Origin of the sequence: Nocardia sp. NPDC050717 (assembly GCF_040654275.1) — a bacterium.
Classification (GTDB): Bacteria; Actinomycetota; Actinomycetes; order Mycobacteriales; family Mycobacteriaceae; genus Nocardia.
In genome coordinates, this window is sequence record NZ_JBFAHR010000011.1 from 182,474 (window position 1) to 240,144 (window position 57,671).

Annotated in this window: 52 protein-coding genes (2 of these 52 running past the window's edge); 7 read left to right on the forward strand and 45 right to left on the reverse strand. The window is 71.0% G+C overall.

Going from position 1 to position 57,671, the window contains the following annotated elements:
- From AB0H56_RS22405 to AB0H56_RS22500, 20 genes are all read right to left on the reverse strand, one after another.
- On the reverse strand, nt 1–997 hold the 5' portion of the coding sequence (locus AB0H56_RS22405; RefSeq protein WP_357166440.1) for a TraM recognition domain-containing protein. 827 nt of this gene lie to the left of the window's left edge; the window shows 997 of its 1,824 coding nt (coding positions 1–997); it begins with the start codon at nt 995–997; its stop codon lies beyond the left edge, outside the window.
- Nucleotides 998–1,037: 40 nt separating this feature from the next.
- Entirely contained in the window at nt 1,038–1,619 is a 582-nt protein-coding gene (locus AB0H56_RS22410; RefSeq protein WP_357166443.1) for a hypothetical protein, read from the reverse strand.
- On the reverse strand, nt 1,616–3,268 hold the full coding sequence (locus tag AB0H56_RS22415) for a peptidoglycan DD-metalloendopeptidase family protein (protein WP_357166446.1): 1,653 nt from the start codon (nt 3,266–3,268) through the stop codon (nt 1,616–1,618). The genes AB0H56_RS22410 and AB0H56_RS22415 overlap by 4 nt, the downstream gene beginning before the upstream one ends.
- A gap of 100 nt (nt 3,269–3,368) precedes the next feature.
- Nucleotides 3,369–3,677 (reverse strand): transposase, encoded by a 309-nt coding sequence (locus AB0H56_RS22420; RefSeq protein WP_110035597.1) that lies wholly within the window; start codon nt 3,675–3,677, stop codon nt 3,369–3,371.
- Nucleotides 3,674–6,025, reverse strand: a complete 2,352-nt coding sequence (locus AB0H56_RS22425; protein ID WP_357166450.1) for a hypothetical protein — start codon at nt 6,023–6,025, stop codon at nt 3,674–3,676. The genes AB0H56_RS22420 and AB0H56_RS22425 overlap by 4 nt, the downstream gene beginning before the upstream one ends.
- A 7-nt stretch (nt 6,026–6,032) precedes the next feature.
- Complete coding sequence (locus AB0H56_RS22430) at nt 6,033–7,529, reverse strand: SCO6880 family protein (protein ID WP_110035599.1); 1,497 nt, start codon at nt 7,527–7,529, stop codon at nt 6,033–6,035.
- A complete protein-coding gene (locus AB0H56_RS22435) occupies nt 7,526–8,980 on the reverse strand; it encodes a hypothetical protein (protein ID WP_357166621.1) in 1,455 nt (484 codons plus the stop codon). The genes AB0H56_RS22430 and AB0H56_RS22435 overlap by 4 nt, the downstream gene beginning before the upstream one ends.
- 59 nt (nt 8,981–9,039) lie before the next feature.
- Complete coding sequence (locus tag AB0H56_RS22440) at nt 9,040–9,855, reverse strand: hypothetical protein (RefSeq protein WP_357166453.1); 816 nt, start codon at nt 9,853–9,855, stop codon at nt 9,040–9,042.
- Nucleotides 9,852–10,448 (reverse strand): hypothetical protein, encoded by a 597-nt coding sequence (locus AB0H56_RS22445; RefSeq protein ID WP_357166456.1) that lies wholly within the window; start codon nt 10,446–10,448, stop codon nt 9,852–9,854. The genes AB0H56_RS22440 and AB0H56_RS22445 overlap by 4 nt, the downstream gene beginning before the upstream one ends.
- 11 nt (nt 10,449–10,459) lie before the next feature.
- Nucleotides 10,460–10,714: a hypothetical protein gene (locus tag AB0H56_RS22450; protein ID WP_110035603.1), complete on the reverse strand. Its 255-nt coding sequence runs from the start codon at nt 10,712–10,714 to the stop codon at nt 10,460–10,462.
- Nucleotides 10,711–11,007: a hypothetical protein gene (locus tag AB0H56_RS22455; RefSeq protein WP_022566424.1), complete on the reverse strand. Its 297-nt coding sequence runs from the start codon at nt 11,005–11,007 to the stop codon at nt 10,711–10,713. Before AB0H56_RS22455 ends, AB0H56_RS22450 begins: the two co-directional genes overlap by 4 nt.
- Nucleotides 11,008–11,101: 94 nt before the next feature.
- Complete coding sequence (locus tag AB0H56_RS22460; protein WP_357166460.1) at nt 11,102–11,734, reverse strand: hypothetical protein; 633 nt, start codon at nt 11,732–11,734, stop codon at nt 11,102–11,104.
- A gap of 8 nt (nt 11,735–11,742) precedes the next feature.
- On the reverse strand, nt 11,743–12,597 hold the full coding sequence (locus tag AB0H56_RS22465) for a hypothetical protein (protein WP_357166463.1): 855 nt from the start codon (nt 12,595–12,597) through the stop codon (nt 11,743–11,745).
- A 12-nt stretch (nt 12,598–12,609) separates the two neighbouring features.
- A complete protein-coding gene (locus tag AB0H56_RS22470) occupies nt 12,610–13,647 on the reverse strand; it encodes a hypothetical protein (protein WP_357166466.1) in 1,038 nt (345 codons plus the stop codon).
- Nucleotides 13,648–13,702: 55 nt separating this feature from the next.
- Nucleotides 13,703–15,277: a cutinase family protein gene (locus tag AB0H56_RS22475; RefSeq protein ID WP_357166469.1), complete on the reverse strand. Its 1,575-nt coding sequence runs from the start codon at nt 15,275–15,277 to the stop codon at nt 13,703–13,705.
- Nucleotides 15,278–15,556: 279 nt separating this feature from the next.
- On the reverse strand, nt 15,557–17,926 hold the full coding sequence (locus tag AB0H56_RS22480; protein ID WP_357166472.1) for a RelA/SpoT family protein: 2,370 nt from the start codon (nt 17,924–17,926) through the stop codon (nt 15,557–15,559).
- A 162-nt stretch (nt 17,927–18,088) separates the two neighbouring features.
- On the reverse strand, nt 18,089–19,105 hold the full coding sequence (locus AB0H56_RS22485) for an alkaline phosphatase family protein (RefSeq protein WP_357166475.1): 1,017 nt from the start codon (nt 19,103–19,105) through the stop codon (nt 18,089–18,091).
- A gap of 129 nt (nt 19,106–19,234) precedes the next feature.
- Nucleotides 19,235–23,572: an aminotransferase class I/II-fold pyridoxal phosphate-dependent enzyme gene (locus AB0H56_RS22490; RefSeq protein WP_357166478.1), complete on the reverse strand. Its 4,338-nt coding sequence runs from the start codon at nt 23,570–23,572 to the stop codon at nt 19,235–19,237.
- A gap of 148 nt (nt 23,573–23,720) precedes the next feature.
- The gene (locus AB0H56_RS22495; RefSeq protein WP_357166481.1) at nt 23,721–23,987 is read right to left on the reverse strand and encodes an acyl carrier protein; all 267 of its coding nucleotides are present in this window, start codon (nt 23,985–23,987) and stop codon (nt 23,721–23,723) included.
- A gap of 27 nt (nt 23,988–24,014) precedes the next feature.
- Nucleotides 24,015–25,691: a fatty acyl-AMP ligase gene (locus AB0H56_RS22500; RefSeq protein WP_357166483.1), complete on the reverse strand. Its 1,677-nt coding sequence runs from the start codon at nt 25,689–25,691 to the stop codon at nt 24,015–24,017.
- 173 nt (nt 25,692–25,864) lie between these two features.
- Between AB0H56_RS22500 and AB0H56_RS22505 the strand changes: the two genes are divergently transcribed.
- On the forward strand, nt 25,865–26,638 hold the full coding sequence (locus AB0H56_RS22505) for a metallophosphoesterase (protein ID WP_357166486.1): 774 nt from the start codon (nt 25,865–25,867) through the stop codon (nt 26,636–26,638).
- Here the strand turns inward: AB0H56_RS22505 and AB0H56_RS22510 are convergent.
- The 3 genes from AB0H56_RS22510 to AB0H56_RS22520 form a co-directional block, all read right to left on the reverse strand.
- The gene (locus AB0H56_RS22510; protein ID WP_357166489.1) at nt 26,619–27,248 is read right to left on the reverse strand and encodes an NUDIX hydrolase; all 630 of its coding nucleotides are present in this window, start codon (nt 27,246–27,248) and stop codon (nt 26,619–26,621) included. The two genes, AB0H56_RS22505 and AB0H56_RS22510, sit on opposite strands and share 20 nt — an antisense overlap.
- 104 nt (nt 27,249–27,352) lie before the next feature.
- Nucleotides 27,353–28,636 carry an adenylosuccinate synthetase gene (locus AB0H56_RS22515; protein ID WP_357166492.1) on the reverse strand — a complete coding sequence of 428 codons (1,284 nt, stop codon included), beginning with the start codon at nt 28,634–28,636 and terminating at the stop codon, nt 27,353–27,355.
- Nucleotides 28,637–28,662: 26 nt separating this feature from the next.
- Nucleotides 28,663–29,610: a hypothetical protein gene (locus AB0H56_RS22520; RefSeq protein ID WP_357166495.1), complete on the reverse strand. Its 948-nt coding sequence runs from the start codon at nt 29,608–29,610 to the stop codon at nt 28,663–28,665.
- Between the two features lie 112 nt (nt 29,611–29,722).
- On the opposite strand from AB0H56_RS22520, the gene AB0H56_RS22525 reads away from it, so the two are divergent.
- On the forward strand, nt 29,723–30,589 hold the full coding sequence (locus AB0H56_RS22525; RefSeq protein WP_357166498.1) for a hypothetical protein: 867 nt from the start codon (nt 29,723–29,725) through the stop codon (nt 30,587–30,589).
- Between the two features lie 85 nt (nt 30,590–30,674).
- Nucleotides 30,675–31,100, forward strand: a complete 426-nt coding sequence (locus tag AB0H56_RS22530; protein ID WP_357166501.1) for a nuclear transport factor 2 family protein — start codon at nt 30,675–30,677, stop codon at nt 31,098–31,100.
- Here the strand turns inward: AB0H56_RS22530 and AB0H56_RS22535 are convergent.
- The 7 genes from AB0H56_RS22535 to AB0H56_RS22565 all read right to left on the reverse strand — a co-directional run bounded on the left by AB0H56_RS22535 (nt 31,097) and on the right by AB0H56_RS22565 (nt 40,157).
- Entirely contained in the window at nt 31,097–32,683 is a 1,587-nt protein-coding gene (locus AB0H56_RS22535) for an ATP-binding cassette domain-containing protein (protein ID WP_357166504.1), read from the reverse strand. The genes AB0H56_RS22530 and AB0H56_RS22535 overlap by 4 nt on opposite strands.
- Nucleotides 32,684–32,848: 165 nt before the next feature.
- On the reverse strand, nt 32,849–33,421 hold the full coding sequence (locus AB0H56_RS22540; RefSeq protein WP_357166507.1) for an adenine phosphoribosyltransferase: 573 nt from the start codon (nt 33,419–33,421) through the stop codon (nt 32,849–32,851).
- A 47-nt stretch (nt 33,422–33,468) separates the two neighbouring features.
- Nucleotides 33,469–35,181: an ABC transporter substrate-binding protein gene (locus AB0H56_RS22545; protein WP_357166510.1), complete on the reverse strand. Its 1,713-nt coding sequence runs from the start codon at nt 35,179–35,181 to the stop codon at nt 33,469–33,471.
- A gap of 23 nt (nt 35,182–35,204) precedes the next feature.
- The gene (gene secF / locus AB0H56_RS22550) at nt 35,205–36,389 is read right to left on the reverse strand and encodes a protein translocase subunit SecF (protein WP_357166513.1); all 1,185 of its coding nucleotides are present in this window, start codon (nt 36,387–36,389) and stop codon (nt 35,205–35,207) included.
- Nucleotides 36,386–38,101: a protein translocase subunit SecD gene (secD, locus tag AB0H56_RS22555; RefSeq protein WP_357166516.1), complete on the reverse strand. Its 1,716-nt coding sequence runs from the start codon at nt 38,099–38,101 to the stop codon at nt 36,386–36,388. The genes secF and secD overlap by 4 nt, the downstream gene beginning before the upstream one ends.
- A 108-nt stretch (nt 38,102–38,209) precedes the next feature.
- Nucleotides 38,210–38,557, reverse strand: a complete 348-nt coding sequence (gene yajC / locus AB0H56_RS22560; RefSeq protein WP_357166519.1) for a preprotein translocase subunit YajC — start codon at nt 38,555–38,557, stop codon at nt 38,210–38,212.
- A 109-nt stretch (nt 38,558–38,666) separates the two neighbouring features.
- On the reverse strand, nt 38,667–40,157 hold the full coding sequence (locus AB0H56_RS22565) for an NAD(P)/FAD-dependent oxidoreductase (protein WP_357166522.1): 1,491 nt from the start codon (nt 40,155–40,157) through the stop codon (nt 38,667–38,669).
- A gap of 175 nt (nt 40,158–40,332) precedes the next feature.
- Here AB0H56_RS22565 and AB0H56_RS22570 point away from each other — a divergent pair, with 175 nt between their 5' ends.
- Entirely contained in the window at nt 40,333–40,911 is a 579-nt protein-coding gene (locus AB0H56_RS22570) for a DivIVA domain-containing protein (RefSeq protein WP_357166525.1), read from the forward strand.
- Here AB0H56_RS22570 and AB0H56_RS22575 read toward each other — a convergent pair whose 3' ends face one another.
- The 9 genes from AB0H56_RS22575 to AB0H56_RS22615 form a co-directional block, all read right to left on the reverse strand.
- Nucleotides 40,912–41,424 (reverse strand): GtrA family protein, encoded by a 513-nt coding sequence (locus AB0H56_RS22575; RefSeq protein ID WP_357166528.1) that lies wholly within the window; start codon nt 41,422–41,424, stop codon nt 40,912–40,914. It abuts the gene before it with no gap.
- A gap of 43 nt (nt 41,425–41,467) precedes the next feature.
- A complete protein-coding gene (gene ruvB, locus AB0H56_RS22580) occupies nt 41,468–42,562 on the reverse strand; it encodes a Holliday junction branch migration DNA helicase RuvB (protein WP_357166531.1) in 1,095 nt (364 codons plus the stop codon).
- A gap of 3 nt (nt 42,563–42,565) precedes the next feature.
- Nucleotides 42,566–43,165: a Holliday junction branch migration protein RuvA gene (gene ruvA / locus AB0H56_RS22585; protein WP_357166534.1), complete on the reverse strand. Its 600-nt coding sequence runs from the start codon at nt 43,163–43,165 to the stop codon at nt 42,566–42,568.
- Nucleotides 43,162–43,731: a crossover junction endodeoxyribonuclease RuvC gene (ruvC, locus tag AB0H56_RS22590; RefSeq protein WP_280346237.1), complete on the reverse strand. Its 570-nt coding sequence runs from the start codon at nt 43,729–43,731 to the stop codon at nt 43,162–43,164. The genes ruvA and ruvC overlap by 4 nt, the downstream gene beginning before the upstream one ends.
- Nucleotides 43,732–43,891: 160 nt before the next feature.
- Entirely contained in the window at nt 43,892–45,025 is a 1,134-nt protein-coding gene (locus AB0H56_RS22595) for an ABC transporter substrate-binding protein (RefSeq protein ID WP_357166537.1), read from the reverse strand.
- Between the two features lie 47 nt (nt 45,026–45,072).
- Nucleotides 45,073–45,924 carry an ABC transporter permease gene (locus AB0H56_RS22600; RefSeq protein ID WP_357166539.1) on the reverse strand — a complete coding sequence of 284 codons (852 nt, stop codon included), beginning with the start codon at nt 45,922–45,924 and terminating at the stop codon, nt 45,073–45,075.
- A complete protein-coding gene (locus AB0H56_RS22605; protein WP_357166542.1) occupies nt 45,921–46,736 on the reverse strand; it encodes an ABC transporter ATP-binding protein in 816 nt (271 codons plus the stop codon). Before AB0H56_RS22605 ends, AB0H56_RS22600 begins: the two co-directional genes overlap by 4 nt.
- A gap of 68 nt (nt 46,737–46,804) precedes the next feature.
- Complete coding sequence (locus AB0H56_RS22610; RefSeq protein WP_357166545.1) at nt 46,805–48,007, reverse strand: amidohydrolase; 1,203 nt, start codon at nt 48,005–48,007, stop codon at nt 46,805–46,807.
- Between the two features lie 31 nt (nt 48,008–48,038).
- Complete coding sequence (locus AB0H56_RS22615; protein WP_357166548.1) at nt 48,039–48,785, reverse strand: sulfite exporter TauE/SafE family protein; 747 nt, start codon at nt 48,783–48,785, stop codon at nt 48,039–48,041.
- Nucleotides 48,786–48,968: 183 nt separating this feature from the next.
- Here AB0H56_RS22615 and AB0H56_RS22620 point away from each other — a divergent pair, with 183 nt between their 5' ends.
- On the forward strand, nt 48,969–49,622 hold the full coding sequence (locus tag AB0H56_RS22620; RefSeq protein WP_357166551.1) for a GntR family transcriptional regulator: 654 nt from the start codon (nt 48,969–48,971) through the stop codon (nt 49,620–49,622).
- A gap of 81 nt (nt 49,623–49,703) precedes the next feature.
- Entirely contained in the window at nt 49,704–50,966 is a 1,263-nt protein-coding gene (locus AB0H56_RS22625) for an amidohydrolase family protein (RefSeq protein ID WP_357166554.1), read from the forward strand.
- A 14-nt stretch (nt 50,967–50,980) separates the two neighbouring features.
- On the opposite strand, the gene AB0H56_RS22630 is transcribed toward AB0H56_RS22625, so the two are convergent.
- The 5 genes from AB0H56_RS22630 to AB0H56_RS22650 all read right to left on the reverse strand — a co-directional run bounded on the left by AB0H56_RS22630 (nt 50,981) and on the right by AB0H56_RS22650 (nt 56,275).
- Nucleotides 50,981–51,787 carry an ABC transporter ATP-binding protein gene (locus AB0H56_RS22630; RefSeq protein ID WP_357166557.1) on the reverse strand — a complete coding sequence of 269 codons (807 nt, stop codon included), beginning with the start codon at nt 51,785–51,787 and terminating at the stop codon, nt 50,981–50,983.
- 19 nt (nt 51,788–51,806) lie between these two features.
- The gene (locus AB0H56_RS22635; RefSeq protein ID WP_357166560.1) at nt 51,807–52,685 is read right to left on the reverse strand and encodes an ABC transporter permease; all 879 of its coding nucleotides are present in this window, start codon (nt 52,683–52,685) and stop codon (nt 51,807–51,809) included.
- A complete protein-coding gene (locus AB0H56_RS22640; protein WP_357166563.1) occupies nt 52,682–53,653 on the reverse strand; it encodes an ABC transporter substrate-binding protein in 972 nt (323 codons plus the stop codon). The genes AB0H56_RS22635 and AB0H56_RS22640 overlap by 4 nt, the downstream gene beginning before the upstream one ends.
- Nucleotides 53,654–53,735: 82 nt before the next feature.
- Entirely contained in the window at nt 53,736–55,142 is a 1,407-nt protein-coding gene (locus AB0H56_RS22645; protein WP_357166566.1) for an amidase family protein, read from the reverse strand.
- Entirely contained in the window at nt 55,139–56,275 is a 1,137-nt protein-coding gene (locus AB0H56_RS22650) for an acetamidase/formamidase family protein (protein ID WP_357166569.1), read from the reverse strand. Before AB0H56_RS22650 ends, AB0H56_RS22645 begins: the two co-directional genes overlap by 4 nt.
- 202 nt (nt 56,276–56,477) lie before the next feature.
- Between AB0H56_RS22650 and AB0H56_RS22655 the strand changes: the two genes are divergently transcribed.
- Nucleotides 56,478–57,173 (forward strand): FadR/GntR family transcriptional regulator, encoded by a 696-nt coding sequence (locus AB0H56_RS22655; protein ID WP_357166572.1) that lies wholly within the window; start codon nt 56,478–56,480, stop codon nt 57,171–57,173.
- A 3-nt stretch (nt 57,174–57,176) separates the two neighbouring features.
- Here the strand turns inward: AB0H56_RS22655 and AB0H56_RS22660 are convergent, their stop codons facing one another.
- On the reverse strand, nt 57,177–57,671 hold the 3' portion of the coding sequence (locus AB0H56_RS22660; RefSeq protein ID WP_357166575.1) for an O-acetyl-ADP-ribose deacetylase. The gene runs 15 nt beyond the window's last position; 495 of the gene's 510 nt are visible here — the last part of the coding sequence; its start codon lies off the right edge, out of view; the stop codon is at nt 57,177–57,179.

Here is a 57,671-nt window from a genome sequence, read left to right on the forward strand (position 1 = left end):
TCTTGGTGCGCTGTTCGGCGTTGTACTGCATGGCCAGACCGGACGCGGTGAAGTCGTGGCCCTCACCACGCAGATGCTCGATCGGCTCGCTGTTCTGCGGGTTGGTCACCCATTCCCACACCTGGGTGATCGGCTTGCCCGCGATCGCGGCCGCCAGGAAGAGCCCGGCAAGCAGGTCCTCGGCCTCGGGGTCGAAGAAGCTGTCGGTGGTGTCGGCGCCACCGCTCTCGGCGTCGGCGAAGTGCCCGGCCAGGCGGGCCGCGCGCATCTCGCACCCCTCCCGCCGGTGGTCGACCCAGGCCAGCGGATCCCAGAACCAGCCCGGCCGCTCCCCGGCCACGCCCTGCGGGTCGAAGACGAAGGTCGCGCTGCCCTTGGCCTCGCGCACGTTGCGGGTCGCGTCGACCACGTCGCGCTTGTTGGAGGTGGTCAGCACCGGGCCGATGGCCGACAGGATCGCCGGGATCACCCGGGAGGTCGACTTGCCCTGGCGCGGGCCCCAGATGTCGAGGTGCAGGTCCTCGTAGGAGCCGTAGAGCGGGGTGCCGTCGGCGACGGCGACTCCGATCGGCACGCCGGGGGCGTCGTTGGTGCCCAGGCGCACGCCGAGGTCCTTGGCCTTCTCCCGCACGCCCGCCTCGGTGATCGAGGCGATGGCGCTGCCGGTGCCCATGTGGTCGGCCTTGTCGTCGATCGAGAGCCTGCCCTTGACCGCCCGCTTCTTGAGCTGCTTGCGGATCACCACGTACGCGATCACCGCGAGCACGACCATGATCACGATCACCGTCGAGGCGCGCGGCCACCGCAGTTTGCCGCGGGCCAGGTCGGCGACCACGGCGATCGGGTTCACCGGGATGTTCTGCGGCACCACGGAGAGCGCGTTGCCCAGGTGCAGCGCGACGGCGAGGGTGATCAGCGTCGCAAAGCCGAACACGATCAGGATCAGCGTCGTGTCGGGTCCGACCGCGGCCGGATCCGTCACCTTCTTCTTCGCCACGTGTGCCTCCTTGTGGACCTTGTCGGATGGTGGTGGGTGCTCAGCGGAACGCGTCGAGGCGCCAGCCCTGCGGCGTCTGCACCACGGTCGCGATGACCGTGCTCGGCGGTAGTTCCTCGGACCGCCCGTTCGGATAGACGACCGTCTGCTCGATGCCGATCTTGTACTGCGCCACGGCCGGATCCGCGCCGGTCGGCGCCGGCTCCCCCGAGGCGAAGGTGAACGCCTCGACGTGCGCCTTCGCCTTGCCCCAGTCGGCCCACTGCAGCGAGGGTTTCGGCGTTCCGGTGACCCCGTCCGAGCTGTCCAGCATACGGATCATGCTGGGCCCCAGCCATTTTCGCGCGCGCTGCACCGAGTCGCCCGGTTCCTCGGTGGTGGGGTTCCAGGTGTAGATCTCGCGCAGGGCCACGACCGCGACGCCGTCGGGCGTCGTCGGGTCGACCGTCGCAGCCTCGAGCAGCCGGGTGGTCGAGGGGGCGCCGCCGGAGCGCGCGGTATCGGCGTCACCGCCACATGCGGCGACCGTGCTGAGGACCGCCACGAGCATCACCGCCGGGATCGTGCGGATTCGTGTTCTCTCCCACCAGGTTATCCCCGGTGCGCGCCGCCGTGTGGTCACAACACCCTCCTCGCCCGCGCGTCACCCGGCACCGCCACCTCGACGACGCCACCCCCACCGCTGGACGCGGGCACCGCCTGGATCATCTGTCCGTTGCCCGCGTAGATCCCGACTTTCGACGGCCCCTTCGGCCCGAACCCGCTGAAGACCAGGTCACCTTCGGCGACCTTGGCGATCGGGACCTCGCGGCCCGATTCCCATTGCTGCTCGGCCGTTCCCGGCAGGGTCACCTCGCCCGCCGACGCCGCGAACACGGCCGCGGCGGTCAGGCCCGGCCCGTCGAAACCGCCGCCGCTCGGCCCCTGCGCGCCGCCACCACCCCACACGTACGGTGCGCCGAGCCAGTCGTGCGCGGCCTCGACGATTTGCGCACCGCCGCCGCCGGGTTCGGGGGTGAACCGGCCCTGCGCGCCGGGCGCGCGGTACTGCGGCTCCATCGCCAGGATGTTGGTGACGTAGGGCCGGGTCTCGGAGTAGTGCGCCGCATACTGATTCGGCATGCCGCCGGAGGCGAGCACGGCGCCCTCGCCGGCGTTGTAGCCGGCCAAGGTCAGGGCGGCCAGGTCGCCGGAGACCCGTCCCTGCGCCATCCAGCCCGAGATCTTGTGCGCGAGGGCGCACATGTAGCGCGCCTGGCCGATGATCGCGTCACCGTCGTCCCAGACGCTGGCCGTCCCGTTGCCGTCGGCGTCGAGGACATACGGTTTGCCGTCGTCGGGATTGATGCTCGCCGCCGTGCCGGGCAGGAACTGGGCCAGGCCTTGCGCGCCTGCGGGCGAGGTGAGGCCGCGCCGGAATCCCGACTCCTGCTTGGCCTGCGCGGCCAGCAGCGAGGAGGAGATCTCGGGGCAGACCGAGCCGGCCCTGCGGTACCAGATCTCGAGCTCGGCGGGCACCTTGCCGTCGGCGAGCGCGCCGCCGGCGCTGCCGAATCCGCGCACACAGGCGGGATCGATCGAGAAGGCCCGCGCCCCACCGACATCGGGGGTCGGGGCGCCGTCGAGCCACGGCATCGGGTCGATCTGGCGGCCGCCGGTGAAGCGGCCGCCGGGCACGATCTCGAAATGCAGGTGCGGGCCGGAGGATTCGCCCGCCGAGCCGACCATCCCGATCGGCTGTCCCGCGGTGACCGTCTGGCCGGTGCGCACCTTCACGCCGTGGTCCCACATGTGGCCGTAGACCGCGGAATACGCGCGGCCGTTGGTGTCGACCGAGTCCACGACGATCCAGTTGCCGAATCCCGACGCGGGTCCGGCGGCGACGACGCGGCCGTCGGCGACCGAGTAGATGGTGGTCCCGTCCGTGGCGGCCATGTCGATGCCCTTGTGGTCACCGCCGCGCGAGCCGTAGACATCGGAGATGGTGAAGGTGCCGACCTCGAGCGGCAGCGTGCGCCGCAGCGGGCCGACACCCGCTGCCAGCGAGGGGGTTCCGGTGACGGCCGGGTTGGTCGTGGTCGGCGAGCCGCTCGCCCTGACATCGCCGGGGAGGTCGCCGCCGAGCGAGGGCAGCGTCGGTACAGAGGAACCGTCGAGCACGTCGGTGGTCTCGCAGGTCTCGTCCGAGGCGGGGAGCACGATCACCAGCACCAGCGCGATCAACCCGATGACTGCGCCGAACGCCGACATCGTCATGGTGCGGAGGTTCACCGGCCGCCTCCCGGCGTTCGGCGCCGGGCGCCGGGATCCGGGTCCGCGGAACACGACTGTCTGTCCCCGCCCACCGGCGAACCGGAGTTCGCGGCGATTCTCACGTCCGGCGCCGGGTTTCGTTCAGCGTATCGGCGAGGGTGCGGTTCATCTCGGCCGCGGCGGCCAGCTGCTGTTGCAGCAGTACCACTTTGCGGCGCAGCGCGGTGGCGTCCATCCGCTCCAGGCTCGGCCCCTCGGCGGCGCGCACCCAGTTGCGCACCGAATTCGCGTGCACGCCGATCTGTTCGGCCACCACCCGGCAGGCCTCGGATTCGCTGCGCAACTTGTCGGTCAGGGCCATGACCTGCTCGACGGCGGCGGTGCGGACCTCGGGCGAGACCCTGCGGTAGGACCGGTGCGGCATCATTGCCGACCTCCGTTCGTCGACGGTTCGCCTGCGGCGCGCGGGGTCTCGCCGAATTCGCTGAACCGCTGATTCGTGTCGTGGATTCCGCTTTCCTTCTCCGACACCGTGAACTCCATGTGGAAGGGGATACCGGGGCGACGGTCCTCGCCGATCTTGAGCAGGAACTTGCCGGTGCCTGGCGGTGACGGACGCTGCTGGCCGGGGCGCAGCGCCTCACCGGTGAGCGCCTGGGGCGCCGACCAGCCCGTGACCATCTCCTGCTCGGCGGAGGTGAACGGCACGGTGGAATCGAGCCTGCTGATCTCCTCCGCGGGCAGGGCGCCGAAGATTTTGGCGCGCGCGCGTTCCAGGAAGCCGATCGCCTTGGCGATGGCGGCGTCCGAGCCGAGTGCCTGCAGGTCCTTGATGGTGTGGCTGATCATGATCAGCGCGGTGGCCAGGCCGCGCTGCAGACGGGTGAGTTCGTCGACGCGGTCGACCATGAAGTCGCCGAGGCCGAGCACCTGCCACAGCTCGTCCATCACGACCTGGAAGTAGCGCTGCGGCCCGAGCTTCGCGTCGGCGAGCACGTGCGCGGCCTCGACCGAGGCGAACCCGTCGGCCCAGCAGGCCAGCATGACCGCGGCCTTGAGCTTCTTGTCGCCGGTGGGGATGTGCGAGACGTCGATGCACACCGCCACGGCGCCGGTGTCGATCGGGACCGAGGTCTGGCCGTTGAAGATCGCGCCGAACGGACCCTGGGTGAGCGCGCGCAAGGAGCGGCGCAGGTTCTTGATCGCGTTCTGGTACTCGTCGTCGTTGTCGGCGCCCGCGTCGAGCATCAGTTCGGCGCCGCCGCCGACGATCACCTCCAGCAGGTTCTCCATGATCGGCGGCTTGTCCGGCGTGTAGCCGCTGCCCGGCTGGTACAGGATGCGCAGCGAGGTCGCGATGAGCGTTTCCTCGAAGTCGGCCACCCTGGCGCCGCGCACCAGCTCGACCAGACCGGCGATCAGGGTGACCTGCCTGGCCCGCAGGTCCTGCAGCACCTGCCGCTGCAGCGCGGGGAACTCGTCGAGCCGGGGTACCACCGAGCCGAGCACGCCCGCGGCCAGCGGGTTGAGCTTGCCGTGGCCGTAGCCGAGGTCGATGACCTGGCCGCCGACGAGTTCGACCATCTTGCGGTAGTCGGGTTTGACGTCGGCCAGGATCAGCGGCGTGATGCCCTGGGCGATCCCGCCGAGCACGATCCGGCGCACCAGCGAGGACTTGCCGAAACCGTTGAGGCCGAGCACGAACAGGCTGGGCGCGGTGATGAAGCTGCCGCGCATGAACCAGTTCATCGGGTCGAAGCAGACCGGCGCGCCGGTGTGCAGGTGCGAGCCGAGCGGGGTGCCGATCAGCGGCGCGCCCGCGCCCACCGACCAGGGCCACAGGCCGGCGACCTGCGCGGTGGTGGCCCGGTATTCGACCGGGCGGCCGACGACGTTCATCTTGCCGCCGCCGGGGCCGGAGTAGCCGCGGTCGGTCAATTCGGCGGTGGTGCGGTCGAATCCGTCGCTGACGACCGCCTCGTTGCGAGCCTGGGCGTTGTTGCGGCGTAGGTCGTCGGTGTGGATGCGGAAGGTCGCCCAGGCCGCGCGAAGGCCCGACTGTTCGCGGGCGATCATCTCGTAGCGGGCGCGGGTGGCATCGTCGAGCAGCGGCGGGCCGGACTGCTTGCGCCGCTCCGGCTTTCCCTTCGCCTTGGACCGGCCCGCCCCCATGGCGCGGTCGGCGAGGTCGTCGGGACGATCCGCCTTCGGCTGGCGCACGGGCTTGACGAGCTTCGCCGGCTCGGCCGGGCGCGGCTTGCGCCGCGGGTTCATGGCCCGTTCGTGGTCCAGGCGCGGGCCGTGGTCCTCCGGCCGCAGCCCGCGCTCGCCCTCGCGCCGGGCGCGCTCGGCCTCGGGGCGCGGTCGGGTCCGCCGCTCCCCCACCGGGCGTTCGCCGCGGCCGGAGCGCGCGGCGTCGCCGCGGCGGCCGCGCGGCGGGTCCTCGGGTGGCCTGCGGTTCTCCCTCGGCCTGCGATGCTCGTCGTCGGGACGCGCGCGCCCGGTCGGTTCGCCTGCCGCCCTGCGCGGCTCGTCCGCGCGTCCTCGGCCGCCGGGTTCCCCGGCGCGCGTGCGACGTTCGCGCTCGGCGTGCTCGTCGGCCGTGGACGTCCCGCGCGCCGACTCGCGGTCGGCGCGTTCGGTGCGCTCCTCCAGGCCGAGCACGTCGTCGCTCACGCGCGACGAGCTCCCGACCGGTCGTGGCTCGCGTTCCCCGCGGATGCGGGGCGGCCGGTGGACGGGCCGTAGCGCGATGTCGTCGAAGTCGCGTCCCATGATCGCCTCACCCCGCCAATGCCTTCGGAATGGTCGCGTGCTCGGGCAGGATGACGCCACAACCGAGGGAGGCCGCGAAGGCCGCGGCCTGGTAGCGGTAGCAGCGCCGGATCTTGAGCCGGGCCTGCGTCGAGAGGTCGCGGGTGATGGCCTCGATGCGCGGCAGGTCACCGCGCAGCGGCTCGGTGATCGTCACCAGCGCGCCGAAGCGGGTGACGCCGTGTCCGCGGGCCTGTTCCTCGCGAGCCTGCTGGGTCGCGCCGACCCGCAGTGTGGCGGCGGCCGAGACGACGCCGCGTTCGCTCTGCTGCGCGACGAGCGCGTTCTTGAAGTCGTCGTCGACGATCTCGGCGGCGTCGGCGGCCGAGTGCGGCCGGTAGACGATCGCGATGCGCTTGCGCGGCACTTCGGGATTCGGCGCGAGCAGCCGCTGCAGCACCCGCTCGTCGACCGCGCCCTCGGGCGCCGCGTCCATCTCCCAGGTGACCGAGCGGCCACCGTCGTGGATGAGGTGGTCCCACTTCTCGTCGTGCGAGACCGGTCCCGCGTCGTCCCAGCCGAGGCCGTGCCCGCCCGGATCGGCCGCGGCCACTTCGAGATCGGCCTGGGCGGCCGGGTCGTAGCTGCGCCGGATGAAGGAGATGACCTCCTCGGCCGACATCGGCTGCGCGCGCACGCCCGCCTCGGCCAGTGCCGCGCAGATGCCGGGCAGCCTGCGCCCGATCTCCACGGCCTCCTCCGCCGGGTTCTTGCGGCGCTCGGCGGTGGTGGCCTTGAACGTGATCGCCACGCGCGGCAGCAGTTGCACCCGCTCCTGCGGCAGCTCGGTGGCCAGCTCGTACATCACCTGCTGGGCCAGGTCGGGCGCTTCCGGGCGGGTGATGGTGGAGACCTCGTTGAGCAGCCGGTTGCCGGTCTCGGGCACGGTGTCGATCACCGGGACCACCGCGACGATGTCGCTGGTCTGGCCGACCGAGGCGAGGAAGGTGCCCCACGCGGCGACCCAGCGGTCGATCACCGGCTGGTCGACCGCCTCGTGGCCCTGCGGCCAGGCCCGCAGCACCACCGTGTACTGCGCGAACGCGGGCAGGTGGATCATCCCGAAGTGGTAGCCGCCCGCGTCGATGCCCTCGTAGAGCTTCGAGGGCGCGAGCAGCCCCGGCAGCTTGGTGACACCGCCGGGGATCCGGGAGAACCGGCCGCCGCGGTACACGTGCTCGCCGTTCTTGCGCGAGCGCATCCAGTTGAACATCATCAGTCCCGTCTCATAGCCCGAACGGCCCCCCGTCCGCCACACCAGGGGCACCATCACCAGCGCGCCGAGGCCGCCGACGACGAAGCCCCACTTGAACCCACCGACCATGGCACTGATCAGGGCCGCGATCACCACGACGAAACCGATCACGGTCTCTTCCCAGCGCAGGCCGAAAAGGCCCGCGCTGCGCGGCTTCTGCCACAGCCCGTACGAGCGCCGCTCGTAGGTGTCGGTCGAGGTGGTCGTCATCGCGGAATCGTGCTCCTGCCGAGGTCGGGTGAACGATTCGCCCAGCGGTCACCGGCGAGGTCGCCGGCCGACTGATCGGCGCGCTGGGCGCTGCCCGCCGCGGCCCTGGCGGCGACCACGCCGCGCGCGGCGCCGGAGGGCACCGAACCGGACGTGGGCGGTGGCGCCGCCGCGCCGCCGCCACCGCGGGGCGGCGGAGTGGGCGCCGGGCCGCGCGGGGACCGTCCGCCTGCCGTGCCGCCGGCGCCGCCGGGGCGGGTGCCGCCCGCGGCGCTGCCGAAGTAGCCCGCCGACCCCGGTGCCGCGGCGGGCCGCGAGGCCACCGCCTTGGTGCCGATCGCGCCGAGCGCCATCGCGCCGACCGCGGTGCCACCGGCCACCATCAGACCGGAACCACCGGTGCCGACCGTGGCCACGGCGGGCGCGACCAGTCGCATCAGCGCGGGCAGCACGAACGCGACACTGCACAGCAGCACCAGCGCCACCAGCATCCGCTGGGCCTGTTCGCCTTCGGGCAGACCGCCGGAGGTGGTGGTCTCGTCGACATGGCCCGCGGTGGTGAACGCGATCATGTACACGATCGCCGCGACGGGTTTGAACAGCATGAACGCGATGATCCAGCCGATCAGCTTCTGGTACGACTGCTTGCCGGTCCCGGTCGCCGAGGCGGCCGCGGCCAGTGGCAGCACGCCTGCGGCCACCACCAGCAGGCCCTGCCGCACGATGGCGAGCACGATCTGGGCGAGCGCGCCGAGCAGGCCGACGATCGCGATGATCAGCACCAGGCCCGGCGAGAAGGCCTGCAACTTGCTGGTTTTCACCATCAGTTCGGCCATGTTCTTGGCATTGCCGCCCGTGGCGTCCTGGATGATCCACTCGGAGAACTTGTCCGAGGCGCGCGTACCGGCGACGATCACCGCGCCCAGCATCCACGAGCTGAACACGACGCGGGCGAACAGGCGGAACGATTCGGCGGCCTCGCTGACGGCCGCCCCGCGTCTGGCCTCGGCCAATCTGCCGCCGGTGATGATCACCGAGGCGATCAACAACAACATCTGGATCTGATACGTGTAGTCGTTGATCTTGGTGAAGAGGGCGCCCGAATCGCTCACCGCCTCGTTGGGCACCTTCATCCAGAAGGTCAACGCCAGGATCAGCGCCTCGCCGAGGCCCTTCATCAGCGAGTCGACCACCTTGCCGAAGGTGGAGTCCCACGCCTTGTCCTTCACCGCGGTCGCCGCGTCACCGGGATGCGTGGCGGCGTTGCCCGCCTTGCACACCGCCGAGGCCGCGTCACCGAGGGAGACACCGGGAATGGCGACGCTGTCGAGCGTGTCGTGCAGTTCGTTGCACGCTTCGTCGAAGCCGTACTGCTGGCCGTAGGCCACGGTCGGCGTCGCGAGCATCACGGTGAAGATCACCGCGAAAATAGTGACGATCCGCCTCAGCATTGTTGGCACCCCTCGATGGTCCGCAGGGAATCGATCCGGGCTGTGCTGTACACCGATGCTCACCATTTCGTCCACCCCGCCAGCGATTCCACGTATTCGGTCTGGGTGTTGGTCGTGGTCGACGGCTTGAGCCGCCAGTCCCCGTCGTCCCACACCACGATCATCCGCATGGCGGCGTACAACTGCTTACCGTCGATCACCGGGCCGCGCGAGGCGAGTCGCACGATCGCCATGTCGTCGGCGTAGTCATCGATCTTGAACGCGTCGGAAGCCACGAAGTAGCGGGTCACCTTCTCCGGCTGCTGTTCCGGCAGCCGGTCGTTCGACAGCGCCGAATCGTAGGCCGCCAGCTGCGCGGTGCTGGCCCGCACCTGCGTGACGTACAGCGCGCGGTCGGCGGGCCGCGCGTTGAGCCGGTAGGTGATCTGGGCCGCGGCCAGCGCGGCGCCCTGCGGGGTCCGCGCGTAGCCGACGGCCATCCCGTTCTGGATCCTGGTCGGCCCGTCGGAGGTGGAGAACGGCACCGAGGCGCCGTACACCCGCTGCCAGCCGTGCGGTCGGTTGGTGCCCACCGGCGCGGCGGTCAGCCAGTCCGAATCCACCGGCGTGCGCTGGGTTCCCGGCACCTGCTCGAGCGGCTGGCCCGCCGGATTGTTCGGGATGTCGACCCGGCGGCCGAGCACATCGATCTCCGGATCGGCGAAACCGGTTCCGCCCGCGGCCTGGGCGGGCGGCGGGGCGTCGTCGGTGGCCGTGTCGCCGCCGCTGGTGAAGTAGACGACCGCGCCGACGACCAGGATCAGGGCGAGCAGGGCGCCCGAGGCGATCATGCCGAAGGAAGCGCGGTCGCGCGCGCCCGGCTCCTTCTCGCTCACCTCGGTGCCTCCAATGTCACGATGTCGGTGGGTAGTTCGTCGATGGCGTCGACGGGCCGGTCGGTGGACAGCGGATCGGGTAACCGCAGGCGCCAGTCCCCGCCGTACCAGCTGACCGTCGTGTGGTTGACCGCCCGTGAGCGGTCCGAATACTCCGTGTACACCTCTACCCTGGACTGCTCGTCACGATATTCCGTGATTTTGTAACCCAACAATCTCGGCGCGTACTCGGGCGCGGCGGGCCCGGTGATGGACAGCTGCACCCGGTTGATCGCCCACTCGTCTCTGGCCGGGCCCGGCACCAGTTCCTGGTTCACCACCTGCGCCCACTGGTTGTCGGGCGCCACCGACAACCGGATGGTGTGGGTCAGCGCCGCCAATCCGGCCCCGCGCGGGGAATGCTCGAAACCGGTGGCGGCGCCGCCGGTCTCACTGGCCGGTCCCTGCTCGGTGCGCGGCAGCGGGATGCCCTGGTAGTCCTGCCAGCGCACTCCGGTCGGCGCGGCGGACAGGTCGGGGCCGGTCTCGCCGCCCCGGCCGCAGCCCACCGCCGCGGCCAGCAGCGCGATACCGACCGCGACCGGGCGCGTCATGGCACCACTCCTCACGCCGGCAGGAACGCCAGCGCGATGCCGGACGCGGTACTGGCCACCGCGGCGCCGATCAGGCTCATCAGCACACCGTGCGACGCGTCGTTGACGGCCAGATCGGAACGGAACGCGATCCACAACCGGCCTGCCGAGAGGATCATCCAGGCCAGGCACGACAGCAGGACGAACCAGAGCAGCCAGTTGAGCAGCTGCATCATCGGCGCCAGCACATCGGCCGGGATCTGCTTGTAGGCGAGCACGGTGATCACGTACCGATGACCGCGTTCATGATGGTGCCCGCGCTCGTCGCCACGACGCCGCCGATCATCGCGCCCGCGACCATCTTCGGCGACTCGAGGCCGCCGCCGGTCCAGCGCTCCCAGGCGAACTTGCCGCCCGCGTAGGTGATGCCGCAGATACCCGACAGCAGCACGAACCAGGTGAGGTACCGCACCAGCTGCAGGATCTTCTCCGAGCCGGGAGGAGCTTCCGGTGTCGGATTACCCACCTGGGCCAGGACAGTGCCGTACGTGTCCTGCACGGCGAGGAGGATCATGCTCATCGGGTGCCTTTCTCCCACTGTAAAGGTGTTGTGCCACAAACACTTCGACGCCGACACACGTTTGTACACCACCGGCGGCCCGAGCGCCCGGCGGTCATGATCGACCCTCCCCCGGCGCGGACGTATCGATACTCGCACGGATGGCGGCGACCAGATCGGTACCGAGCTCGCCGATCTCGGCGGGCACCTCGTCGAGCGGATCGACCCGGCGTTTGCGCGGGGCGACCTCGTCGCCCGGTGACCACACCGGCAACGCCTCCGACTCCACCAGGGTCCATTCCTCGATCCACGGCACCTGCCAGACGTGCCCGGCCAGCGAGCCGACCACGTCCCGGTACCGCCGGATCTCCGGCGGCACCCGTCCCGGCCGCGCCGCGACCGTGATCAGGCCGAGCACCAGTGACGGGCCAGCGAGCCCGGCGTGGTGCTGGCGCAGCAGATCGTGCGCGCGGGTGAGACCGGAGATGGTCTCGCGCGCGACCAGGACGACATAGGGGGATTCGCGCTCGAACACACCGGGCCAGCGGCCACGGGCGTCGGCGGCGGGGGCGAGCACGTGCGCGAGGGTGGTGGCGCCGGAGCCGCCGTGCACCCCGAGCAGCCACACCAGCGGCGCCCGGCCCACCCCGGGCACTGGACGTTCCCAGATCGGCGCGCGCAACGATTCCGGCGGCGCGACGACCCCGATACCGGCGGGCGCCGGTTCACGACGACGACGAAGATTCATAGCGGCCGTCATGATGCCACCCCGGCGAGCAACCGCCCATATGCCGCACGCGTGGTCTCGGCCAGCTCGGCGTGCCGAACCAGCTCACCGCGGGCCAGATGCGGATCGTAGGGGATCTCAACGACCTCGCGCACCCAGCCGGACAGATGCTCGCGCAAATGCTCGGCAACGCGCGAGTCGTCGTGCGAATACTGGTGCGACACAACGATGGTGGTGTCGGCGACGACGCCGGCGCCGTCGTCGCCGTAGTGGTCGTCGAGCCATTCCAGCGTCACCCGCAGGCGGTTGGCGGCGTCGACCCTGGCCGGAATCGCCAATACCAGCGCGATATCGGCGTCGTCGAGCAGGGGACGCAGTTGCCGTCCGGCAATCGGGTTGCCGCCGTCGTAGACCGCGGTGTACCCGCCGGCGTCCAAAGCCCTGGCGACAGTGAGATATGTCGCGCGCCTGCGCAGCGGGGTGGCGTCGCGCCAGAGCAGCCCGAACCCGGAGGTCGAGCGCGACAGGCACTCCTCGAGCGGCGCCGGTTCGTCGTCGCCGCGTCCGTAGACCCAGGACTGCAGGTTCACCGGGTGCAGGTGCTTGTCGGCCCCGCGCAGCGCGAGATCGCTGCCGGCCGCGGTGGCGTCGACCGCCACCGTCGCCGCGCCCTCGGTGACCAGTTCGGCGGCCAGCCCGAGCGCCGTGGTGGTGGTGCCCGCGCCGCCGCACCCGCCGACGACCAGGATCGGCCGGTGTCCGCCGCCCGCGCGATCGCGGTTCTTGCGCCGCAGCCGCACGACCGGCGCCGGATCACCCGCCGCCTCGCCCCACGGCTCCCCCTCGGGGGCGTCGTCGAGCCATCGGCTCCAGTCGTCTGTCATCGCCTCTGCTCCTTACCCTGCCGCGATGCCCGTGATGAGCGTGCGATCGCCGACCTGCGCGGTCCGCACCGACTGCTTGGTGTACGTGGCCGGCGCCCCGGCGGGCCGGAACTCGGTCACCTCCACGGTGTACCGGTTCTCGGCGACCGTGGTGATCCGCACGCAGTGGGTGGTCCCCATCGGGATGGAATCGATGCCGCGCTGGATCACGGCGGCGGGCGAGACCGCGGCGTCGGGGGTGACGACCGACCTGGCCAGCTCGCCGGAGCGAGCCACGTAGTAGGCGTGCTGGAAGGCGAGCACGGCGTCGGGACCGGACGCGGTGCCGCCCGCCTCGTTGCTGCGCAGCACCGTCTCGGTGCGTTCGGTGGGGCACGCGCCCGGGGTGTCGGCCGTCAGGTTGCCCGCGGTGAAGTGCAGGGGCGCCGCGTGCTTGGCGGTGTCGCGACCGAACAGCAGGAAGAACACCCCCGTGGCGGCGAGGACGAGCACGAGCACCGACACCGCGAGCACGATCCAGGCCCGTTGGGCGCGACGGCTGTCACGCAGCGCGCCCGAGGGCTCGAGCACCCTGGCCTCGTCGTAGTCGTCGTCGGCGGCGTCGGGCCAGGGGAACTGGACCAGCTCGGCGTCGTAGTCGTCGTCGGGACCCGGCGCCGGTTCGGCGACCCAGTCCGACCAGCCGCCGGTGAATTCACTGCGGCGCGCGGCCAGTTCAGCGGGCGGCGCAGGCGCCGGTTCGGGCTCCGGCTCGAACCCGCCGACGTACTGCGGCGGAGCCGGGCGGACCGGCTCGACGTCCGCGAAGGCACGGGGATCGAGAGCGATCTTCTGTTCCGGCGGATCGCCCGCCACGATCTCCGGCGCCGGCTCGGGATGCTCGGCGGCCGGTGCGGCGGACGGGGCGCGCTCGGGGCGCTGCGAATATCGGTCGGGACCGTCGTCCTCGCCCGCCGCCTCGGCGGTGGCCTGGCGCGCAGGGTCGGCTGCGTCGGTCTCCGGTTCGAGCGCCGAATACCAGCGCGACAGTTCGTTGTACGACTTCAACATTTCCCCCTTTCCGCGACGCCGGGCACAAGGATTCGCATGTCAGACCTCTCGGTGATCAGTTCACAGAGAACGGGCGGGTGGTGGGAGCGGTGGTTCCGGGTAACGCGGCAGGCGGAGTCGACGCGCCGCCGGATGAGGCGCCATCGGCTCCTGTCCCGAACGGAAATTGTCCCCCACCGGAGGGTTCGGGTGTCGTAGACGCGCCGGTCGGGGAAGTGAAGATTCCGCCACGGCGCTGGTCCGAGCCGCCGAGCGGCACCGCGCCGCTGCCCGAGGTGCCCGCCGCGTCGCGGGCCAGGGCGGCGAACCAGTCGGCCACGTACCTGGTCGGGGTCGCGCCGTCGGCGCCGACGCCCATGCGGGAGTAGGCGTCGTGGCGCTGGGTGGTGTCCCAGTAGCGCACCCAGGTGGAGACGTCCAGGAGTTCCTGGTTGTCGGTGATGTTCTGGGTGACGGCCGTGAACGCCTCGTTGACCAGCCGCACGCCGGTGGTCGGCGGCACCAGTTGCGGGACCGCGCCGGCCAGCTTGGTACCGAGCAAGGTGAGCCCGACCAGCGGGTTCGACAGTGTGGCCGTGGCCAATTCGGCGATGCTCGCCGGGTTGAGCACGCTCTTGACCACGGTGTGCACCGCGTTGAGCCCGATCATGCCGACCTTCAGCAACGCCTGCAGCGCGCTGTTGACGTCGAGCGTGCTGCGCGGGTCGGCCGCGTCGGCGAGACGCTCGGAGATCGACTTCGTCGGCGAGAGCGACACATCGGCGAGCGTGCTGCCGGAGATGTCCTCGTTCACCACCGTCGTCGCGGTCTTGATGGAGGTGAAGGCCAGCGCCTGCGCGATCGAGACCAGCGAGCCGATGGGATCACCGCCGGAGAGTTTCACCTGGCTCACCAGGTTGGTCACCGCGCGCAGCAGCGGTGCGCCCTGCGGCGCGTCGCACGCGAGATCGCCTGTGGCGCAGAAGCTCGCGACCCGGCCCGTGAGGGTGCCGAAGTCGGCGGGTTGCTCGGTCTGGTTACCCAGCCCGCCGCCGGGGGCGGGTGCCTGGCGGACGGCGGCGATGTCGTCGAGGGCGGCGCCCGAGGTGCCCGGCGCCGCGATCGGCGCGGTGCGGTCGGGCGCGCCGGGGAACAGCGGGGCGTTGGCGCCACGGGTCGGGTCGGCGAACAGGGCGACCGCGGCGATCTTGTCGGCGGGCACCGCCCCCTGGTTCGCGCCGACCTCCTGGGCGAACAGCGAGGCCACGTGGGCGCCTTGCGAATAACCGACGACGCCGATCCGCGACTGCGGGCAGCGCTCGATCACCTGGGTGGCCATCGACCGCAGACGTTCGAGCCCGCCCGCGACGGATTCGCTGTAGGGCACCACGCCGCCGGGAACGGCTCCGCCGAAGCCCGCCTCGTAGGGCACATAGGCGCGGTCGACCAGGCCCGGCTCGGCGGCCTTGGCCAGCATCGGGCGGAACACCGTGGACAGCATGCCGGTGTCGGTGCTGGTCGCCGCGTCGGGAGACGATTCTCCGGTGCCCTGAATCCCCAAGGCGTACAGTGCGGGACACGCCGAGATCGAAACGTGCGTGGACGGCGCGTCGGTCGACTTCTCGTCCGCGTGGGCGACACCTGTCGACACGGACGCGAAGGCGACGGTGGACGCGATCATCGTCCCCGCGAGTCGTGCCGAGCACCGAGCCATATCGATCCGCATCACAGTCCATTTCAGGCTGACCAGTGGAGCGTTGAAACGCACTAAACCGTAACAGATTCCGGCCTATCGAACCGCTGCCCTAACTGGCCCTTTCACTGCCCCAGCAAACCCGCCGAGAGCCAGCAACTTCCTGGCGAAACGCTGCCGCGCGGGACACGAAGCGGCCCGGGCACACTCGCGGGTGCCCGGGCCGGTGAACGGGAGTCAGGCCGCGGAGGTGACCCGGTAGACGTCGTACACGCCTTCGACATTGCGCACGACGTTGAGCAGATGTCCCAGATGCTTGGGATCGCCCATCTCGAAGGTGAACTTGCTGATCGCGACGCGGTCACCGTGGGTGGCGACCGACGCCGAGAGGATGTTGACCTTCTCGTCGGCGAGCACCTTGGTCACATCGGAGAGCAGGCGGGTGCGATCCAGCGCCTCGATCTGGATGGCGACGAGGAACACCGACGACGGCGACGGCGCCCACTCCACCTCGATGATGCGCTCCGACTGCGACTGCAGCGACCCGGCATTGGTGCAATCGGTGCGGTGCACACTCACCGCGCCGCCGCGGGTGACGAAACCCATGATCTCGTCGCCCGGCACCGGCGTGCAGCATTTGGCCAGCTTGGCCACGGTCCCCGGCGCACCGGGAATGAGCACGCCCGCGTCGCCGGTGACCCGCTGCCTGGCCGGCGTGGTGGACGGCGTCGACCGCTCGGCCAGTTCGTTCTCGACGTCACCGATCCCGCCGAGCTGGGCCATGAGCCGCTGCACCACGTGATGGGCCGAGACCTGGTGCTCGCCGACGGCGGTGTAGAGCGCGGAGATGTCGGAGTAGTGCAGTTCGTGCGCGACCGCGGTCATGGCGTCGACGCTCATCAGCCGCTGCAGCGGCAGCCCGACCCGGCGCACCTCCTTGGAGATCTGCTCCTTGCCGCTTTCGAGCGCTTCCTCGCGCCGCTCCTTGGCAAACCACTGGCGAATCTTGGCCTTCGCGCGTGGCGAGACGACGAAGTTCTGCCAGTCCCGGCTCGGCCCGGCGTTCTGCGCCTTGGAGGTGAACACCTCCACGACCTCGCCGTTCTCGAGCTGACGTTCCAGCGCGACGAGGCGCCCGTTGACCCTGGCACCGATGCACTTGTGCCCCACCTCGGTGTGCACCGCGTAGGCGAAGTCGACGGGCGTGGACTTCTGCGGCAGCGTGATCACATCGCCCTTGGGGGTGAACACGAAGATCTCCGGCGACTTGAGGTCGAAGCGCAGCGATTCCAGGAACTCGGCGGGGTCGGCGGCCTCGCGCTGCCAGTCGAGCAGCTGCCGCATCCAGGCCATGTCGTCGACCTCGGCGGCGTCCCCGGAGTGCTTGCCCTTGGTCTCCTTGTAACGCCAGTGCGCGGCGATGCCGAATTCGGCGGTGCGGTGCATGTCGTGCGTGCGGATCTGCACCTCGAGCGGCTTGCCGTCGGGGCCGACGACGGTGGTGTGCAGCGACTGGTAGACGCCGTAGCGCGGCTGGGCGATGTAGTCCTTGAACCGGCCCGCCATCGGCTGCCACAGCGAGTGCACGACGCCGACGGCGGCGTAGCAGTCGCGGACCTCCTCGCACAGGATGCGCATGCCGACCAGGTCGTGGATGTCGTCGAAGTCCTTGCCCTTGACGATCATCTTCTGATAGATCGACCAGTAGTGCTTGGGCCTGCCCTCGACGACGGCGTTGATCCGCGAGGCGGCCAGCGTGTTGACGATCTCGGCGCGCACCTTCGCCAGGTAGGTGTCGCGCGAGGGCGCGCGGTCGGCGACCAGGCGCACGATCTCGTCGTACTTCTTGGGGTGCAGGATCGCGAAGGCGAGGTCCTCGAGTTCCCATTTGACGGTGGCCATGCCGAGGCGGTGCGCCAGCGGCGCGATCACCTCGAGGGTCTCCTTGGCCTTCTTGGCCTGCTTCTCCGGCGGCAGGAAGCGCATGGTGCGCATGTTGTGCAGCCGGTCGGCGACCTTGATCACCAGCACGCGCGGGTCGCGGGCCATGGCGATGATCATCTTGCGGATCGTCTCGGCCTCGGCGGCCGCGCCCAGGTTGACCTTGTCGAGCTTGGTGACGCCGTCGACGAGGTGGGCGACCTCCTGCCCGAACTCCTCCTTGAGCTGGTCGAGCGAGTAGCCGGTGTCCTCGACGGTGTCGTGCAGCAGCGCGGCGACCAGCGTGGTCGTGTCCATGCCGAGCTCGGCGAGGATGTTGGCCACGGCCAGCGGATGCGTGATGTAGGGGTCGCCGGACTTGCGGAACTGCTTGGCGTGGCGCTCGTCGGCGACGTCGAAGGCGCGCTGCAGCAGCGCCAGATTCGCCTTCGGGTACAGCTCGCGGTGCACGGTGGCCAGCGGCTCGAGCACCGGCTTGACCGCCGCGATGCCACGCTGGCCGGTCATCCGGCGGGCGAGGCGGGCGCGCACACGCCGCGACGCCGAACTCGGCACCGACGCGGTCGGGGATTGCTTGGGTGGCTCGGGGGTCGCCGGGGTGCCGTTGGTCCGCGGGGTTCCGGTGGACTCCTGCCCAACCTTCGCCTCGCCGAGTTGTCGAGTCATGCCACCGCCTCTCACGCTGCATTCGGACCACGTCGGCCGAGTGCTGCAACCGCCCGGACCACCAACTTTAGTCCCCGCACCGACCTGGTGTTCGATTCCCCGCGGTCACAAGCGTGAGACGGTCGGGACGCGACCCGAAATCGGCCGCCGACCTGCGGATCGTCAGCGTTCGTCGGCGGGCGCGGGCCGGGTGCGCAGGCTGTGGCCGTCGAGCGGTCCGGATGCCACCCCCAGCAGATCGAGCACGGTCGGGGTGATGTCGACGAGGGTGTGCGCGCCGGTGGTCGTACCGGGGGTGAAGTCGGCGCCGCGGGCGATGACGAAGTTCGCGGTCTCGTCGGGCCGCTGGCCGCCGTGTCCGCCGGTGGGCAGGTGGCCGTGGTCGGTGGTGACGAGCACGGTCCACTGTTCGTCCCGGTGGGCGGCGGCGCGCCGGTCGACGGCCGCGACGATGCGCCCGACCAGCGCGTCGGTGCGGCGGATGGCGGCGAGGTAGGCGCGCGAGGCCGCGCCGTGCCGGTGCCCGGCCAGGTCGATCTGGTCGAGGTGGGTGAACACCAGATCGGGCCCGGTGCGTGCGATGGTGGCGACGACCTCGGTCGCGGTGGCGTCGTCGGTGCGTGACTCGTCGGTGTCGCGGGGATCGGGCGCGGTGGTGAGGGCTAGGTCGGCGCGCCGTTCACCGCTGGCGGCGATGGTCGCGATCTGGTGCCAGGTGCCGATGGACACGGTGTGCCGGGCGGGGTCGGCGCGTTCGATCCGGGTGAAGACGCTGGGATGGGCCAGGAAGGGGCGCTCGTCGAAGGTGTTGTCGGTGATGCCGTGCGCGGTGTCCCATACCCCGGTCAGCACGCTCGCCCAGGAGGGGCCGGAGATGGTGATGTGGCCGTCGATGTGTCCGCGCGAGAGCAGGCCCTGGGCGGCGAGGTGACGCAGGCGCGGAGCCTGGACGCGGTCGGCCTTGTCGTAGAGCAGGCCGTCGATCCCGATGACGACGACCTTCGCGACCGCGCCGGGCCGCCCCGCCAGCGGCACCCCGAACGCGGCGGCGCCTGCCATGGGCGGCACCGGATCGTCGAAGGCGGTGTCGGAGCCCGCCGCCGAGCACAGCAGCGGGATGGTCAGGAGGGCGGTGGCTGCGGCCACCAGGACCTTCGCGGGTGCCGACAGCTCGCGCATGTCCTCACGATGCGTCGTGCGCGCTCGACCCGCCGAGCGCGCGCGGCCGTGTTCATCGACGTTTCACCGGCTCCGCGCACCCAGGTCGCCCGCCTGAACGAGGGGCCAACGGCGCCTTGCGTTCTGTCGTCACGCGGCGAGTTCCTCGGCCAGGACGGCGACGGTCTCGCGGATCTGTGCCTCGGTGTGGCAGGCGGTGACGAAGAAGCGCAGCCGCGCCAGGTCCTCGGGGACGGCCGGATAGATGATCGGATTGACGTTGACGCCCCGGCGCAGCAGCGTGTTCGACAGCCGCATCGTGCGCAGCGAGTCACCGATGATGCACGGGATGATCGGGGTGTCGGCGCTGTCGCCGGTGTCGATGCCCGCCGCGCGGGCCAGGCGCAGGAACAGTCGCGCGTTGTGCCGCAGCCGCTCCAGCGGGGCGGGGTCGGCGCGCAGTTGCCGGATCGCGGCGGCGGAGGCAGCGGCGTTCATCGGCGTCATGCCGACGCTGTAGACGAATCCGGGCGTGGTGTATTTCAGGAAGCGAATCAGCTCCGCGCTGCCCGCGACGTATCCCCCGCAGCCTGCCAGCGCCTTCGACATCGTCCCGGACCACAGCTCGACATCGCCGCGGTCCACCCCGAAATGTTCGCCGATGCCGCCGCCGTGGGCGCCGAGCACGCCGATGCTGTGCGCCTCGTCGATCATGAGCAGGGCCCGGTGCCGCTTCTTGATCTCGATGATCGCGGGCAGGTCGGGGATGTCGCCGTCTTGGCTGTAGACACCCTCGATGAGGATCAGGACGCGACGGTAGCGGGGCCGGAGTTCGTCGAGCAGCCGGTCCAGGGCGGCATGGTCGTTGTGCGGGAACGGCCGTCGCGTCGCGCCCGAGAGCACGCACCCCTGCAGGATGCTGTCGTGGGCGAGGCTGTCGTGGATCACCAGGTCGTCGGGGCCGACCAGGTGGCCGATGATGGTGACGTTGGTGGAATGGCCGCCCACCAGCGCGATGGCGTCCTCGGTGCCGAGCAGCGCCGCGAGTTCGGCCTCGAGTTCCCGGTGGACCGGCTTCTCGCCGGAGAGCACCCGGCTGGCCGAGCAGGAGCTGCCGTAGCGGGCGACGGCGTCCTGGACGGCGGCGACGACGGCCGGGTGCCCGGAGAGGCCGAGATAGTTGTAGCTGGAGAAGTTCAGCACCGGGACACCGTCGATCATCGAGGTGTCGCGGGTGACGCCGTCGTTGATCAGGAAGTACGGGTTCTCCAGGCCCAGCGCGGCCGCGCCGCTGAGCCGCTCCTCGATCGCCCGCACCTCGGGGAAGTCGGCGATCCGGTACTCCGGGGTGACGGTGCGCGCCGCCGGTGCGGACAGGGCGGGGCGTGGTTCGCCGGTCCCGGTGACCGGTTCGGGACCGACGTGCTCGGCACCGACCGGCGGCGTGGCGGAAACACCCCGGCCCGCAACGGGTTCGACCTGCTGGGAGACGCAGGCGACGACGTCACCGAGCGTGGTCGCGGCACTCGGCCAGGACGGGTCGATCCGCACGCCCGGCATCTTGCGCATCAGCCCGCCGAACAGATCCGCCAGCATCATGGAGTCGAATCCGAGGGCACCGGTGAGGGTTTCGGTGTCACGGAGCCGGTCGACGGAGTACCCGCTGACCCGTCCGCATTCCGCGCGCACGATGTCGGCGGCCGCGCGGGCGTCCGGACCGGAGGCAGTGCGCGGCGCGCTCTCGGTGGCCCCCACCCCTGCGGACGCGGCGCCGGCTTGCCCCGTGCTCGCCGCGTTCCGCACAGCGGCCACAGGGGCGGTCGTGCCCGAAGCCAGGCTCGCCAGCAGCGCGTTCTGTTCGCGGAAGAGCGCGATCATCTGGTCCATGGTGGTGTCCTCTGCCGGGGTGGCGGGTGGGGTGAGGGTGGTCGGTTCGATCCAGAAGCGGTGTTCGGTCGAGAAGTCGTAGCCGGGCAGGCGACGGCGGACGCGTTGCGCGGGCTCGTAGAGGTGGTCCCAGTCGGGGTCGAGGCCGTCGCGGTACAGCGCGGCGACGGTCTCGGCGAGTTCACGCCCGGTCGCCGCCGGCCCCGGGCTCGGCGCCAGGCAGCGCGGCAGCAGGTCGGGACCGACCAGCTGGGTGAGCTGGCGCCGCGGCCCGATCTCGACGAGATGGGTGGGTTCGGTCCCGAGCGCGGCGGCCAGCGCGTCCCCGAAAAGGACGGTGGCGCCGACGTGTTCGATCCAGTAGTCGGCGTCCATCGTCTCGTCCGCGGCGAGCAGCCTGCCCCGCACGGTCGAATAGACCGGCAGCGCGGGTGCGCGATAGTCGCATTCGGCGGCGACGGCCGCGAATTCCGCCAGCATCGGCGCCATCAGCGGGCTGTGGAAGGCGTGGGACACGGTCAGCGGCTTGGTGTTCACGGCGCGCTCGCCGAGCGCGGTCCTGATCCGGCCGAGCGCGGACGACGCGCCGGCGAGCACCAGGTCCTCGGGCCCGTTCACGGCGGCCACCGCGACCTCGGTTTCCTGGACGAGGAGATCGGCCACGCTATCGCGCGGCGCGCGGACCGCCAGCATCCCGCCGCCGCCGGGCAACCGCTGCATCGCACGGCCACGGGCGACGACCAGTCGGCAGGCGTCGGCGAGCTCGAGCACACCCGCCACCACCGCCGCCGTGAACTCGCCGATGCTGTGCCCGAGCACCCAGGCCGGACGCACCCCGGCGTCGGCGAGTGCCTGCGCCAGCGCGTATTCCATGGCGAAGATGGCGGGCTGCGCGAGTTCGGTGCGGTCGACGCTCGCGGTGTCGTCGAGCAGCAGCGCGCGCACCGAGCGACCGAACGGGGCGGCCATCGCCGCGTCGACGGTGCGCAGCGCGCGCCGGAACGCCCCGCTCTCCGCCTCGAGGCGCCGGGCCATCCCCGCGAACTGCGAGCCCTGCCCGGTGCACAGCCAGCCGACCCGAATCGGTCCCGCCACACCGGTTTCCGCATCGGCGCGCAGGCCGGCGAGCGCCGCGTCGCGGTCGGCCGCGACGATCGCGAGCCGATGACGACCGCTCGACTTCGCCCGGTTGCTCGTCCAGCAGACCTGCGCGAACCGCTCCACCGGCAGCGACCGCAGCGTCTCCGCGAAGCGAACGGCGTTGCGCTCCAGGCCTTCCGCGCTGTCGGCCGAGAGCGTGAGAACCCCACCGCCGCCCGATCCCGTCGACTCGTCGACCGGCGCACTGGCCAGCACGAGGTGCGCGTTGGTGCCGCCGATGCCGAAGCCGCTGACCCCGGCCACCGCCGGGCCCGCCAGCGGCATGGGCTCGGCGATCAGGCGCAGTCCGTGCCGGGCCAGCTGCAGGCGCGGATTCTCCCGGTCGGTGTACTTGGTCGGCGCGACGACACCGTGGTGCAGGCTAAGCGCGACCTTGATGAGTCCGGCGACGCCCGCCGCACCCTCGGTATGGCCGAGATTGCCCTTGATGGAACCGATTCCGCAGGGTCGCGCGCGATCGCGCCCGTGCAGCGCGCCCAGCGCCTTGACCTCGATCATGTCGCCGAGCACCGTCCCTGTGCCGTGCGCCTCGATGAAGTCGACCGCCCCGGCTTCGATGCCCGCCCGGCGCGACGCCTCGGCGATCACCTGCTGCTGCGCCCATCGGCTCGGTGCGGTGATGCCGTTGCTGCGGCCGTCCGAGTTCACAGCGCTGCCCTTGATCACCGCGTAGATCGGCAGTCCTTCGGCCTGGGCGTCGGCCAGGCGGCGCAGGACGAGCACCGCGACACCCTCGCCACGCACGATTCCGTCGGCGTCGGCGCTGAAGGGTTTGCAGCGGGCGTCGGGCGCCGAGAGTCCGGCCTGGGTGTAGAACACCCCGACCGCGGGCGTGAGCACGAGGTTGACGCCGCCGGCGACGGCCTGATCGCACTCGCCGGAAGCCAGTGAGGCACAGGCGAGATGGACCGCGACCAGCGAGGACGAGCAGGCCGTGTCGACCGCCAGGCTCGGCCCCCGCAGGTCCAGCTGGTACGACAGCCGGTTGGCCGTCATGAAGTAGCCGTTGCCCGAGCCGTGCTGCGGGGTGATCGCCGCGTAGTCCGACATCTGCAGATTGGCCCATTCATTGGCCATCACGCCGATGTACACGCCGGTGCGCGAACCGGATTGGGCGCGGGGATCGAGCGTCGCGTCCTCGAACGCGCGCCAGCTCGCCTGCAGCAACAGCCGCTGCTGCGGGTCCATCGTCTCGGCCTCGTGCGGGGTGATGCCGAAGAATTCGTGGTCGAAGGCGTCGGCATCGGCGATGAATCCGCCACGGTGGGTGTTGACGGTGCCCGGCCCGCCCGCCGGATCGTGGAAGTCCTCGGCGCGCCAGCGGTTCGCCGGAACCGCCGAGATCGCGTCGCGGCCGTCGAGCAGCAGCTGCCACAGCGCCGCTGGATCGGCCGCCTGGGGAAAGCGGCAGTCCATGCCGACGATCGCGATATCGGTCATGCCGGATCTCCTCGGCGTGCTCGGGCGGCCTCCGTGGTCACGCTCCGCTGCCGCCTCCGGCCGCTGACCGCTCACGACTCCACCTCGCAGGCGCTCGGCTCTGTCGCGTGCGAGGGCGCGGGCCGATGGTTCGGTCGCCGGCGCTCACTCATGCCGCGACGGCGAACTCGTCGGCGAGGAAGCCGGCGATCGCGGTGATGGTCGGATAGTCGAAGACCAGGGTCGGGTCGATCTCCACGTACCAGCGGTCCTCGATCTCGCCGCACAGCGACACCGCCGAGACGGAGTCCATGCCGAGTTCGGCCAGCGGGATCGACGGATCCACCTGGTGTGCGGCACGGTCGGTGTAGTCGGCGACGCGTTCGACGAGCCAGTCCTGGATCGGCGACTGCGACTGGGGGGTGCTGCGGAACATACTGGGCTCCTGAATGATTCGAGGCGATCAGACGGTCAGCGCGCGGTCGAGCGCCGGTTCGAGGTCCTCGTGCAGCACCCGTTCGAGGTCGTGCGCGAGGAAGGCCGCACGCATCGAGCCGCGCTTGACCTTGCCGCTGGTGGTGCGGTGCACCGCGCGGGCCGAGCGGGCGGCGAGGAGCACGACGTTCGGCGCGGGCACGTCGAATCCGCGGGCCACCGCGCGCTTGATGGTCGCGCTCAGTTCGGCGAGGGTGCTGTCGCCGAGCAGTTCCGGACGCGCGCCCTGCATCACGACCAGGCGTTCGCGGCCGAGCACGTCGACCGAGACCACCGCGCCCGCGTTGCCCGCGAGGGCGGGATGCAGATCCTGGACGAGTTCCTCCACATCGGCGGGATGGATGTTGCGGCCGTTGACGATCATCAGGTCCTTGAGCCGGCCCGCGACGTACAGCTCGCCGCCGTGCACCAGGCCGAGATCACCGGTCCGCAGGTACGGCCCGTCTGCACCGAGGTGGGCGTCGAAGACCGCGCGGGTCTCGGCGGGCCGGTTCCAGTACCCGGCGGCGACGCTGTCTCCGCGCACCCAGATCTCGCCGGTCGCGCCGTCGGGAAGTTCGGCGCCGGTCGCGGGATCGACGATCCGGATCTCGATGCCGTCGGCCGGGTGTCCACAGCTGACCAGCGGCGCCTCGCCCGCCCGGTCGTAGTACGCCGGTGTCGACCCGATGCGCGTGGAGGCGGCCAGCAAGGTCGCCTCGGCCAGTCCGTAGGCGGGCAGGAACGCGGTGGGACGCAGCCCGGCGGGCGCGAAGCGCGCGAGGACCGCCTCGATCGTGCGGGCCCGCACCGGTTCCGCGCCGCTCAGGGCGGCCTCCAGGCTGCTCAGGTCTAGCGCGGCGAGTTGCTCGTCGTCGACCCGGCGCAGGATCAGGTCGTAGGCGAAGTTGGGGGCGGCGGTGTAGGTCGCGCGGTAGCGGTCGATGGCCTGCAGCCAGCGCACCGGGCGCTTGATGAACGTCGTCGGCGCCATGAACACCAGATTCGCGCCCGCGTAGGCCGCGCCGAGCAGCATGCCGATCAGGCCCATGTCGTGGAACTGCGGAATCCAGCTGACGCCCGTCGAGTCCGCGGTGATCCCGCGCGCGGCGATCGCCGCCTCGTTGTGCAGCAGATTGCGGTGCGTGACGACGACGCCCTTGGGCGTCCCGGTGGAGCCCGAGGTGTACTGCAGGAAGGCGATCGTGCCCGGGTCGAGGTCGGGCAGCTGCCAGGCGTCGGCGTCGCCGAGCGGTTGGTCGGTCGCGACCACGGTCGCGGCGGTGGCGGCCTCGACCAGCGGGACGAAGTCGGCGGTGGTCAGGACGAGCTCGGCGCCGGAGTCGGCGATGACGCCGCGCACCCGCCGCGCGGCCCGCTCCTCGTGCGGCAGCGGTGCGGGGACCGCGACGACGCCGGCGTAGAGGCAGCCGAGGAACGCCCGCAGGAAGGCCATGCCGTCGAGGTAGAGCAGCACGACCGGTCGCGTGGCCTCGGGGCGCTGGGACAACCACTGGGCGAACGCGCGGGCGTCGCGGTCGAGCGCGCGGTAGGTGACGCTCTCCTCGACCAGCTCGCGGCCGGATTCCCGCAGGTAGACATAGCGGCGGTCGTCCCCGTAGCGCTCGAACTGCTGCCGGACGTGGTGTACGTAGCTGGCCTGCATGGCGTCCTTCCGCGGCGGATTTTCGGGGCTGGCTATTACTCTGCGCGCCCCCGCGGCCGCCCGGAAGCGCCCTCAGGGCCGGGCTGTCGAACCCTCAGGGTGGGTCCCTCCACCCCCTGTGGTGGAGGGACAATCGCGTTGACAGCCGCGGTCCGCTGTGGCCTCCTCGGCGGGTGGGGACCACCGCTTCGATCCGTCTCGCCGCCACCGCCGATCTGCACCTGCGACCGGCCGTCGCCGGAAAGTTCCGGCCCGGCTTCCTCGACCTCGCCCGGCACGCCGATCTGTTGCTGCTCGGCGGTGATCTCACCGAGGGCGGCACCGTGGCGAATACCGAGCTGCTGTGTGCCGAGCTCGCCGATCTGCCCGTCCCGGTGGTCGCCGTCCTCGGCAATCACGACCACGACGAGGACCGCGGCGAGTTCATCACGCGACGCCTCACCGACACCGGAGTCGTTGTGCTCGACGGCGATTCGACGATTCTGACGATCCGGGGGCACCGGATCGGGATCGCCGGGGTGATGGGCGGCTCCGGCGGGTTCCCCGGACATCCCGGCGATCCAGAGCGGGGGTCGGCCGAGCATCGGGCCCGGATGCGCCGAGGACCGGTCGACGCGGTGCGCCTACGGCAAGCACTGGACGGCCTCGACTGCGCCACGCGGGTCGCGCTGACCCACTTCTCCCCTGTCACCGACACGCTCGCGGGTGAGCCCGTGTGCATCTACCCTGGATTGGGCTGTCATGCCCTGGGCGAGGCGATCGACGCCGGCCGCGCCTCCCTCGCCCTCCACGGCCACGCGCACGCGGGCAGCGAGTGCGGCCGCACCGAGGGCGGTGTGGCCGTCCGCAATGTGTCCTATCCGGTGCTGCGCCGCACCTACGCGGTCTACGGCCTCGCGGTGGACACGGGCCGGGAGGTGAGCCGCGTCAGGCCGCCGAGTCCGTGAAGGCCCAGACGACCGCGGGCCTGCCGGTGGCCTTCACCCGTCGCCGTTCGCCGGTGCGCTCGAGCCCCGGAATGGCCGCGAGCGTCCGGTTCAGGTTGGCCGGATCCGGGCGGGTGCCGTGCAACGAGGTACTCAACTCGACCGCGCGGGTGGCGGGGAATTCGGCGCCGGCCAGGGCGCGTGTCAGGTTCCGGTCCTTCCACAGCAGCGCGGCGAGCAGGCCGCGGCTGGTGCCGACGATGCGGTTGTGGTCGAAGGCCAGCGGGGGCACCGCGTCGAATTCGACCCACTCGGCCGGGCCCTCGTGCTCGGCGACCACGGCCCACATGGCGATCGACAGCGTCGGACCGCGCGGATCGCGGTGCGGCTCATCGAAGGTGACGAGCTGACCGACCGCGCCGATCGCCTCGACCGGCACACCGAGCTTGGTGTGGACGGCCCGCCGCGCGGCGTCGGCCAGCCGTTCGCCCCGGCCGAGCAGCACGCCGGGCAGGGCGAGTTCGCCGGTGAACGGCTCGAACTCGCGGGCGGCGATCCCGATGCGCACCGCGCTGTCGGCCTCCCAGCACCGCAACGTCACGACATCGATCGATACGACGGATTGCTCCACGTCGTGCCATCCTGCCGGAAGCGCGCGCCGAATGGGAACCTCCGATCCCGCCGGTCCGCCGCGCGGATATGCCCCGGCGAACGGTGGCGGACACGCGACCGCGTTCACGCGGTCCGTGCGCCCGCGGCCACCCGGTGGGGACCGAGCACCGGCCCGCGCGGGACGCGATCCCCGCGTTCCGGTCCGTGACCGGTCAGGACGACCGGCGCGCCGAGGCGGCGGGCGAGCCAGTCCGCCGGATCGCCGTCGACGGGTTCGAGCACCGGGGTCGCCGCCGACAGCAGGCCGGTGAGCCGTTCCTGGTGCTCGAGATCACGCCACCGGCCCGGGACGAGGTCGGTGACCGTTCCCGCCGCCGTCTCGTATGCGGCTGCGGCACAGCCGTTTCCGATGGCGTCGAGATGATTGACCACCAACCCGTCGATTCCGCCGCACACCTCGACGGCGTAGCGCAGCAGGATCGGATCGAGGTGCCCCTGCCGGAACGCGCCCTGGTAGGGCCCGGTGTCGTTGTGCGGCTCCGGGTTGCCCAGCGGCGCCTCCGTCGGCAGCGGACCCGCGCCGTGCCGGGTCATGTAGGTGCGTGTGACACCGAGAACCCGTGCGGTGCCGCCGATTCCGGCGATCATGGCGCGGGCGTTGCGCGGTTCCACCGTCGACCAGGTGGTGTGCGGGTGCAGTCCGCGCCATTCGTCGAGCAGCACGCCCTGCGCGCCCTCGAAGACGAGCCTGCCCCGCGCCGCCGCCCGCGCGAGCGCGCCGTCCTCGGCGATCCGCACCGCCCGGGCGAAGTCGCGGTACATCCGCACCAGCTCGTCGATCGGTTCGTAGTGGTGTGCGCTCGGCCCGATCAGCGCGTCGTAGTGCGCGGCCAGCCGATCCAGCTTGGCACGCAGGACGGCGGGCGCGCGGCAGTCGGCGACTGTCGGTGCCGCGTGCGCCAGGGCGTACCAGGCGGTTTCGCCGATGCCACGCCCGCAGGAACCGTGCCGCGAGGAACCCCTCGCGTCCTCGCGGGCACGGTTGGCCGCGATGTGGATCGGCGTGGTCAGCAGGGCGCGCCCGTCGACGGTGAGCAGTCCCAGCGGATCGCGCACACCGAGCGCCGCGAGCCGCTCGGACTCGGCGGCCAGCGACATCGGCTCCACGAGCATGTGCCGCGACAGCAGAGTCGGCACGCCGTGGAAGGTGCCCGCACCGAACTGGGCGAAGGTGTGGTGCCGACCGTCGGCGACGACGTTGTGCGCGGCCTGCGCGCCGCCGTTGAACCGCACGACCGCCGCCACCCCGAGGTCGGCCTCGGGAGCGCACAGCCAGTCGACCGTCGCGCCCTTGCCCGCGTCACCGAAGCCGAGGTCGACGACGACCAGGTGCTCCCTGTCGAACATGGCTGTGCTCCTTCGCATCACACCGGTCACCTGCCGGGCGGCAGCGCTCGGACGCTCCTGACCGGCTTCGCGCCGAGCGCCCTGCCCACCGCGTCCGCCTCCTCCACCGAGCCGACATCGCGCAGATCGGCCAGGCCGGTGTCGACGTCGACGCGGTCCTCCCCCAGCCCGATGGTCAGCGCGATCAGTTCGCAGACCGCGCCGGGGTCGTCGAGCTTCAGGAAGTTCTGGCCCAGCAGGCCCGCCCAGTGCTCGGCGATCTCCGGATCGCGGTAGTACGCCGACTGATTCGGCAGGATGTAGTAGACGTGCCAGCGTTCGGCCAGCTCCCGGTAGATCGACTCGACGGACACGTCGCGGCGCACGTGATCGCCGATGACCGACCTGATGTGCCGGGCGGCAAGGCGCGGCTTGTTCAGCTCGTCGCCGATCACGAACAGATAGCCGCGCTTGCCCCGCTTCTCCCAGGCGTCGGTCACCACGTGCTGGGCCATGAAATAGGCGGCCAGCTCGTAGCTTTCGGACTTCTGCCCGCCTCCGCCGCCTTCGAGCAGGATCGAGCGCAGCTGCTCGTCCATCCGGTTGTCCGATTCGAACTGCCCCACCTGCAGCGGCACCCGGTCGGTGTCGGCGTCGCCGATCGCGCCGAACAGCACCTGCGGATCCTGTGCGTAGCCTTTGCTTTTCAGCAGCCCGTGCAGCTTCCCGAGCTTGTCCTGCATGATCCGCGGCACCCGGCCCATCGATCCGGTGACGTCGAACAGCACCGCCACCGGCAGCGAGTTCCCGTGCTCCGCCGAATCCCGGCACTCGCGCACCCCCACCCCGAACGGATCCAGTGCCGGATGCGCACACCAGGTGTCATACGCCTGCTCCCGCATCCGCGCGGTGTACCCGAAGTCGTCCTCCCCCGCCCGCGCCCGAAACGTTTTCCCCGCCCGGTACGCCCTGTCATCCCAGTTCCCATACCCCACCAGAACCACTCCCTTCGATCGTCCGTCGTTTTAGTCTATTCAACCAAAACAACGAACGTCAAGAGCCCAGCCGATTCACCCCTCGCGGCCCACATCGGCTACCTTCTGGCGCATGCCATCGGCTCCGCACGAAGTGGTGATCGATCTCTTCCAGCAGCAACCGGCCCTCGTCGCTCCGCTGCTGACCGAATTGGGCTGCCGCCTACCCGAATACGAATCCATCACCACCGTCCCCGGAGACGCGACCGTGCTGGCCCCGACCGAGTACCACGCCGATGCGGTGGTCGCCTTCCACCGTGGCGGTGAGCGCGTCCTGGCCGTGGTCGTCGAGGTGCAACTGCGACCGGATCCCGACAAGCGCTGGTCGTGGCCGGTCTACGTCACCTCGCTGCGAGCTCGCCTCCGCTGCCCCACGCTCCTGATGGTCGTCTGCCCCGACGCCAAGACGGCGCGATGGGCCGCGAAACCGATCGACCTCGGCTACGGCAACCCGCCCGTCGGGCTGTCCCCGCTGGTGCTCGATCCGGCGGGCGTACCCGTTGTCACCGACATCGACGTGGCGGTCGACCTGCCCGAACTGGCCGTACTGTCGGCCCTCGCCCACCCGAGCCATCCCGAGCACCGCCAGGTCTGGAAAGCCCTGCTCGCGGCCCTCGGCGCTCTCGGTGGCGACCGCGCCGCGCTGTACTATGACTTCATCCTGTCGACGCTGCCCGCCGCAGCGCGATCCGAGTGGGAGGCACTGATGGCCGCCGGGCTCCAAGGCTACGAATACCGCAGCGAGTTCGCCCGCAAGTACTTCGCCGAGGGCGAAGCACGCGGGGAAGCCAAATCAGTGCTGACCGTCCTCGACGCCCGCGGCATCACCGTGCCCGCCGACATCCGCGACCACATCCTGAACTGCGACGATCTGGACCAACTCCAGAAGTGGCTCCGCAAGGCGCTCGAGGTCAACCGGGCAGCCGACCTCCTGGGCTGACCTCACCCGTCTTTCCGTCCCGGCGGCTCGGGGAGCCTACGGTCGGGTGAACGGCTGCACTCGAGTAAGAGGACCCGATGCGCCCATGACCGAGGACCCTGAGGGCGTGCCCGTCGCCCGATTCCGGCGGGCCACCGTCGACAACGACATTCCCGCGCTGCTCGACACCCTGACCGAGGACGCTGAGCTCGTCTCACCGATCTCGGGACGCATGGTCTTCCGCGGCCGCGGCGACCTCACCCCACTCCTGACGATCATCTACCGGGCGCTGCGCGATCTGCGCTGGACCGACACCGTCGGCACAGGCGACACACGGGTCCTGTTGGGCGAGGCCAGGTTCGGGCCCTTCTCCCTGACGGAGGCGCTGGTGCTCGAGCTCGCGCCGGACGGGCGCATCCGACGGCTGCGCCCGCACCTGCGCCCCTTGGCCGCGATACTCGCCTTCACCCTGTGGCTCGGCCCCGCCATGGCCAGACACCCGGCGGTCGTCCGGCGCGCCGCCGGGTTCTAGGAACCTGCCTCGGCCAATCCCTCCGGGGTGAGTTCGAGGGTGCGGGTGATTCCGATGTCGTCGAGGAAGCGTTGATCGTGGCTGACCACGATCAGCGCGCCTTCGAAGCCGGCCAGGGCCTGGGTGAGGTGGGTGAGGCTGGGCAGGTCGAGGTTGTTGGTCGGCTCGTCGAGCATCAACAGGCGCGGGGCGGGTTCGGCGAGGAGCAGCGTCGCCAGCGCCGCGCGCAACCGCTCCCCACCCGAGAGGGCCCCGGCCGCGACGTCGGCGTCGGCGCCGCGGAACAGGAAGCGCGCCAACTGTGCCCGGATCCGCTCCGGGGAGGCGTGCGGCGCCGCGTCGGCTACATTCTCGAAGACGCTGCGCTGCTCGTCGAACACGTCGAGCCGCTGCGGCAGCAGCCGCCACGGGACCTTCGGGCCCTCCTCGACGATCCGGCGCAACAGCGTGGTCTTGCCCGCGCCGTTGCGTCCGGTGAGCGCGATGCGTTCCGGTCCGCTCACCCGCAGGTCCACCACCGGACCGTTGGCCAGCCGAGCCCGCTCGAGCGTGACGACGTCCTGGCCCGGATACAGCCGGGTGTCGGGCAGGTCGATCCGGATCTCGCGGTCGGCGCGCACCGATTCCGCAGCCTGGTCGAGGGTTTCGCGCGCGCTCTCGAGCTTCTCGATGTGGGCGGTGCGCAGTTTGCCCGCCGACACCTCGGCCGCGTTCTTGCGCAATCCGGCCACGATCTTGGGCACCCGCTTGGATTCCTGCGCCTTCTGCGCGAACCGCTGCCTGCGATCCAGTTTCGTCCGCGCCTCGACCAATTCGCGCGCCTGCCTGCGAACGTCGCTGCGGGCATCGCGCACCGCCGCCCGCGCCGCCTCCTGTTCCTGCTCGACGATCCGTTCATAGGCACTGAAATTGCCGCCGAAGGACCGGATCTCCCCGGACCGCAGTTCGGCGATGCCGTCCATCCGGTCCAGCAGCTCCCGGTCGTGACTCACCACGACGACGGTGCCCCCGAACTGACGGATCACGTCGTAGAGGCGCGCACGCGCGACCACGTCGAGATTGTTGGTCGGCTCGTCGAGCAGCAGCACCTCGGGGTCGCGCAGCAACTCCGCGACGAGTCCGAGCAGCACGGTCTCGCCGCCGGAAAGCGTGTCGAGGGTGCGGTCGAGGTCGGCGACCGAGCCCGCGACGTAGTCGAGGCCCAGCTTGCCCAGCAGGGCGATCGCCTCCTCCTCGATCTGCCACTGGACCCCGACGGTGTCGAAGTCCTCGGGGTCACCCACACCGCTCTCGATGCGCTGGATCGCGGCCCTGACCTCGGCGATGCCGAGCACGGTCTCGACCCGCTGCCCGGTGCGCATACCGAGGTCCTGGCGCAGGTAGCCGAGGCGCCCCGGCACGGTGATCGACCCGCGCAGCGGGCGCAGCTCCCCGGCGATCAACCGCATCAGCGTGGACTTGCCCGCCCCGTTGCTGCCGACGAGCCCGATCTGGCCCGGTCCGAGGACTGCGTCGAGGCCGTCGAAGACGACGGTGCCGTCCGGCCAATGGAAAGTGAGATCGGAAAAAGAAAGAGTTGCCATGCGGATCCCCTGGAGGTGCGACGGATGCACGGTGCGCGGAATGCGGACCGTCCGGAAGCGCTACCTCAAGAAATCAACGCACGACTCCGATCGCCGGGAACAAGACCATTCATTGATACACCCCGGCGCCGGATCACGCCACCCCTTTTTCGCGGGGCGGTCCCGCTACAGCTCGACGATCGAGGTGAGCGGGTAGTCGCCCTGGTGCTCGCGGCCCTTCAGGAACCCTAGTTCCAGGACGACGGCGGCGGCCACGACCTCGGCGCCCACCTCGGTGAACAGCGCGGCCGCGGCGGCGAGGGTGCCGCCGGTGGCGAGGACGTCGTCGAGCAGCAGGATGCGCTTGCCGGTCAGCTCGACGCCGTCGGCCGGGATTTCCAGTGCGGCCGAACCGTATTCGAGCTGGTACTCGCGCGAGACCACCGGCGGGGGCAGCTTTCCGCCCTTGCGGATGGCGAGCACACCGGTTCCGAGGGTGGCCGCGACGCCGGCACCGAGCAGGAAGCCCCGCGCGTCGACGCCGGCGACGAGGTCGACGTCGGGGGCCACGGCCGCCAGGCAGTCGATGACGGCGCGGAAGCCCTCGGCGTCGGCGAAGACCGGTGTCAGATCCGCGAAACGCACACCCGGCGTGGGGAAGTCGTCGTGCCAGCGGGTCAGCCGATGCACCGCGTCCGCGGCCTTGCCGGTCCGCTCACTGACCTGGTCGTCGGACTCGACCACCGCGTGCTTGCTCATCGACACCTCTCCGTCTCGGCCACGCTCCGCGTGCCTGCCACCACTGCTCATCGCTGCAACACCCAGCGATCCATGTTCCAGCCGGTTCCGGCCTGGGTCGGCCCGGCGATCCCGTTCTGCATGCCCGCGCCGAACGCGATGGTGCGCGGCGTGGCGAACAGCGGGATGCTCGGCAGCTGCGCCCACAGCAGGTTCTCGGCCTCGGTGAGCAGATTCAGCGTCGCGGTCGAGTCGGCCTCTCCCGCAAGCTGATCGGTGATGGCATCGTAGCGACCGTTGGCGAAGCCACCGACATCGAGTCCGCTACCGGCCCGCAACGCCGCGAACGCGGCGACGCCGGTGGCCGAGCCCGCCGGACCCGGCACCGACGCGGTACTGCCGAGGACCGCGTCGACCGCGCCCTCGGCCAGCTTGACCGGGGTGAAATCCGGTGCGCCCGCGTCGACCACGGTGATCCCCGCGCCCCGGCAGGACTCGGCGATAATGGCCACGGTCTTCGCGCGCCGCGCGTCGGGCGCCTGGTAACCGATGCGGATGGTCGGCTGACCGGCCTTGGCCGAGGCCAGGGTGGCGGTGGCAGCGGCGGCGTCGGCACCCTTGTACTGGTCGGCGGCGCCGATGACGGCCGGATAGTACAGCGAATCCTGCTGCACCACATGGGCGTTCAGCGGGCCGGCGCCCAGGCCGGACTTCGGTGGCTCCCCCGCCTTGCCGAGGGTGTCGAACAGCGCCTGCCTCGGCACACACTGGGCGAACGCGCGGCGCACTTCCAGCGGCCCGAAGACACCGGCGGTGCCGAGGACCAGCTGTTCGGCGCCACGGCCCGCGATCGTCTGCTCGTCGAAGCCGTCGAGCGACAGGTCGGCGACCGACCCGGCGCCCACGTCGACGACGCCGAGGGCGTTCTCCTTCGCCTTGGCCGCGTAGTCGGTGCCCTTGGGCCACACCACGATCCGGCTCGTCGCCGGGACGGCGCCCCACCACTTCTCGTTGGCCACCAGCACCAGACCATCGCTCGCGCTGAACGATTCGATCCGGTACGGCCCGGAGGACGGGAACTTCGTCAGCTCGAGCGACCCCGGCTTCATGGTCCACCCGGAGTTCCAGAAGTCGGCGATCCGCCCGAGCACGGCGCCGTCACCGGTCTGCAGCGCGTTCACCACGTTCGGCAGCCCGACCGCCTGCGCCACCACGTGGGCGGGCATCAGCTCGGCGGCGGTGAACAGCGTCCGCCACGGCAGGTAGTGCCTGCCGGGGCGGAACACCACCGTGGCGTCCTTGGAACCCGGCTGGCAGTCGACCCGTTCGATGTCCTCGTAGCCCACCGTGCTCGCCGCGTCGAACAGCGGCACGGGACCGCGGTCGCCGGGGCGGGTGAAACGGCCGGACCGGGCAGCCCAGGCCAGCACCAGATCGTCACAGGACGTCGCGACCCCGTCGGAGTACACCCCGTCCGGGTTGAGCCGGTACTGCACGGTCTGCGTCTCGCCGGGCACCTCCTTCGCGGTGCCCGCGTCGGTGTCGGCGACCTGCTGGCCGTCCGGGCCGGTGTAGAAGAACCCGGTCAGCACCCGGCCGAACACCGCGGCGGAGCCGCTGCTCGCCCCGAGCGTGCTGCCGCCGTTGTAGCTGGCGACCGCCGCGTCGACGGCGTACCCGATGGAGGGCACCTGGTTCTTGCTCGAGCATCCGGCCATCAGGCCGGTGGCGACGGCCGCGGTGGCCACCACGGTGATCAGTCGAATCGTGCCGCGTCGCATGATGAGACCCCCTGCTCTCGCCGTCAGTTCCTCCTCTTGTGACGCTTCCCGCTCGGCCGCGCGCCCGCGCGCGGCGCGGACGCGTCGCTCGGCCGTGGGCCACGGCTCGCGCCTGCACCGGCGCCCACCGGCACCCGGTGCCCGGTGTCGCCCGCGGCCCGCTTGGCGAGCACCTTCTTGGTGTGCGCGGCCACCGGGCCCCAGCGCTCCTTGATCGAGACCAGCACCGGAACGGCGAGGAAGATCGAGGAGTAGGCGCCGACGATCATGCCGACCAGCTGCACGAGCGCGAGGTCCTTGAGCGTGCCGACGCCGAGCAGCCACACCGCGATCACCAGCATGCCGATGATCGGCAGGATGCCGATGACGGTGGTGCTGATCGACCGCATCAGGGTCTGGTTGGCGGCCAGGTTCGCCTGCTCGGCGTAGGTGCGTTTGTTCAGGTGCAGCACGCCGCGGGTGTTCTCCTCGACCTTGTCGAAGACCACCACGTTGTCGTAGAGCACGTAACCCAGGATCGTGAGCAGACCGATCACCGCGGCGGGCGTCACCTCGAAGCCGACGAGCGAATAGATGCCCGCCGTCACGATCAGGTTGAAGAACAGGGACACGATCGCCGCGATCGACATGTCGCGTTCGAAGCGGATCGCGATGTAGACCATCGTCAGCGCGACGAACACCGCCAGCGCGATCAGCGCCTTCTGGGTGATCTGGCCACCCCAGGTCTCACTGATCTCGGCGATGCTGATCGCGTTGCGGGTGACCTGCCCCGAGGAGTCCCTGGGCTGGAACTCCTCGAACAGCGCGTTCTGCAACTGCTCGGTCTGGGCCGCGTCCAGGGTCTCCGAGCGCACCTGGATAGTGGCGGACCCGCCGGAGCCGACTTCCTGCACCGACACCGGCCCGTGGCCGAGGGTGCGCGAGTAGACGTCCTCGACCTGCTGGCTGGTGACATCGCCCGCGGCGGGGAGCTGGATCCGCGAACCACCGGCGAAATCGATGCCGAGGGTGAAGCCGCGTACCGCGATGCTCAGCACCGAGATCAGCAGCAGGATCGCCGCCAGCGAATAGAACAGCTTGCGGCGGCTGACGATCGGGAAGCCACCGGTGCCGGTGTAGAGCCGCTCGAAGAATCCGTGCTTCGGGCCCTGCGACGGCTCGGCCTTGTCCAGGTACACCGATTCCTCGGTGGGTCGGTCGTTGCTCATCGTGACATCTCCTTCGGCCGGACCTGGCCCGCGCCGCGTTCCCTGGCGATCTGCTGCATCGAACCGAGACCGTTCACCGACGGCTTGGCCCAGAACGGCGAGCGCGCGGCGAGCATCATCAGCGGTGCGGTGACCAGGTAGAGCACGATCACGTCGAGGACGGTGGTGATACCGAGGGTGAAGGCGAAGCCCTTCACCTGTCCGGCGGCGAGCAGGTACAGCACGACCGAGGCGATGAGGCTGACGGTCTTGCCGGAGAGGTTGGTGCGCTGCGCCCTGGCCCAGCCGCGCGGCACGGCCGAGCGGAAGCTGCGGCCCTCGCGCATCTCGTCCTTGATGCGCTCGAAGAACACGACGAACGAGTCGGCGGTCAGGCCGATACCGATGATCAGACCGGCGATACCGGCCAGATCGAGGGTGAAGCCGATCCAGCGTCCGAGCAGCACGATGATGCCGTAGACGGCGGCACCGGCCGCGATCAGCGAGAACCCGGCGATCAGCCCGAGCATCCGGTACACGAGCAGGCAGTACAGCAGCACCGCGATCAGGCCGACCGCGCCGGCGAGCAGGCCCGCCTTGAGCGAGGACAGGCCCAGCGTCGCCGAGACCGTCTCGGCCTCGGAGGTCTGGAACGACAGCGGCAGCGAGCCGTACTTCAGCGTGTTGGCCAGCTCGGCCGCGCTGTCGGCGGTGAAGCTGCCGGAGATGGAGGTGCGGCCACCCAGCTGCGGGCCCTGCTGCACCTGCGGCGCGCTCACGACCTTCGAGTCGAGCACGAACGCGACCCGCTGGTTGACGTATTCGCCGGTCAGATCGGCCCAGGCGTCGGTGCCGCTGCCCTTGAACTCCAGGTTCACCTCGTGGCGCGCCTGCTGGGAGTTCAGGCCGGAGGTCGCGTCGGCGATCTCCTGGCCGTCGATGCGGCTCGGGCCGAGCAGGAACACCTCGGTGCCGTCCTGCGAGCAGGTGACCAGCGGCAGCGCCGGGTCGTCGTTGCCCGCCAGCGGGTCCGGCTTGGTGCAGTCCAGGCTCGCCGCGGCGACCTGCTGCACGGACTGGTCGGTGCTCTGGCGCAGCGCCTTGGCGTCGGCGATCTCCTTGGCCTGCTGCTGCTGGGGCGTCAGCTCGCCACCGGGCGCGGGGGTGGGCGTCGGCGGCGCCTGCGCCGGGAACACCCGCGACTGCGGAGCGGGCGCGGTCGGCTCGCCCTGGGCCGGGGTCTCACCCGGCGTCGGCGCGGTCGACTCACCGGGCGCTGGCGTCTCGGTGGCCGGGGCCTGCGGGGTGCCGCCCTGGGTCGGCGGGACCTGCGGCGCGGCGCCACCGGCCTGCGGCTGGGTGGCCGCCAGCACGGGGCGGATGTAGAGCTTGGCGGTGGTGGCCAGCGCGCGAGCCTGCTGGCTGTCCTCACCGGGCACCGTGATGACGAGGTTGTCGCCGTCGATGACCACCTCGGAGCCGGAGACGCCGAGGCCGTTGACACGGTTCTCGATGATCTCCTGCGCCTTCTTCAGGCTGTCCTGGCTCGGCCTGCTGCCGTCGGGGGTGCGCGCGGTCAGGGTGACGCGGGTGCCGCCCTGCAGATCGATACCGAGCTTGGGCGTGGGGGAATGGTCACCGGTGAAGAACACCAGCGCGTAGATCACGGCCAGCAGCGCGGCGTAGACGCCGAGCAGCCGGAACGGATGCGCCGATCCTTGGGAAGGTGGCACAGCAGGTCATCTCCTAGGCGGAAGTCGAGGTCGGAACGGGTGGGCACGACGATGCCCGCACCGGGTGCGCGCCACGGCGGCGCGCAGGCACCGGTGAGAGGGAGTGGATCAGTCCTTGGTCAGCCGGGTCTCGGTCTGCTCCGCGGACTCCTCGACGGCATCGGCCGCGGTGTCGGTCGCGGCGGTCTCCTCGACCACCGATTCGTCGGCGCGCACCTCGCGGATCGCCTGGCGCAGCCAGGTGGTGACGACCTCCTCGGCGATCTCGAGGTCGACGGTGGTCTCGTCCAGGTCGACGACGGTGCCGTACAGGCCCGACGTGGTGACCACCTGGTCACCGACCTTCAGGCTCTCCTGCATGGACGCGACCTTCTCGGCCTCCCGCTTCTGTTTGCGGATGCCGAAGAACATCGGCACGAGCAGGGCGAGGATCAGCAGCGGAAACAGGAAGTCCATCGTCGAAGTCAGTCCCTAGTCAGTGGTGGACGTGCAAGTACGCCTGACAGTCTGCCAGTTCCCCGCGCCGGCGACACACCGGACACCGATCAGTGTCCCCGCGCGCCGCTCACGCCGTGCGACCGAAGGCGTAGTCGTCGAGCGGGAAGGCGACCGCCTCGCGGTGGGCGTTGAGGGTGCTGGTCGGGCGCAGCAGCGCCGCCTCGCCGTGCTGGTTGAAGTAGTAGCTGCGCGCGGTCGAGCAGTCGCCACCGTAGAAGACCGAGGAACCCAGCTTGTCGGTCACCCGGTCGAGGAACTCGGCATTGGCACGCTCGGTGACCTCGAAGGTCTGCTCGCCGCGCCGGAAGAGCTCGGTGAACAGCCTGCCCATGTGCTTCATCTGGGCCTCGATGGTGGTGAAGTAGGACAGCCCGCTGTAGGAATAGGGACTGTTGAGGCTGAGGAAGTTGGGGAACTTGGGCACGGTGATGCCCTCGTAGGCCTGGAAGCGGTTGTCGCGCCAGAATTTTCCGAGGTTCACCCCGTCGCGGCCGATGATCTCGATGGCCGGGAAGTTCACGTCCCACAGGTTGAAGCCGGTGGCCAGCAGCAGGGTGTCGATCGCGGTCTTGCGGCCGTCGGCGGTGACGATGCCGTCGGGTTCGACGTGATCGATCGAGTTCGTCTCGAGGCGCACGTGCGGCTGGTTGAAGGTCTTGAAGTAGGTGTTGGAGAAGGTGGGGCGCTTGCAGCCGAAGTCGTAGTGCGGGGTGAGCTCGGCCCTGGTCTTCTTGTCGCGCACCTGGGCGAACAGGTGCGCCTTGGCCAGCGCCGCCGCCGCGGAGTTGAGCGGTTTGGCCTGCGCGTAGTGCAGCACGCCGACGACCATCAGCGCTTCGAGCATGGCCGTGTTGGCCAGGCGGGCCGCCTTCTGGGTGAGCGGCACCTTCGCGAAGAGTTCCTGCACCACGCCGGGGATCGGCGCGTCGACCTTGGGCACCACCCAGATGGGGGTGCGCTGGAAGACGGTCAGCGCGGCGACCCGCTTGGCCACCTCGGGCACCAGCTGCACGGCGGTGGCGCCGGTGCCGATGATCGCGGCCCTGCGGTCGGTGAGGTCGTAGTCGTCGTCCCAGGCGGTGGTGTGGATGATCTTGCCCGCGAAGGATTCGATCCCGGGGAACGGCGGGGTGTAGGGCTGGGAGAGGAACCCGGTCGCGGTGAGCAGATAGCGGGCGGTGAGGGTCTCGCCCCCGGCGATCGAGACCGTCCACTGCTGGTTCTCGTCGTCCCAGCGCGCGCCGTCGACGACGGTGCCGAATCGCATCCGGCGGCTCAGGTCGTATTTACGCGCGACGTGGTGGGCGTATTTCTCGAGCTCGGCGCCCGGCGCGAACAGCCGCGACCAGTACGGGTTGGGCTCGAAGGAATACGAGTAGGTGACCGAGGCGATGTCGACGGCCAGCCCGGGGTACCGGTTCACATGCCAGGTTCCGCCGAGGTCGTCCTCGCGCTCCAGGATGACGAAATTCCGCAGCCCGAGCCGGTCGAGTTCGATGGCGGCTCCCATGCCGCCGAAACCCGCCCCGACCACGACCGCGTCCAACTGAGGTGCCACGACGAACCTCCATGTGCGACATTGTGTCTGTTACAGGATGACACATTATTTCTTCGGCGGCGACAGTGCCTGACGGCGGTGTACAGTCACGCCGTCGGACGGCTGTTCATCGACAGCCCGCGCGAGGGGCGAGCAATGGTGAAAAGCCATGGGATAGAAGGGCAATCCTGACACAATGACCGCTGTGACGCCCGACGATGTGAGCCGTACCCACTTCGCCATGCCCACCCTCGGCCACCGTGGCTACCACGCCGAGGAGGTCGACGCGTTCCTGGAACTGGTCTCGGCGACGCTCGACGGACAGGGCGTTCTCACCGCCGACGACATCCGTCACGTGCACTTCGGGGCACCGCGCTTCGGCGGGCGCGGCTACCAGGCCGACCAGGTCGACGATTTCCTCGACCGGGTACGGACCGAACTCGAGCACCGGCAGAAGGGCGGCGCCCCGGTCCCCGCCGCGCGCCCGGGCGACGATGTCGCCGAGATGCTCTCCCCCGACGACGTGCACCGCATGCGGTTCAGCCTCTCGGCCGTCGGGCGGCGCGGCTACCACGAGGAAGAGGTCGACGCGTTCCTCGATCTGGTCGCGGCGACGCTGGCCCACAACGGCCCGGGCAGCCTCACCGCCGAGGACGTGCGCGGTGTCCGTTTCACCGACACCCGGCTGGGCACCCGCGGCTACGCCCGCGAGGAGGTCGACGCGTTCGTCGATCTGGTGATCACCGCGCTCGAGCATGCCGAGCGGCGGCACTGATCAGCCCTGGATGCTGTGCAGTTCGGCCTCGCGCAGGTCGTCGGGGAACACGTAGCGCCGGAACGCCCAGAACCGGAACGCCATCGCCAGCAGCACGCCGAGGATCTGCCCGGAGACGAAGTTCGCGACCGCCTGCACCACCGGATCCACATGCGGCACACGCAGGTTCAGCACATACAGCGACACCGCCTGCGGGATCATGGTGACGCCGATCCCGAGCGCGCTGACGGTGAAGAACAGGGCGGCCTCGTGGCTGCGCTGCCTGCCGCCGCGGGTGCGGAAGGACCACTCGCGGTTGAGGATGTAGGAGGCGATGGTCGCGATCAGCGCACCGAGCAGGCGCGCGGTGAGCGGCTTCTCGCCGAGCACGGTCAGCTTCACCGCGTACACCACCCCGGTATCGATGAACCAGGTGATCGCACCGACGACCGCGAACTTCAGGAGCTCCCGATGCTTCAGGAGCAGGGAACGCAACGGCTCGGGGAGGCGCTGCACCACCGCTTGGACTGCCACCCGGCCGACAGTAGACGACCTCGCGGCGACCTGCCCACCGGGTTCAGTCCAGCAGGTCCATCGACGGGTGCGGTTCGCGCCCACGCACTTCGATCGCGCCGATGACCAGATCCGGCGGCGGCACCAGCCCGAGATGCTCCCAGGCCGTGGCGGTCGCGACCCGGCCGCGCGGTGTGCGGGCGACCAGCCCGGCGCGCACGAGGAACGGTTCGCACACCTCTTCCACGGTGGCCGCCTCCTCGCCGACGGCGACCGCGAGCGTGGACACGCCCACCGGTCCCCCGCCGAACCCGCGCACCAGGGCGCCGAGCACGGCCCGGTCGAGCCGGTCCAGGCCGAGCGCGTCCACGTCGTAGACCTCGAGCGCCGCCATGGCGATCGGATGGGTGATCACGCCGTCGGCGCGCACCTCGGCGAAATCGCGGACGCGGCGCAGCAGCCGGTTCGCGATGCGCGGGGTGCCCCTGGACCGGCCCGCGACCTCGGCGGCGGCGTCGTGATCGATCCGGACGCCGAGGATGCGGGCCGAGCGCTGCAGGATGCGCAACAGCTCCCCGGGATCGTAGAAGTCCATATGGCCGGTGAAGCCGAAGCGGTCGCGCAGCGGGCCGGTGAGCGCGCCGGACCGGGTGGTGGCCCCGACCAGCGTGAACGGCGCGATGTCGAGCGGGATCGAGGTCGCGCCCGGTCCCTTGCCGACGACCACGTCGACCCGGAAGTCCTCCATCGCCAGGTACAGCATCTCCTCGGCGGGCCTGGCCATCCGGTGGATCTCGTCGATGAACAGCACATCGCCCTCGACGAGATTGGACAGCATGGCGGCCAGGTCGCCCGCGCGTTCCAGCGCGGGACCCGACGTGATGCGCAGGGCGGTGCCGAGTTCGGCGGCGATGATCATCGCCATGCTGGTCTTGCCGAGCCCGGGCGGGCCGGACAACAGCACGTGGTCGGGGGTGGCGCCGCGCTGCCTGGCGCCGCGCAGGACGAGAGCCAGTTGTTCGCGGACGCGGGGCTGGCCGATGAAATCGTCGAGCGAGGTGGGGCGCAGGCCGGTCTCGGTCTCACCGTCGGACTGCAGGAACTGGGCGCTGAGCGCGGGGTCGTCGGTCTCGAAGGCGGGCTCGAAGTCGTCGTCCATGACCTACCTGTTCTTGCCGAGCAGGCCGAGGGCGGCGCGCAGGGCCACGGAGGTGGTGGCGGCGGGCTGGTCGGCCAGGACCGTGTCGACGGCCTGTTCGGCTTGTTTGGCCGGAAAGCCGAGGCCGACCAGCGCTTCGGCGACCTGTTCGCGCACCGGCGTGAGCGGTGCCTGCGCACCGGGCGGGCCCGCGGGCACCGGCACCAGGTTCACCTTGTCGCGCAGTTCGACGACCATGCGCTCGGCACCGCGCTTGCCGATGCCGGGCACCCGGGTGAGCGCGGCGACATTGCTCTCCGCCAACGCCTTGCGCAGCGCCTCGGGCTCCAGCACGGCCAGTACCGCCATGGCCAGGCGGGGGCCGACGCCGGAGACAGTCTGCAGCAGGCCGAACAGATCGCGGGCCTCGGTGTCGGCGAAGCCGAACAGCGTCATCGAGTCCTCGCGCACGATCATCGCGGTGTAGAGCCTGGCCTCCTCGCCCCGGGTGAGGCCGGCCAGCGTCGCCGGGGTGACATTGAGCCGGTAGCCGACCCCCGCGGCCTCGAGCACCACATGGTCGAGCGCGATCTCGAGCACCTCGCCGCGTACCGACGCGATCACCGGCGCACCACCTTTCGTTGTTCGGCCAGCCGCTGCTCGTAGCGGCGGCGGACCTCGTCCGCCTGTGCCTGCGCGGCCGCCATCCGGTCCAGCAGCGGCGCCCGCCAACAATGACAGATCGCGAGCGCGAGCGCGTCGGCGGCGTCGGCGGGTTTGGGCGCCACCTGGAGGCCGAGGATCCGGGTGACCATGGCGGTGACCTGCGCCTTGTCGGCGGTGCCGTTGCCGGTGACCGCGGCCTTCACCTCACTGGGCGTGTGGAAGGCGACCTTGATCCCGCGCCGGGCCGCGGCCAGCGCGATCACCCCGCCCGCCTGCGCGGTTCCCATCGCGGTGCGCACATTGTGCTGCGCGAAAACCCGTTCGATGGCGACCGCCTCGGGCTGATGGGTGTCCATCCAGTGCTCGGCGGCATCGGCCACGGCCATCAGCCGCAGCGCCAGCTCCGCGTCGACCGGCGTGCGCACCACCCCCACGTCGAGCGCGACGACCTTGCGCCCCGGCCCACTGTCGACCATGCTGAGCCCGCACCGGGTGAGCCCCGGATCGACGCCCATCACCCGCACCGGCAGCCCCTTCGAAGACACGAACAATTGTTCGAAAGTCTAGAGCATCTCCCCGCCGCCCAGGACCAGCGACACGGGCGCCCTCCCCCCGATCACGCCGGGCGAGCAGGCCACGATCCCGCACCGCTGGTGTGTCTGCCGGGTCCGGGGCGTTCCCGCCTCATGGCGTGCTCGGCAACCCGATCGCCGAATCGATGAACCGGTTGGTGACGATCGTGGCGGCGGTGACGCCGTCGGGCACTTCGAGCCCGCGCTTGCGCAGGATGGGGGTCACCGCGCCGATCACCCGGTCGACCCGGCCGGTGTCGAAGTCGCCCAGGGTGGCATCCGGGCCGTTGCCGACGATCTTCTGCGCGAGTTGCACTTTCACCGAATCGGTGTTGCCCCCGGCGGTCATCGGCGGGCCGTCCGGGATGGTCTCGGCGATCCGCAGCAGTGCCCCGTTGACCGGTTCGGGGTCGCGCACGTAGTCGACCTGGGCCTGTTGCAGCATCGGCACCAGCTTGCTCAGGCACGGCGCGAGCTCGTCCAGCGCACCGCTGCGCACCGACCACGCGTGCGGGTAGATCTCGTAGCCGGACTCGTGCACCAGCAGCGATTTCACCGGTTTGAGCCAGCCTTTGACATCGTGCTCCCAGCGATAGGGCTCGTTGGAGACATAGCCCTGCTGCATCGCCTTGCCCCGCTCGGCGACGAAGCGGCTCGGCGTGCCGTCGAAGGAGGCGTCGGCCTGGGCGGCGGAGACGTCGCCGTGCGCGATCAGGTAGTCCATGAACAGCTTGCCCTCGCTGTAGACCACCGGAGCTCCGGTGCCGGGCACGTCCTTCCACGAGCTGACCTGCGGATAGGTCGCCGGGTCGAACAGCACGATCTGCGGGTTCACGTCGAGCGAGGCGAACACACCGGTCACCGGGAACTTGGCGGCGGCGCGCACCGCGTCGTCGGTCGGGACGAAGCCGAGGGTGATGCTCTGGTCCTGGTACATCTGGGCGGGCACCGGCTGCCCGCCCAGGAACGGGCCACCCAGGCGCACTTCGACATTCACGCCGGTGTCACCGAGCGGACCGGAGTAGGCGCCCTTCTGCACGTCGACGGTGCCGTCCGGCCCGACCAGCTGATAGGCGGCGGCCCGCTCCGGCGTGGCGTACCAGTCGGTCTGGATGACGACGGTCGCCGGGCAGATCCCGGCGAGCGCGCCCTGACCGGTGGGCGCGGGCACCGAGCTCGCGCCGGTACAGGCGGTCAGCGCGGTGGCGCCGGCGAGGACGGCGGTGGTGAGGAGGTATTTCTGCACCGGGAGTTCCTTCGGGGTCGAGCGATGACGAGAGGGGGACGGTGGGGTCAGGCTTCGCGGCGCAGACCCTGCGCGCGGTCGACGCGCCGGGCCAGGAAGTCGAAGAACCAGAACAGGATCAGGCCGACGAGCGAGGACAGCAGCAGTGCGGTGAGCAGTTCCTCGGTGGCCAGCTGCTGGCGATAGACGTCGATCATCCGGCCGATGCCGGGTTCGCCCTGGCGGAAGAAGAAGTCGGCGACGATGGACCCGATGATCGCCATGCCGCCGGAGATCTTGAAGCCGGAGATCATCGCGGGCAGCGCGCTGGGCAGCTGCAGTTTCAGCAGCCGCTGCCACCGGCTCGCCCCGTGCAGGGTGAACAGATCGTGCTCTGCGGGCGCCACCGACTTCAGGCCGAACAGGGTGTTGGTGACGACCGGGAACAGCGAGACCATCACGCAGACGATCACCCGGCTGGAGAACTCGTAGCCGAACCAGAACCCGAACAGCGGGACCACCGCGAGGATCGGAATCGTCTGCAGCACCACCGCGTACGGATACAGCGAGTACTCAGCCCAGCGCGCCTGACTCATCACCACCGCGAAGCTCACGCCGAGCACGATCGCGACGACCAACCCGACCAGCGCCACCTGCACGGTCGACCACAGCGCGGTCACGATGGCGGTGCGCGCGACCGGGTCGAGCAGTCCCTTGGCAATCACCTGCTCCGGCGCGGGCAGCAGGAAGCGCGACTGCGGGTCGAGCAGGACGTGGCTCACCAGCGACCAGCAGGCCAGCACCGCGACGAACACGACGATCGGGGCGAGGATCCGGATCGGCGCGATCCCGAACGGCCGGCGCCGGTAGGTCTTCGGTGCCGTGCCGAGCCCGGCACCGGGCACTGCCACGGCGGTCATGCGGCCGCCTCCTGCTCGGCGCCGCGCAGCGCCGCCGACACCTCGGCCGAGATGGCCGCGAATTCGGGGGTGTAGCGCAGCTGCGGCAGGCGCGGGAAGTCGAAGGGCACCGTGATCTCGGCCGCCACCCGGCCCGGCCTGCCGGTCAGGACGACCACCCGGGTCGACATGAACACCGCCTCACCGACCGAGTGGGTGACGAAGACACCGGCGAAGCCGTCGCGCCGGAACAGCGCGCCGACCTCCTCGTTGAGGCGCTGCCGGGTGATCTCGTCGAGCGCGCCGAACGGCTCGTCGAACAGGAACAACTCCGGTCGCAGCGTCAGCGCCCTGGCGATGGAGGCCCGCATCCGCATGCCGCCGGACAGTTGCGCGGGCTTGTGGTTCTCGAATCCGGCCAGCCCGACCCGCTCGATCGCGTCCCGCGCGTCCGCGCGCCGGGTGGCCCGGTCGACACCGGCCAGCTCGGCGGGCAGCTCGACGTTGGCGGCGACGCTGCGCCAGGCGAGCAGCGTGGATTCCTGGAAGACATAGCCCAGTCTGCTGGTGCCGACCGCGACAGTGCCCGCGGTCGGCCGTTCGAAGCCGGCCGCGAGGCGCAGCAGCGTCGACTTTCCGCAGCCGGACGGGCCGACCAGCGAGACGAACTCGCGGGGCCGGACCCGCAGGTCGATATCGGACAGTGCCCGGGTGCCGTCAGCGAAGACGAGGGAGACTCCGTCGAAGGCCAGGGCCGATTCGGGGTCGAGACCGCGGTCGATTCTCGTATACGAGTCGGCGGCGGGCGACGCGGTGGAAGCCGTTGCGCTCATGGACTATTTCTAGTGACCCGTCGTTGCGGATCGCGGTCCTGCGGATTACACCCTTGTTTCGTATACGATCAATCGCCGTCGCGGAGCACGCCGTTCGCGGCGACCACCTGCCCGCGCTTGAGCACCAGCTTGCGCGGCGGCAGCGCGACCACCGCGGCGGCGGGCGTCGCGCCGTCGACGACGCACAGGTCGGCGGGCGCACCGGGCGTCAGCCCGTACTCGGCGAGGCCGAGAACCGCCGCGCCGCCGTGGGTTCCGGCCCGCAGCGCCAGCTCGATCTCCGCGTCGGCGACCAGGCGGTCCCGGTAGGCGACGGTGCCGACGCGGCGCAGCATGTCGCCGTCGCCGTAGGGCGTCCACAGATCGCGGATGCCGTCGTTGCCCAGCGCCAGCGTGGCCCCGGCCGCGGCCATCACCCGCACCGGCACCACCGGCGCCTCGCCGACCGCACAGGTCACCATCGCGACACCAGCGGCCGCGAGTTCGTCGGCGATGCGGCGCTGCTCGTCGGGTTCCTGTTGACCCATCGCGTAGGCGTGGCTGATGGTGACTCGCCCCGCGAGACCGAGCGCGCGGGTGCGTTCGATGATCAGGCCGAACTGCCAGGTGCCGAGGGAACCGCCGTCGTGCAGGTGGATATCGATCTTCGCGCCGTAGCGCTCGGCCAGCCCGAAGACGAGGTCGAGGTGCCCCGCGGCGTCGTTGTCGTAGCCGGCGGGGTCGAGCCCGCCGATGACCTCGACCCCTTCGGCCAGTGCCGCCTCGAGGAGCTTCGCGGTGCCGGGGCGCCGGAGCAGGCCGCCCTGCGGGAAGGCGACCAGTTCCACGTCGACGCGATCGCGGTGCCGTTCGGCGGCCGCGCGGACCACCTCCACCCCGGTGAGGCCGATCTCGGGATCGACGTCGACGTGACTGCGGACATGGGTCGTGCCCGCGGCGACCATGGCGGCGAGCAGGTTTCCCGCGTAGTCGACACGGGGAATGCCGAGTTCGGCGCGACGGCGCTCACCGTTGGCGATCCGCCCGGCCAGGGTGCGGCCACCCGTGTTCGGCACCCACGGCCCGCTCCACAGGGTCTTGTCCAGGTGGCAGTGGGTGTCGACCAGGCCGGGGAGCACGAGCGCGCCGTCGAGGTCGATCACCTCGGCGGTGGGCGCGGCGAGCGCGGTGCCGATGGCGGCGATCCGGCCGTCGCGCAGATGCACATCGGCCGGGGTCGGCGTGCGGCCGGGGGTCCACGGCCTGCCGCCGCGCAGGAGCAGTTCGGTCATCTCGGGTCCTCCTCGGGGACGTCCGCCCTGGTCAGGCGGTGAGCAACAGGGCGGTGCCCGCACCGGCACCGAAGACGATCACGACGCCGCGGAACACCGTGGGCCGCAGGCGATCGGTGAACCGGGCGCCGAGTACACCGCCTGCGAGACAGGCGGGCGCCAGGATGGCCACGGCGAGCCAGTGCACCGGACCGAACAGCGCGACCGCGATCATCGCGGTCGTCGACACCGCGACGGTGAGCACGCTCTTGAGTCCGTTGAGCAGCTGCGCGGACGCGTCGAGACCGAGCGCGAGCGCGGTCAGCAGGACGATCCCCATCCCGCCGTTGAAGTAGGCGCCGTACGCGCCGCCGAGGAACACCCCGGTGAACAGCATGAGCCGCGAATCCGACTGCCGCACGGCCAGTGCGCGCGAGAGCCACGGCTGCGCGGCGAACAGCGCGGTCGCGCCGAGCACCAGGTACGGCACCAGCGCCGCGAACACCGCGGGCGGCGCGACGAGCAGGACGAGGACGCCGCCGAGCGCGCCCGCGGTCCCGGTGATCACCAGGCGCGGCAGCAGTTCCCGGTACTCCCCCGTCCGCTTGCGCAGCGCCGCGGCGCCGCCCAGGTAGCCGGGCCACACCGCGACGGCATTGGTGACGGTCGCGGTGACCGGCGGCAGCCCGAACGCCAGCAGGGCGGGAAACGACAGCAGGCTGCCGCCACCGGCGATGGCGTTGCAGAAACCTGCGCCGACACCCGCGGCCAGCAGCAGGGCCATGTGCACGGGATCCATGACAACCTTTCCGAAAGAGCGTGGCGCGATCGTATACGACCGAAGGTCAGGGGGCTCGGCGAGCGGCGGTGAGCCGCACCACCGGCTGGTCGAGGCCGGTATGCCGTAGATTCAAGGGATATCGGGCCGCGGATCGTAGACGAACCGTGCGGCACTTCCACCGTGATCGACCCTGGAGGCGACGTGAGCAGCACCGTGCGCCGGATGACGCCCCAGCAGGTCTGCCGGGCCATCCGCGACGACATCATCCGCGGCGACTTCGTCTCCGGCCAGCGCCTGACCGAGGACACCCTGGCCGAGCGCTACGGCGTCTCGCGCGTCCCGGTACGCGAGGCGCTGCGCACCCTCGAAGCCGAGGGTTTCGCCACGTCACGGCCGTACGCGGGCACCTTCGTCGCCGAGCTGACCGAGGCGGAGGCAGCTGATCTGCTCGAGATCCGCGCCCTGCTCGAGCCGCTGTGCGCGAGCCGCGCGGCCACCCGGCGCAGCCCCGAACAGCTGGGCAGACTCAAAGAACTCACCTCACTCGGCCAGGAGGCGGTGCGCGACGGCAGGCTCGACGAGCTGGCCCGGCTCAACAGCCGCTTCCACGAGGTGCTGGCCGAGGCGTCGGGCAGCGCGCTGCTGACCCAGCTGATCACCCAGCTCAGCTGGAAGATCGCCTGGGTGTACGCGGTCGAGCTGCCGCGCCGGGCCGAGGACTCCTGGGACGAGCACGCGCAGATCTGCGCGGCGCTGGAAGCGGGCGACGCCGAGCGCGCCGGCGCGGTGGTCGCCGAGCACATCGCGCACGCCGCGTCCGCCTACCGCCTGCGCGACCGTTCGGCGGACACGTAACACGCCCGCAGCATCGCCCGCCTTCCCCGGAAACACGGCAGTCGTATACAAAGACGGTCCCCTCGTGTTCAGGAGGTTGCCGTGGCCGATCTGATGCTGCGCCGCGCCCGCGTCGCCGACGACGCCGAGCTCGTCGACATCGCCGTCTCCGACGGGATCATCACCGCCGTCGAGCCGGCGCTGCCGTACCGGGCGGTGTCCGAGATCGACTGCGCCGCACGGGTGGTCATCCCGGGTTTGATCGAACCGCATGTGCATCTGGACAAGGCGCTGCTGGACGCGCGGGCCACCGCGGCCGACGACACCCTGGCGGGCGCCATCGCGGTCACCGGGGAGCTCAAACGGGGTTTCACCGCCGCCGACGTGGCGGCCCGCGCCAGACGGGTACTCGACCAGGCGATCGTCCACGGCACCACCGCGATCCGCGCGCACCCCGATGTCGACCCGATCGTCGGGCTGCTCGGGGTGGACGTGCTGGTCGAGCTGCGCGAGGAGTACCGCGGCCTGATCGATCTGCAGATCGTGGCCTTTCCGCAGGAGGGCATCCTCCGCGCGCCCGGCACGCTGGACCTGCTGCGCGCGGCGCTGCGGCGGGGCGCGGACGTGATCGGCGGCTGCTCCTACAACGAAGCCGATGTCGCCGACTGCGAGCGGCACGTCGACCTGGTCTTCGAGCTGGCCGCCGAATTCGGTGTCCCCGTGGACATCCACGCCGATTTCGCCGACGACGCCACCGATCCGCGCTTCGCCATGGCCGACTACATCGCCACGGCGACCGAACGCGCGGGGCTGGGCGGCCGGGTCGCGATCGGCCACGTCACCTCCCTCGCGGGCCGCCCGCCCACCGAGCGACGGGCGACGATGGCGCGCCTGGCCGAAGCCGGGGTCGCGGTGGTCCCGCTGCCCGCCACCGACATGCATCTGGGCGGCCGCGGCGACGAGACGGCGGTGCGCCGCGGGGTCGCCCCGGTGCGCGAACTGTGGGCGGCCGGAGTCACGACCGCGTACTCCTCCAACAACATTCGCAACGCCTTCACGCCCTACGGCAACGCCGACCTGCTCGACATCGGCTTGTTCCTCGCCCAGACCGGCCACCTCGGCAGCCCGGACGACCTACGCCGCGTGCTGGCCATGGCCACCACCGATGCCGCGGCCGTGCTCGGCATCGGCGACCGGCACGGCCTCCGGGCAGGCGCGCGGGCCGACCTCGTCGTCCTCGGCACCCACCGCGTGGCCGACGCACTCCTGGATCGCCCCGACCGCTGCTTCGTCGTGAAGGCGGGCCGGATCGTCGCCCGCACCACCCGCACGACCGAGATCCTGCGGCCCGCACCCGTGCGCTGACCGACCCACCCGCCTCAGACCGTGGTGTGGTTTCCCTGGTGGACCAGCGCATCGATGCGCCGCTTGTAGGCGTTGAATTCCGGTGTGGTGGAGTCCCGTTCGGCGGGCAGGTCGATCTCGACGATCTCGCGCACATGACCGGCGTTGCCGTGGGCCGAGCCGCCCGCCATCACCACCACGCGATCGGCCAGGTACACCGCCTCGTCGATGCCGTGGGTGACGAACACGACGGTCACCGCCGTCTCGCGGTGGATGCGTTTCAGTTCCGCCTGCATGTCCGTGCGGGTGAGCGCGTCGAGCGCGCCGAACGGTTCGTCCATCAGCAGGACCGCGGGACTGTTGGCCAGCACCCGCGCGATCGCGACCCGCTGCTGCATGCCGCCGGAGAGCTGATGCGGGAACGACGTGCGAACCCGGGTGAGGCCGACGGTGTCGAGCCAGCGGTCGGTGATCTCGCGGATGTCGGGGCGGGTCATCCTGGCCTGTCTCGGTCCGTAGGCGATGTTCTCGGCGACGGTCAGCCACGGGAACAGCCCGTAGTCCTGGAAGACCACCCCGAGCTCGGGTCCCGGCCCGCTGATCGGCTCGTCACCGACGGTGACGGTGCCGGTGGTGGTGTCCTCGAAGCCGGCGAGAATGCGCAGCAGCGTCGATTTGCCGCAGCCGCTCGCCCCGACCACACAGACGAATTCCCCTGCGGCGATGTCGAGTTCGACACCGTCGACGGCGAGCCCGGGCGCGCCGGGGTAACGCTTGCCGAGTCCGTCGACGACGATCCGCGCCGGGCGGTGCGGGCGACGGCGGGTGGAGTAGATCCTCATGGTGGTCCTGTCTGTGTGGTCAGGGAAGCAGCGGCCTGCGGCGCGCGAGGAGCCGGACCAGCAGCATCAGCAGCCGGTCGGCGAGGAATCCGGCCAACCCGATCACGATCATCACCGCGATGATCAGATCGGTCCGTGACTGCTCTCTGGCCTGGGTGATCAACGCGCCCAGCCCGATCCGGATGCCGACCGTCTCACCGACGACCAGGATCACCCAGGACAGACCGAGCGCGATGCGCAGTCCGGCGACGATGCTCGGCACCGCGGCGGGCAGCACCACCTTGTACAGCGTGTGCGCGGGCGGGGTGCCCAGCATCGCGGCGGCCTCGAGCAGCCGTTCCGGGACGGCGCGCACCCCGGCGATCGTGTTGAGCAGGATCGAGAACACCGCGGCCAGGAACACCAGGAAGATGGTCGAGCGATCACCGAAGCCGATGATCAGCAGCGACAGCGGCGCCCAGGCGGTGACCGGGATCGGGCGCACGAGGTTGATGGTCGGTTCGAGCATCCGGTACACCACTCTGGAGCGGCCCATCACGATCCCGAGTGGGATCGCGACGGCGGCGGCGAACGCGAAACCCTGCACCACCCGCAGGGTGCTGGCGTACAGGTGCAGCCAGAGGGTGCCGCTGTAGGTGTCGTCGATGACGCCGCCGACCGCGAGGTCGACCAGCCGGCGCGCGACCTCGGCGGGCGTGGGCAGGAACCGCATCTGGATGCCGAACGGCAGCGTCCAGCCGCCCGCGACGCCGCGATCCCACAGCAGCCCGAGCAGCAGCGGGACCGGCAGCGCCCACAGCACGGCGAACACTCGGCCGGGCAGCCGCACCGGCCCGCGTGCGCCGGCGGCCCGCGATGTGGTCTGCCGTTCGGTGGGCGGGGTGGCCAGGGCGGTCATCGTCCGACGCCCGCCGCGGCGAGGAACCCGGTGTCGAAGACCTTCGTCAGGTCCGGCATGCGGGCCAGCTGGTCGAAGGCCCGCATCTGCTCGGCGAGCGCGCCGACCCGGCCGCGGTACGCGTCGTCGAGTTCCCAGCGCAGCCAGACGTTCCCGGTCGCGGTCTCGACGATCGCGCGGTCCAGGCCGAAGGTGCTGACGAGCCCGTCGACCCATGCCTGGTGATCGCCCTTCATGAACTCGATGGCCTGGACGAAGCTGCGCACGGTCTGCTGGACGCGCTCGCGATTCTGCTCGATCAGCGCGCCCCTGGTGCCGAAGACGATGTTCACCCCGCCGATGGGGGTGTCGTAGGGCGAGACGATCGCGTGCGCGCCGACCTGTTTGACGATCGACGGCGCGGTCTCGGCGCTGAGGAAGGCGTCGATCTGCCCGGACTTGTAGGCGTTGGCCATATCCGAGTAGGCCAGGTTCACCAGCTGGACGTCGGTCGCCGGGTCGAGGCCGTTGGCGCGCAGAGTCAGCTTCAGCACGATCTCCTGGGAGGAGCCGGGCGGGAAGCCGATCTTCTTGCCGCGCAGGTCGTTCGGTGTCACGATCTCCGGTTTCCCGACGAACGCCGACCCGCCGTCGGCGGCCGAGGCCACGATGCGGACGTCCTGGCCTGCCGCGCTGCCCGCCAGCATCGACGGGGCGCCGAGGACACCGAAGTCGATGGCGCCCGAGGCGAGCGCGTTCTTGATGTCGGGTGAGTTCTCGAACAGCACGATGTCGTAGGTGGTGCCCGAGGGGGCGAACCGCTGCATGAAGTAGGGCGCGTAGAGGTGCGGTTGGCCGCGCAGGGTGCCGATCTTGATCGTGTCTCCCGCGCCGGTGGTATCGGGTGTGGCGATACACGCGGTCAGTCCGAGGACCAGCGTCAGTGCGGTGAGCAGCGCCGACAGCAGGCGGCGCGGTGGATGTTTCATGGTGATTCCTCTCGGGAGTCCGGCGCCGCCGCCCGCGATGCCGGATTCACGCCGTCGGGACGGCGGTCGTGCGAACGGGCGGTCAGGCGGAACCGGTGAGGGCCGGTGCGCACCGTGCGGCCAGCCCGATCAGCGCGTGGTCGGTGTGGGCCGCGCCGAGCATGCACAACCCGATGGGCAGCCCGCCGCAACGCGGCAGCGGCAGGGTCACCGCGGGCAGGCCCGCGATCGCGGCGAGACAGGTCAGGCGCAGGGTGGCGGTGCGCGCGGCATCGCGAGTGCGGGCGGCGGCATCGCGATACGGGGGCGGACCGGCCGTGGTCGGCAGCAGCAGTACCCCGTCGCCCACGGCATCGGTGATTCGCGCCGACGCCTGGGCCACGAGATTCCGTGCGGCGGCGGCACCCTCATCGGTGACCGTTGCCGCCCAGGCGAACCTGTCGGCCACTTCGGTTTCGAGGGCGCCAGGATGGGCGACGATCCAGTCGCCGTGCGCGGCCCACGCCTCGTACGCCTGCACGGTCCGGAAGGCACCGAACCAGCGGTCCAGCTCGGCGCCGAGAGCGACCGGTGCGGCACCGAGTTCGCGTGCGGCCCGCAGGCACTGCTCGGCCGACGACGGCGCGGCGGCGCACAACGCCGGATCGACCACGAATCGCCCTGGTTCGGTTCGCTCCACCGCACCCGGCACCCGCGGCGCTGCCGCCGCCCGGCTCCGGGCACCCGCCGGCCTGGACGCGGCGGGGCCGAGTTCGGGTGCGACGCTGCTTCCGTCCGCCGCACCCGCCGCACCGGAAGCCGCCGCCCGCGCCCCGAAATCCGTTGTGGCGGAGCGCACTCCACCGATCCGGCGACCGTCTGGCGGGGTATCCGGGGCTGAGCGGCTCCGGTCGGCCGGAGCCTGCCGCGCGGCAAACACTGCATCGGCGACGGCGGCGAGGGTGTCCGCGTCGCGGGCGAGCCAGCCGATCGTGTCGAACGACGGGGCCAGCGGGAGCAGGCCGGTGGTGTCGAGACTGCCGTGCGTGGTCCGGATTCCCCAGAGTCCCTGGTACGCGCCGGGTACCCGGATCGAGCCCGCGGTGTCGGTGCCGAGCCCGATGCTCGCCTCACCCCGCGCGACCGCGACGGCGGGTCCGCTGGACGAGCCGCCCGGAACCCGCTGTGGCGCCGCGGGATTCACCGGCATTCCGGTGCGGCCGTTGCCGCCGGTGATGCTGTACGCGAACTCGTCGGTGGTGGCGATGCCGGTGAGGTCGGCGCCCGCGGCGAGGAGCGCGGCCACGACGGTGGCGTGCCGGGGTTCGGGTGCGCGCCCGGCGAGAAAGTCCCCGACCCCGGCGCCGAGGGGGTACCCGGCCACCGCGAACAGATCCTTGACCGCGACGGTGTGCCCGGTGAGTGGGCCGGTGGCCGTCGCGGGCACCAGCGGTGCGCCGACCTCGCGCCACACCGTGGTGTCCGGCGCGTTGCGCACCGGCGCGCTCACCGGGCCCGCTCCAGGACGAATCGAGCCAGCTCGGTGTGCGCGGTGTGCGCGAAGTCGGCGATCCGGATCTTGCCGTGCACGCCCCTGGTCAGGTCGACGGCCTGGGAGACGGTGAAATCGGCGGCGGCGCTGAGGTAGAGGTAGGCGCGGCGGGGATCGGTCTCGAACAGCGCACCCAGCAGATCGACCGCGTTGCCGACGCACAGCGACAGCGCGGTGTCCAGATCGGGGTCGAGCCCGGTCGGGACGACCAGACCGTGACCCGCCGCGAACGGGCCGACGCCGAGATCGGCGACCTGCTCGGCCGGGATCAGGTCCAGCCGCACCGTGGCCCGCAGCGGCGCCTCCAGCGCGGTGAGCGCGACCTCACCGTCGCCCTGCGCGAAATGCGGGTCCCCGACGTAGAACAGCGCGTCGGGCACCTGGACCGGCAGGAACAGGGTGGCGCCGGGGGTGAGCAGCTTGACGTCGATGTTGCCGCCGTGCGCGCCGGGCGGCACCGAGTGCGCCCGCTCGGCGGTCGCGGTGGCGACACCCATGATGCCGAGGAACGGCGCCAGCGGGAAGCGCGCCAGGTGCGTGCTGCCCGGCGCGATCGGCATGGCGCCGAACCACGCGCCGGGCTCCCCGGTCACCGTGCAGAACTGGCCGTAGGCCCCGTCGTGGGCCGTGCCTGCCAGCATCCCGCGACCGTGCCGGGTGGAGATGACGCCGTAGGGCGCGCGCAGGGCCAGGTGCTCGACCCGGACGGCGAGCAGATCGCCCGGACGTGCCCCGTCGACCGCGATCGGCCCGGTGACGAGGTGCGGGCCCGCCCCGGCCTCGCGGGTCCGCAGCGCGACCAGTTCGACCGCGTCGTCGAGGATCTGGTCCCTGGCCACGCCGTGGCCGCCGAAGTAGGCGACCGGGTCCGAACCCTGGTCGTCGAGCAGGCCCTCGTGGCTGATCGTGTCGATCACGACCGTCGCGCCGGGTGCCACCGTCCGCACCGGCGGATCGCCGGCGCGTGGCAGCCTGCCCCACAGCACGCGGGCGGGATCGGCGGGGACGTAGCTCGTTCCCTGGGCGAGGCCGCTGCCCTGCTGCAGGACCGGGAAAGGGGGCGCGATCTGGTCGCCTGCCACTGCGGTCACCGTGGTTCCTCCGCTGTCGATGAGCCGATGTCGACCATTGGTCCGACCATTTGATTCCGTAACGGTATGCCACTATCAATCAGGCTGCGACCGGGCGAAACGTGCGTAACAGAGGATTTACGCGCCAGCAATACGAGGGCGCCCGCGCGGCCTGCGATAGGATTGGCCGGACCAATCTCCGGATCGTGAGAGGCCCGACGCCGTGAATTTCGCGCCCATTCCCCCGCTCCAGCGCCGGACCGGCAGTGTCAGCGCCGAGGTGGCCGCGCACCTCGAACGGCTGATCATCGACGGCGCCCTGCGTGCCGGCGATCGGCTGCCCCCGGAACGAGAACTGGCGGCCACGCTCCAGGTCTCGCGGTCCTCGCTGCGCGAGGCGATGTTCGAACTCGAATCCAAGAAGCTGGTCGACCGCAGGCAGGGCCGCGGCAGCACGGTCACCGATCTCCCTCGCGGGGCGGCCGAACTCCACGACAATCTCGCCGAGCTCGACATCGAACTCGGCTACGCGACCGAGCTGCGCGAGCTGGTCGAACCGCGCATCGCCCAGCTCGCCGCCCAGCGGGCGGTGGAATCGAACCTGCTCTCGCTCCACGATGTCCTCGACCGGTCCGACGAGTCGCTCGGCCCCGAGCATTCGATGGCACTCGATATCGAATTCCATACGCTGCTGGCGCATTCGGCCCAGAATCCCCTGCTGGTGACGCTGTGCACGATGACCACGGAATGGACAAGGCGCACCCGGGTGCTCTCGCACCGCACGCCCCTGGGCCGCCGGGTCTCCGTGCACGGACACCGGGAGATCCTGCGCGCGATCGACGCCAACGACGGACCGGGCGCGGCCGCCGCGATGGAACAGCACCTGCGCGAGGTCAGGGAGATCAGCTCGCCCCGATAACACTCAGCCGAGGGCGGCGGCGAACACCGCCAGCGCCCGGTCGTCGAACAGGACGAAGCGCACCTCGTCGACGGTCGGGTCCGCCGAGCGCACCGTCTCGACGGCGATGCGGGCGCCGTCGTCCATCGGCCAGCCGTAGATGCCGGTCGAGATGGCCGGGAAGGCGACCGTTTGCGCACCGAGTTCGGTTGCCACGCGCAGGGATTCGCGGTAGCAGGAGGCGAGCAGGGCCGAGCGGTCCTCGGTCGCCGACCAGACCGGGCCGACGGTGTGGATCACCCAGCGCGCGGGCAGGCGGCCCGCGGTCGTGGCCACCGCCTGCCCGGTCGGCAGGCCCCTGCCGTACTGCGAGGCGCGCAGATCGCGGCATGCCGACAGGATCTCGGGCCCGCCCTTGCGGTGGATGGCGCCGTCGACACCGCCGCCGCCGAGCAACGAGGAATTCGCGGCGTTGACCACCGCGTCGACCCGCTGTTCGGTGATGTCCCCGCGCACCGC

Coding starts and splice junctions, on each gene's coding strand:
- AB0H56_RS22420 (WP_110035597.1), bottom strand. CDS start 3,677: ATGATGCCGCACCGGTCCTACCGCAGGGTCTCGCCCGAGGTCCGCACC.
- AB0H56_RS22425 (WP_357166450.1), bottom strand. CDS start 6,025: ATGGGACGCGACTTCGACGACATCGCGCTACGGCCCGTCCACCGGCCG.
- AB0H56_RS22430 (WP_110035599.1), bottom strand. CDS start 7,529: ATGACGACCACCTCGACCGACACCTACGAGCGGCGCTCGTACGGGCTG.
- AB0H56_RS22435 (WP_357166621.1), bottom strand. CDS start 8,980: ATGCTGAGGCGGATCGTCACTATTTTCGCGGTGATCTTCACCGTGATG.
- AB0H56_RS22445 (WP_357166456.1), bottom strand. CDS start 10,448: ATGACGCGCCCGGTCGCGGTCGGTATCGCGCTGCTGGCCGCGGCGGTG.
- AB0H56_RS22455 (WP_022566424.1), bottom strand. CDS start 11,007: ATGAGCATGATCCTCCTCGCCGTGCAGGACACGTACGGCACTGTCCTG.
- AB0H56_RS22460 (WP_357166460.1), bottom strand. CDS start 11,734: ATGAATCTTCGTCGTCGTCGTGAACCGGCGCCCGCCGGTATCGGGGTC.
- AB0H56_RS22465 (WP_357166463.1), bottom strand. CDS start 12,597: ATGACAGACGACTGGAGCCGATGGCTCGACGACGCCCCCGAGGGGGAG.
- AB0H56_RS22470 (WP_357166466.1), bottom strand. CDS start 13,647: ATGTTGAAGTCGTACAACGAACTGTCGCGCTGGTATTCGGCGCTCGAA.
- AB0H56_RS22480 (WP_357166472.1), bottom strand. CDS start 17,926: ATGACTCGACAACTCGGCGAGGCGAAGGTTGGGCAGGAGTCCACCGGA.
- AB0H56_RS22485 (WP_357166475.1), bottom strand. CDS start 19,105: ATGCGCGAGCTGTCGGCACCCGCGAAGGTCCTGGTGGCCGCAGCCACC.
- AB0H56_RS22490 (WP_357166478.1), bottom strand. CDS start 23,572: ATGACCGATATCGCGATCGTCGGCATGGACTGCCGCTTTCCCCAGGCG.
- AB0H56_RS22495 (WP_357166481.1), bottom strand. CDS start 23,987: ATGTTCCGCAGCACCCCCCAGTCGCAGTCGCCGATCCAGGACTGGCTC.
- AB0H56_RS22500 (WP_357166483.1), bottom strand. CDS start 25,691: ATGCAGGCCAGCTACGTACACCACGTCCGGCAGCAGTTCGAGCGCTAC.
- AB0H56_RS22515 (WP_357166492.1), bottom strand. CDS start 28,636: ATGTTCGACAGGGAGCACCTGGTCGTCGTCGACCTCGGCTTCGGTGAC.
- AB0H56_RS22525 (WP_357166498.1), top strand. CDS start 29,723: ATGCCATCGGCTCCGCACGAAGTGGTGATCGATCTCTTCCAGCAGCAA.
- AB0H56_RS22530 (WP_357166501.1), top strand. CDS start 30,675: ATGACCGAGGACCCTGAGGGCGTGCCCGTCGCCCGATTCCGGCGGGCC.
- AB0H56_RS22535 (WP_357166504.1), bottom strand. CDS start 32,683: ATGGCAACTCTTTCTTTTTCCGATCTCACTTTCCATTGGCCGGACGGC.
- AB0H56_RS22540 (WP_357166507.1), bottom strand. CDS start 33,421: ATGAGCAAGCACGCGGTGGTCGAGTCCGACGACCAGGTCAGTGAGCGG.
- AB0H56_RS22545 (WP_357166510.1), bottom strand. CDS start 35,181: ATGCGACGCGGCACGATTCGACTGATCACCGTGGTGGCCACCGCGGCC.
- secF (WP_357166513.1), bottom strand. CDS start 36,389: ATGAGCAACGACCGACCCACCGAGGAATCGGTGTACCTGGACAAGGCC.
- yajC (WP_357166519.1), bottom strand. CDS start 38,557: ATGGACTTCCTGTTTCCGCTGCTGATCCTCGCCCTGCTCGTGCCGATG.
- AB0H56_RS22570 (WP_357166525.1), top strand. CDS start 40,333: ATGACCGCTGTGACGCCCGACGATGTGAGCCGTACCCACTTCGCCATG.
- ruvB (WP_357166531.1), bottom strand. CDS start 42,562: ATGGACGACGACTTCGAGCCCGCCTTCGAGACCGACGACCCCGCGCTC.
- AB0H56_RS22600 (WP_357166539.1), bottom strand. CDS start 45,924: ATGACCGCCGTGGCAGTGCCCGGTGCCGGGCTCGGCACGGCACCGAAG.
- AB0H56_RS22605 (WP_357166542.1), bottom strand. CDS start 46,736: ATGAGCGCAACGGCTTCCACCGCGTCGCCCGCCGCCGACTCGTATACG.
- AB0H56_RS22610 (WP_357166545.1), bottom strand. CDS start 48,007: ATGACCGAACTGCTCCTGCGCGGCGGCAGGCCGTGGACCCCCGGCCGC.
- AB0H56_RS22615 (WP_357166548.1), bottom strand. CDS start 48,785: ATGGATCCCGTGCACATGGCCCTGCTGCTGGCCGCGGGTGTCGGCGCA.
- AB0H56_RS22630 (WP_357166557.1), bottom strand. CDS start 51,787: ATGAGGATCTACTCCACCCGCCGTCGCCCGCACCGCCCGGCGCGGATC.
- AB0H56_RS22635 (WP_357166560.1), bottom strand. CDS start 52,685: ATGACCGCCCTGGCCACCCCGCCCACCGAACGGCAGACCACATCGCGG.
- AB0H56_RS22640 (WP_357166563.1), bottom strand. CDS start 53,653: ATGAAACATCCACCGCGCCGCCTGCTGTCGGCGCTGCTCACCGCACTG.